Source organism: Algibacter sp. YIN40, assembly GCF_057219435.1.
The window spans coordinates 288,356-346,026 of record NZ_JBXVVC010000003.1 but is presented as its reverse complement, the minus strand read 5'-3'; the positions used below and the strand labels follow the sequence as shown (position 1 = coordinate 346,026).

General features: G+C 31.0%; 62 protein-coding genes (2 of these 62 running past the window's edge). 20 read left to right on the top strand and 42 right to left on the bottom strand.

The window, feature by feature from the left end; genetic code table 11:
* The 15 genes from AC2D6V_RS12430 to AC2D6V_RS12360 all read right to left on the bottom strand — a co-directional run.
* Positions 1-608, bottom strand: partial view of an ATP-binding protein gene (locus tag AC2D6V_RS12430; RefSeq protein ID WP_484648523.1) — the 5' end (the start) only. The gene continues 916 nt to the left of window position 1, outside the view; 608 of the gene's 1,524 nt are visible here — the first part of the coding sequence; the start codon lies at positions 606-608; its stop codon lies off the left edge, out of view.
* Positions 609-618: 10 nt separating this feature from the next.
* The gene (locus AC2D6V_RS12425; RefSeq protein WP_484648522.1) at positions 619-2,175 is read right to left on the bottom strand and encodes a DNA cytosine methyltransferase; all 1,557 of its coding nucleotides are present in this window, start codon (positions 2,173-2,175) and stop codon (positions 619-621) included.
* 43 nt (positions 2,176-2,218) lie between these two features.
* Positions 2,219-3,034: a hypothetical protein gene (locus AC2D6V_RS12420; protein ID WP_484648521.1), complete on the bottom strand. Its 816-nt coding sequence runs from the start codon at positions 3,032-3,034 to the stop codon at positions 2,219-2,221.
* Positions 3,035-3,172: 138 nt separating this feature from the next.
* A complete protein-coding gene (locus AC2D6V_RS12415) occupies positions 3,173-3,466 on the bottom strand; it encodes a hypothetical protein (RefSeq protein WP_484648520.1) in 294 nt (97 codons plus the stop codon).
* 105 nt (positions 3,467-3,571) lie between these two features.
* Positions 3,572-4,297, bottom strand: coding sequence for a hypothetical protein (locus AC2D6V_RS12410; RefSeq protein ID WP_484648519.1), 726 nt, complete (start codon positions 4,295-4,297; stop codon positions 3,572-3,574).
* Between the two features lie 410 nt (positions 4,298-4,707).
* Positions 4,708-4,923 (bottom strand): hypothetical protein, encoded by a 216-nt coding sequence (locus AC2D6V_RS12405; protein WP_484648518.1) that lies wholly within the window; start codon positions 4,921-4,923, stop codon positions 4,708-4,710.
* A 133-nt stretch (positions 4,924-5,056) separates the two neighbouring features.
* A complete protein-coding gene (locus AC2D6V_RS12400) occupies positions 5,057-5,539 on the bottom strand; it encodes a thermonuclease family protein (RefSeq protein WP_484648517.1) in 483 nt (160 codons plus the stop codon).
* Positions 5,540-5,572: 33 nt separating this feature from the next.
* Positions 5,573-6,568, bottom strand: a complete 996-nt coding sequence (locus AC2D6V_RS12395; protein WP_484648516.1) for a PorP/SprF family type IX secretion system membrane protein — start codon at positions 6,566-6,568, stop codon at positions 5,573-5,575.
* Between the two features lie 14 nt (positions 6,569-6,582).
* Positions 6,583-13,545 (bottom strand): PKD domain-containing protein, encoded by a 6,963-nt coding sequence (locus AC2D6V_RS12390; protein ID WP_484648515.1) that lies wholly within the window; start codon positions 13,543-13,545, stop codon positions 6,583-6,585.
* Positions 13,546-13,863: 318 nt separating this feature from the next.
* Complete coding sequence (locus AC2D6V_RS12385) at positions 13,864-14,058, bottom strand: hypothetical protein (RefSeq protein ID WP_484648514.1); 195 nt, start codon at positions 14,056-14,058, stop codon at positions 13,864-13,866.
* 12 nt (positions 14,059-14,070) lie between these two features.
* Positions 14,071-14,496, bottom strand: coding sequence for a hypothetical protein (locus AC2D6V_RS12380; RefSeq protein ID WP_484648513.1), 426 nt, complete (start codon positions 14,494-14,496; stop codon positions 14,071-14,073).
* A 6-nt stretch (positions 14,497-14,502) separates the two neighbouring features.
* Positions 14,503-14,898 (bottom strand): hypothetical protein, encoded by a 396-nt coding sequence (locus AC2D6V_RS12375; RefSeq protein ID WP_484648512.1) that lies wholly within the window; start codon positions 14,896-14,898, stop codon positions 14,503-14,505.
* 91 nt (positions 14,899-14,989) lie between these two features.
* On the bottom strand, positions 14,990-15,349 hold the full coding sequence (locus tag AC2D6V_RS12370) for a DUF6567 family protein (RefSeq protein ID WP_484648511.1): 360 nt from the start codon (positions 15,347-15,349) through the stop codon (positions 14,990-14,992).
* Positions 15,350-15,608: 259 nt separating this feature from the next.
* Positions 15,609-16,274 (bottom strand): response regulator, encoded by a 666-nt coding sequence (locus AC2D6V_RS12365; RefSeq protein WP_484648510.1) that lies wholly within the window; start codon positions 16,272-16,274, stop codon positions 15,609-15,611.
* Positions 16,275-16,277: 3 nt separating this feature from the next.
* A complete protein-coding gene (locus tag AC2D6V_RS12360; protein ID WP_484648509.1) occupies positions 16,278-17,960 on the bottom strand; it encodes a tetratricopeptide repeat-containing sensor histidine kinase in 1,683 nt (560 codons plus the stop codon).
* Between the two features lie 564 nt (positions 17,961-18,524).
* Here AC2D6V_RS12360 and AC2D6V_RS12355 point away from each other — a divergent pair.
* Positions 18,525-19,214, top strand: a complete 690-nt coding sequence (locus AC2D6V_RS12355; protein ID WP_484648508.1) for a hypothetical protein — start codon at positions 18,525-18,527, stop codon at positions 19,212-19,214.
* 13 nt (positions 19,215-19,227) lie between these two features.
* Here AC2D6V_RS12355 and AC2D6V_RS12350 read toward each other — a convergent pair whose 3' ends face one another.
* The 27 genes from AC2D6V_RS12350 to AC2D6V_RS12220 form a co-directional block, all read right to left on the bottom strand.
* Positions 19,228-19,515 carry a helix-turn-helix domain-containing protein gene (locus AC2D6V_RS12350; protein WP_484648507.1) on the bottom strand — a complete coding sequence of 96 codons (288 nt, stop codon included), beginning with the start codon at positions 19,513-19,515 and terminating at the stop codon, positions 19,228-19,230.
* A gap of 11 nt (positions 19,516-19,526) precedes the next feature.
* Positions 19,527-19,973, bottom strand: a complete 447-nt coding sequence (locus AC2D6V_RS12345; RefSeq protein WP_484648506.1) for a JAB domain-containing protein — start codon at positions 19,971-19,973, stop codon at positions 19,527-19,529.
* Between the two features lie 70 nt (positions 19,974-20,043).
* Positions 20,044-20,451 (bottom strand): hypothetical protein, encoded by a 408-nt coding sequence (locus tag AC2D6V_RS12340; RefSeq protein WP_484648505.1) that lies wholly within the window; start codon positions 20,449-20,451, stop codon positions 20,044-20,046.
* A 4-nt stretch (positions 20,452-20,455) separates the two neighbouring features.
* Complete coding sequence (locus AC2D6V_RS12335) at positions 20,456-20,749, bottom strand: hypothetical protein (RefSeq protein WP_484648504.1); 294 nt, start codon at positions 20,747-20,749, stop codon at positions 20,456-20,458.
* A gap of 987 nt (positions 20,750-21,736) precedes the next feature.
* Positions 21,737-21,976 (bottom strand): hypothetical protein, encoded by a 240-nt coding sequence (locus AC2D6V_RS12330; protein WP_484648503.1) that lies wholly within the window; start codon positions 21,974-21,976, stop codon positions 21,737-21,739.
* A 278-nt stretch (positions 21,977-22,254) separates the two neighbouring features.
* Complete coding sequence (locus AC2D6V_RS12325; protein ID WP_484648502.1) at positions 22,255-23,025, bottom strand: AAA family ATPase; 771 nt, start codon at positions 23,023-23,025, stop codon at positions 22,255-22,257.
* Positions 23,018-23,290 carry a hypothetical protein gene (locus AC2D6V_RS12320; RefSeq protein WP_484648501.1) on the bottom strand — a complete coding sequence of 91 codons (273 nt, stop codon included), beginning with the start codon at positions 23,288-23,290 and terminating at the stop codon, positions 23,018-23,020. Before AC2D6V_RS12320 ends, AC2D6V_RS12325 begins: the two co-directional genes overlap by 8 nt.
* Positions 23,291-23,292: 2 nt before the next feature.
* A complete protein-coding gene (locus tag AC2D6V_RS12315; RefSeq protein ID WP_484648500.1) occupies positions 23,293-23,553 on the bottom strand; it encodes a helix-turn-helix domain-containing protein in 261 nt (86 codons plus the stop codon).
* An 80-nt stretch (positions 23,554-23,633) separates the two neighbouring features.
* Positions 23,634-24,512 carry a hypothetical protein gene (locus AC2D6V_RS12310; protein WP_484648499.1) on the bottom strand — a complete coding sequence of 293 codons (879 nt, stop codon included), beginning with the start codon at positions 24,510-24,512 and terminating at the stop codon, positions 23,634-23,636.
* 4 nt (positions 24,513-24,516) lie between these two features.
* Positions 24,517-25,785, bottom strand: a complete 1,269-nt coding sequence (locus AC2D6V_RS12305) for a phage integrase SAM-like domain-containing protein (RefSeq protein WP_484648498.1) — start codon at positions 25,783-25,785, stop codon at positions 24,517-24,519.
* 225 nt (positions 25,786-26,010) lie between these two features.
* Positions 26,011-26,157 (bottom strand): hypothetical protein, encoded by a 147-nt coding sequence (locus AC2D6V_RS12300; protein ID WP_484648497.1) that lies wholly within the window; start codon positions 26,155-26,157, stop codon positions 26,011-26,013.
* Between the two features lie 78 nt (positions 26,158-26,235).
* Entirely contained in the window at positions 26,236-26,895 is a 660-nt protein-coding gene (locus tag AC2D6V_RS12295) for a hypothetical protein (RefSeq protein WP_484648496.1), read from the bottom strand.
* Positions 26,879-27,544: a hypothetical protein gene (locus AC2D6V_RS12290; protein WP_484648495.1), complete on the bottom strand. Its 666-nt coding sequence runs from the start codon at positions 27,542-27,544 to the stop codon at positions 26,879-26,881. Before AC2D6V_RS12290 ends, AC2D6V_RS12295 begins: the two co-directional genes overlap by 17 nt.
* A gap of 5 nt (positions 27,545-27,549) precedes the next feature.
* Entirely contained in the window at positions 27,550-27,993 is a 444-nt protein-coding gene (locus tag AC2D6V_RS12285) for a hypothetical protein (RefSeq protein WP_484648494.1), read from the bottom strand.
* 65 nt (positions 27,994-28,058) lie between these two features.
* Positions 28,059-28,580: an Hsp20/alpha crystallin family protein gene (locus AC2D6V_RS12280; protein WP_484648493.1), complete on the bottom strand. Its 522-nt coding sequence runs from the start codon at positions 28,578-28,580 to the stop codon at positions 28,059-28,061.
* A gap of 117 nt (positions 28,581-28,697) precedes the next feature.
* Complete coding sequence (locus AC2D6V_RS12275; protein WP_484648492.1) at positions 28,698-29,117, bottom strand: hypothetical protein; 420 nt, start codon at positions 29,115-29,117, stop codon at positions 28,698-28,700.
* A gap of 12 nt (positions 29,118-29,129) precedes the next feature.
* Positions 29,130-30,503, bottom strand: coding sequence for an MBL fold metallo-hydrolase RNA specificity domain-containing protein (locus AC2D6V_RS12270; RefSeq protein ID WP_484648491.1), 1,374 nt, complete (start codon positions 30,501-30,503; stop codon positions 29,130-29,132).
* A gap of 10 nt (positions 30,504-30,513) precedes the next feature.
* A complete protein-coding gene (locus tag AC2D6V_RS12265; protein WP_484648490.1) occupies positions 30,514-31,356 on the bottom strand; it encodes a restriction endonuclease in 843 nt (280 codons plus the stop codon).
* Between the two features lie 37 nt (positions 31,357-31,393).
* Positions 31,394-31,831, bottom strand: coding sequence for a hypothetical protein (locus tag AC2D6V_RS12260; RefSeq protein WP_484648489.1), 438 nt, complete (start codon positions 31,829-31,831; stop codon positions 31,394-31,396).
* Positions 31,832-31,837: 6 nt separating this feature from the next.
* Positions 31,838-32,692, bottom strand: a complete 855-nt coding sequence (locus AC2D6V_RS12255) for a universal stress protein (protein WP_484648488.1) — start codon at positions 32,690-32,692, stop codon at positions 31,838-31,840.
* Positions 32,693-32,761: 69 nt separating this feature from the next.
* Positions 32,762-33,592 carry a universal stress protein gene (locus tag AC2D6V_RS12250; RefSeq protein WP_484648487.1) on the bottom strand — a complete coding sequence of 277 codons (831 nt, stop codon included), beginning with the start codon at positions 33,590-33,592 and terminating at the stop codon, positions 32,762-32,764.
* A 3-nt stretch (positions 33,593-33,595) separates the two neighbouring features.
* Positions 33,596-34,447, bottom strand: a complete 852-nt coding sequence (locus tag AC2D6V_RS12245; protein ID WP_484648486.1) for a universal stress protein — start codon at positions 34,445-34,447, stop codon at positions 33,596-33,598.
* Between the two features lie 23 nt (positions 34,448-34,470).
* Positions 34,471-35,319: a universal stress protein gene (locus tag AC2D6V_RS12240; protein WP_484648485.1), complete on the bottom strand. Its 849-nt coding sequence runs from the start codon at positions 35,317-35,319 to the stop codon at positions 34,471-34,473.
* A 909-nt stretch (positions 35,320-36,228) separates the two neighbouring features.
* Positions 36,229-36,615: a hypothetical protein gene (locus AC2D6V_RS12235; RefSeq protein WP_484648484.1), complete on the bottom strand. Its 387-nt coding sequence runs from the start codon at positions 36,613-36,615 to the stop codon at positions 36,229-36,231.
* 6 nt (positions 36,616-36,621) lie between these two features.
* On the bottom strand, positions 36,622-37,470 hold the full coding sequence (locus AC2D6V_RS12230) for a universal stress protein (RefSeq protein ID WP_484648483.1): 849 nt from the start codon (positions 37,468-37,470) through the stop codon (positions 36,622-36,624).
* 88 nt (positions 37,471-37,558) lie between these two features.
* The gene (locus AC2D6V_RS12225; RefSeq protein WP_484648482.1) at positions 37,559-38,614 is read right to left on the bottom strand and encodes a response regulator; all 1,056 of its coding nucleotides are present in this window, start codon (positions 38,612-38,614) and stop codon (positions 37,559-37,561) included.
* Positions 38,611-40,491 carry a PAS domain-containing sensor histidine kinase gene (locus AC2D6V_RS12220; protein WP_484648481.1) on the bottom strand — a complete coding sequence of 627 codons (1,881 nt, stop codon included), beginning with the start codon at positions 40,489-40,491 and terminating at the stop codon, positions 38,611-38,613. Before AC2D6V_RS12220 ends, AC2D6V_RS12225 begins: the two co-directional genes overlap by 4 nt.
* Before the next feature lie 121 nt (positions 40,492-40,612).
* Here AC2D6V_RS12220 and AC2D6V_RS12215 point away from each other — a divergent pair, with 121 nt between their 5' ends.
* From AC2D6V_RS12215 to AC2D6V_RS12125, 19 genes are all read left to right on the top strand, one after another.
* A complete protein-coding gene (locus AC2D6V_RS12215) occupies positions 40,613-41,020 on the top strand; it encodes a hypothetical protein (RefSeq protein ID WP_484648480.1) in 408 nt (135 codons plus the stop codon).
* A 9-nt stretch (positions 41,021-41,029) separates the two neighbouring features.
* A complete protein-coding gene (trxA, locus tag AC2D6V_RS12210) occupies positions 41,030-41,326 on the top strand; it encodes a thioredoxin (RefSeq protein ID WP_484648479.1) in 297 nt (98 codons plus the stop codon).
* Positions 41,327-41,407: 81 nt separating this feature from the next.
* Complete coding sequence (locus AC2D6V_RS12205; protein ID WP_484648478.1) at positions 41,408-42,013, top strand: WG repeat-containing protein; 606 nt, start codon at positions 41,408-41,410, stop codon at positions 42,011-42,013.
* A 10-nt stretch (positions 42,014-42,023) separates the two neighbouring features.
* Positions 42,024-43,109, top strand: coding sequence for a site-2 protease family protein (locus AC2D6V_RS12200; protein WP_484648477.1), 1,086 nt, complete (start codon positions 42,024-42,026; stop codon positions 43,107-43,109).
* Positions 43,110-43,111: 2 nt separating this feature from the next.
* On the top strand, positions 43,112-44,191 hold the full coding sequence (locus tag AC2D6V_RS12195; protein WP_484648476.1) for an efflux RND transporter periplasmic adaptor subunit: 1,080 nt from the start codon (positions 43,112-43,114) through the stop codon (positions 44,189-44,191).
* Positions 44,191-45,453: an ABC transporter permease gene (locus AC2D6V_RS12190; RefSeq protein WP_484648475.1), complete on the top strand. Its 1,263-nt coding sequence runs from the start codon at positions 44,191-44,193 to the stop codon at positions 45,451-45,453. Before AC2D6V_RS12195 ends, AC2D6V_RS12190 begins: the two co-directional genes overlap by 1 nt.
* Positions 45,454-46,128, top strand: coding sequence for an ABC transporter ATP-binding protein (locus AC2D6V_RS12185; protein WP_484648474.1), 675 nt, complete (start codon positions 45,454-45,456; stop codon positions 46,126-46,128).
* Positions 46,129-46,200: 72 nt separating this feature from the next.
* Entirely contained in the window at positions 46,201-47,091 is an 891-nt protein-coding gene (locus tag AC2D6V_RS12180; RefSeq protein ID WP_484648473.1) for a DnaJ C-terminal domain-containing protein, read from the top strand.
* Entirely contained in the window at positions 47,091-47,387 is a 297-nt protein-coding gene (locus tag AC2D6V_RS12175) for a chaperone modulator CbpM (protein ID WP_484648472.1), read from the top strand. Before AC2D6V_RS12180 ends, AC2D6V_RS12175 begins: the two co-directional genes overlap by 1 nt.
* 94 nt (positions 47,388-47,481) lie before the next feature.
* Positions 47,482-49,461 carry a heavy metal translocating P-type ATPase gene (locus AC2D6V_RS12170; RefSeq protein ID WP_484648471.1) on the top strand — a complete coding sequence of 660 codons (1,980 nt, stop codon included), beginning with the start codon at positions 47,482-47,484 and terminating at the stop codon, positions 49,459-49,461.
* Between the two features lie 182 nt (positions 49,462-49,643).
* A complete protein-coding gene (locus tag AC2D6V_RS12165) occupies positions 49,644-50,771 on the top strand; it encodes a bactofilin family protein (RefSeq protein WP_484648470.1) in 1,128 nt (375 codons plus the stop codon).
* A gap of 4 nt (positions 50,772-50,775) precedes the next feature.
* Positions 50,776-51,180 carry a nuclear transport factor 2 family protein gene (locus AC2D6V_RS12160; protein ID WP_484648469.1) on the top strand — a complete coding sequence of 135 codons (405 nt, stop codon included), beginning with the start codon at positions 50,776-50,778 and terminating at the stop codon, positions 51,178-51,180.
* A 209-nt stretch (positions 51,181-51,389) separates the two neighbouring features.
* Complete coding sequence (locus AC2D6V_RS12155; RefSeq protein WP_484648468.1) at positions 51,390-51,983, top strand: CDP-alcohol phosphatidyltransferase family protein; 594 nt, start codon at positions 51,390-51,392, stop codon at positions 51,981-51,983.
* A 66-nt stretch (positions 51,984-52,049) separates the two neighbouring features.
* Complete coding sequence (locus AC2D6V_RS12150) at positions 52,050-53,231, top strand: metallophosphoesterase (protein WP_484648467.1); 1,182 nt, start codon at positions 52,050-52,052, stop codon at positions 53,229-53,231.
* 147 nt (positions 53,232-53,378) lie between these two features.
* Positions 53,379-53,837, top strand: coding sequence for a pyridoxamine 5'-phosphate oxidase family protein (locus tag AC2D6V_RS12145; RefSeq protein ID WP_484648466.1), 459 nt, complete (start codon positions 53,379-53,381; stop codon positions 53,835-53,837).
* A 191-nt stretch (positions 53,838-54,028) separates the two neighbouring features.
* The gene (locus tag AC2D6V_RS12140) at positions 54,029-54,526 is read left to right on the top strand and encodes a nicotinate-nucleotide adenylyltransferase (protein ID WP_484648465.1); all 498 of its coding nucleotides are present in this window, start codon (positions 54,029-54,031) and stop codon (positions 54,524-54,526) included.
* Between the two features lie 242 nt (positions 54,527-54,768).
* Positions 54,769-55,665 carry a universal stress protein gene (locus AC2D6V_RS12135; protein WP_484648464.1) on the top strand — a complete coding sequence of 299 codons (897 nt, stop codon included), beginning with the start codon at positions 54,769-54,771 and terminating at the stop codon, positions 55,663-55,665.
* Between the two features lie 127 nt (positions 55,666-55,792).
* Positions 55,793-56,830, top strand: a complete 1,038-nt coding sequence (locus tag AC2D6V_RS12130; protein WP_484648463.1) for a glycoside hydrolase family 130 protein — start codon at positions 55,793-55,795, stop codon at positions 56,828-56,830.
* Between the two features lie 11 nt (positions 56,831-56,841).
* Positions 56,842-57,671 carry the start of a glycosyltransferase gene (locus AC2D6V_RS12125; protein WP_484648462.1) on the top strand. 1,471 nt of this gene lie beyond the right edge of the window, so 830 of the gene's 2,301 nt are visible here — the first part of the coding sequence; it begins with the start codon at positions 56,842-56,844; its stop codon lies off the right edge, out of view.

Sequence of the window (57,671 nt, the reverse complement as noted above, 5' to 3'; positions counted from 1 at the left end):
TCTCTTTTTAAAGCATCTTTTCTATTGCCTTCTTTTAAATAACTTTCAAACTTGTATAGACCTTCCCAAATGACAATAGTGTTAGGCACATAATCATCAAAACTTTTTAAAAACTCTTGAGACAACTTATTATATTGGTACATTAATCTAGCAACTTCCTCATCTGAATTGACAATTATTTTCCATCCATTAGCTTTCAAAAAATCAACATCCCATGTTCTTCCATGATATTTTTTTTCACCTTTCTTTTTTGATAAAACAGTAAATTTTCTTGTCTGGGAGAAGGAAGCTGTTTTCATCCCTAAACCAAACCTGCCTAAATCTGAATTTGATCGTGAATCTTCAGGAGAATTACTAGGAAATTGCATATTTTGGCTTAATTCTGCTTCAGTCATACCTTTTCCGTTATCGGCTAAAAACAATTTAAATGGTTCAGAATCTGTATCAATTAAAACCTCTATTTTATCTGCTTTTGCTGATATAGAATTATCCATTAAATCTGCCAAAGAGGTTTCTAAACTATAACCTTGCTCAGCTATTGATTTTATAAGGTACTCCGGATTAGGAGATGCATCTTCACTTTTTATTTTAGATTTTATCTGACTCATTTAATAAATTCTATTGTTTTAATATGTTGTATACAATTTCTGAAATCTGATATGCTAAATAAGGAGGAACTGCATTACCAACCTGATGATATTGGGCAGTTCTACTACCTCTAAAAAGATAGTTGTCAGGAAAAGTTTGAATACGAGCCGCCTCTCTAACAGTTAATGATCTGCATTGAGATGAATCATAATGTATAAAGTAGTGACCGTCTTTTGAAATATGACTAGTAACCGTGGTTGCAGGTTTGTCTGGGATTTGAACTCTAAAGCGATCTGCAAATTTACCAGATGCTACATTAGCATGGTCAGGTAATAAGTCCTTACTATGCTCAGCGTAATCGTTTAAACGTGGAAATCTATTATGCTTTTCAACGTAAAGACTTGCAAATAAATATCGCATTAGATCTTGAGTTAGATGTGTCCTAGACTCATGATTTACAACTCCTTTTAGTCTTTTATCTTTATACCAATCTTTTAGAATATGATTTCTAGCAATAACATTATTAGCCCCAATAAATTCAGCTCCAATCCCATGTTCAATATTCTTTGGCCCTGAAGACAATCCGTTTAATTCTAGCTCTCCCCATATCTTTATTTGCCTAATGTTTTTTGACATTTCCTTAAGCCAATTGGCACTCGTGTCAGGCACATTCTTATATAGTCGTTTGGGTTTACCATTTTTATAAACTTCATTAGAATGATAGTACGTAAAACTTCTATTTAAGCCACTTCTCACTTTTGGCAAATTGCCAATTACTGATTTTAACGTAACTTCTTTCTTCTCTTTTAAATATTCTCCTTTATGACTATAATCTTTTCTAACTCCTAAAAGAATTACTCTATGACGCATTTGAGGAACACCATACTTCTCTGATTTTATTAGAAAATCTGAATCTTTGGTTATTGGTTTAATTAATGAATGAATTTCGTAATTGTTTCCAACTTTTAGATCTCGTTTCATCCAGTCGAAAACTTTTTCATCATCCACTTTTGCAGACAAAAGGCCTTTAACGTTTTCCATTACAAAAACAGCAGGCTTATGCTTTTTAATAATTCTGAGATACTCCTCATATAAATATACTCTGTGATCTTCCTTATTAATTCCTCCAACTCTAGATCTTCCAACATTAGAATAGGCTTGACAAGGGGGTCCGCCAATCAACACCCAGTTCTTATTATCTCCTAATTGATATTTTATAATTTTATCAACAGTTTTACTTGGCCAGTTTTTAGAGCCTAATTCAACTAGTTTAGCTTCCTTTCTAGCGATAGTTCCCTCATTATAGCTATCTAACATTTCTTCAATAAGATTTTCTCTTTTTGATAAATCAGACTCTTTTAAAGTGTTATAATAATCTTGGGGTACTCGTTTATTGTTTTTAACAAACTGTCTGTAAAAACTTCTTAATGTTAGTGTTTTATGGGCATTTATATCTTTTTCTATGGAAAGTTTAATATCAAAAATAGATTTTCCTTCATTATTTTTTAAGGACATGAAGCCTTCACCTAAGCCACCAGGGCCAGCAAATAAATCTATTATTGGTATTTTATTAATTTCTTGTTTCAAATTAAATATTTATATTTTTTTTAGAGTTAATTAAAGATTACGTTTATAACAATTCAGCTAAAGATTCAGGGTAAGCAATCCATTTTCTTCCTTTAGAACTCTGCCTTAGGATTAGTCCAGATTCTAATCCTTTTTTTCTAATTAAAAAAGGGCCAAGAATTAAATTATTCTGCTTCATTACCATCAAAACTTCATCATAAGATTTATTTTTTAATCTACCTAATGCTGATGCAGAAAGGTATTTTTCTTTTTTCTTTACTCTATCTGCTTTTTCTTGTAAATTAAAGTTTTTGTTCGCAATTGAATTAAAAAAATTTTCAATTTTATGGTTTTCAGAATCAGTTACAGTTTTTAAAGCTTCTATCACAGTAATATCCGCACAAACGCCCAAATCATCTTGTGGTCTTTCGGTTATAGGATTAATGCCAGCGATTAACATTTGAACAATTTCATAAGCTTCATCTATGTCCATTCTAACTATAGATTTATCTGTCGTTTTTATTAAATTAGGTTTTGTTTTAGTTACATTAACTTTAATATCACTGTCTATTGATTTTATATTAGGCATTTTATCTTTAGCATTATTAAAATACCATTCACTAAAAATTTCATCTTTTAAAGGAGCTACTTGTGAGCATTGTGGTATTAGTGTTTTTAACTCACCACATTTTGCAACTTTATTAAGAAATGTTCTAAAATAAACACCATTATGTCTATCGGGTTTATAAATTCCTTTTTTTACTAAATACGGAAATACATCTGTTGACCTTAAATTAGTTTCATTGGTTAATTCAATTTGGTGTTGAATAATTTTACTAATTTTCAGCGCTTTTTTTACTTCTTCTTTTGATAACGTCATTGTGTATATAAGCAATAATTAAATACAGAGATTGGGTTCAACAGCTTTAAGTAAAATTAAGTATAAATTTTGTAAGAGAATCTCAACAAAAATAAAATAATTTTATCTACTTATCATGTGACTATTTGCTATGAATGGTTAGTCAAAATTAGGAGCACAATCTAAATTCTCATTATACGGTTGAATGTATTTCCAAAATGCCTTTCCAGCGCTATCTAAATAATTCATTGAATAATTCATTTTAGTATTTGATCCTACCTGATAAATATATTCATTACAACTATAAGAATATTCTTTTTTGAAACAGACTATCGCAAAATAAAAGGTTTTGTAATCTATCATTACATTATAAAATGTGACTTTAGAAATTGCTGTACTATTATAACTATTATAGGTTGACCCATAACTTTTCGATTTGACAAATTCTATCATTTCGTTGCACGATTGAGCTTCTATTTGATAGACTGAAAAAATCAAAAATAAAATCAAGATTGTTTTTTTCATTGGTTATTTAATTATTACTATGTTTTTAACGAATCATTCTGCATCAAAAAAGTATTCATGTATCTCAATAATATCACCCCTGCCCATTTGAACAAGATCTTGAGTTTCTTTTAAATATATACCTAAGGATCTTTCGTTATAGAGCAATTTCATTTCTGGAGAATAATCGGTTACCACATACATGTCCCCCGATAATTTAAAAAATGGGATTACTAGCTTACTTTTTACTTTAATACCTTTATTAACTACTTTACCTTCTTTGAGTATGCTATTAAGGGACGCTTCATCATTTTCATCTGAGGACACTTTTACATAAGCAACCATCATGTTCATCCATTCTGTTTCATCTATTAAATACCATTTTACCTTATTGAAATCAATACCATATTGATTTATCCAACCATGACTTGTAAAACCGAATAAAACTTGTTTCCTTCCATCTAAAACAGGATCCATAGATGGATTAAACTCTTGTATTTTAAATGTTATTACTGAAGTAGAAGACATGTCCTTTAATTTTTTGCCATTAAAAGCGAGCGTTTTAAGAGAAAAGCTATTCATCTCTGGTTGATTAGATAATACCCATTCGGTTGCAGTTAATTCTGCGCGTTCTTTCATTTGTTCCACTGCTGCAATACCAGCACCAATGGCTAAAAGTCCTCCAGCAACTGCTGCAACTGCTACGCCATCGTTTTGAGCTGTTACTTGCTTAGGAATTAAATATGTGATGACAATAAAAAATAATACTAGTTTTCTCATAATAGATTTTAGTTTGATTAAGCGATAAATATAATTTAGTTAATGAAAGTATTTTATGACAGATGTCATACTTAACTTTTTATTTATTTCAAATCTATAATGTTTTATGAAGAATACATTACGGTAATCCGTAACAAATTAAACATTAAAAATCATCGATATTAGCCTATTAAATTAATGCTGATAACACCTACCGCTAGAACTCTTGGTCATTCGCTTGCACCAATTTCCGGATTTTGTCCTTCCAGTACATTGGGTGGCAGTAGTCTTTTTTTATGTGGAAATTATTTGATTCTTTTGGATATGATTCGTCCTATAATAAGATTTAAGGGAGTACTCTCTTAATAAGTTTATAATTTAATTAGCTATATATTAGCTTTAATTGATTTATATAATATTAGGCTTTATGATTAATGTTGCCAACAAGTTGAATCTCCCTTGTTAGAGACACAATGTTTACATCTATTTCCAGTTGATTTTGCTGTTGCAGTACACTGTCCGTATTTACAACCATAGTTTTCAATACTAATTTCATTTCTAACTAGTTTATTACTTTCTATACTTGAGAAAGAATAGCTAATGCCTAATGCTAAAAAAAGCAAAAAACTAAGAATTATTTTTTTCATAATAGTCTTGATTTAAGTTTAACGCTTACTTCTGTTTTTATTTTTTATACTCCTAGTAAATATAATAAATTCGTATGAATCCTCGTCCTAATATGTAACCGAAAGAAAAATATTAATATTGTAAAAACTTTCATTATTTTTTATTTTTCTTCTTATTTGATCGCCATTCCCATGGTGGAAGAGCATTAGGATCCTGCCAAAGGCCAATTTTTTCAAACCTTGCTTTATCTTCTATACTTTGCAAAACTGAATCTTTAGAGTACTTAACATAATGCCAAGCGAAACCATTCCTTACCAGTTCATGATTCAAAGTTAAAGAATCATTATAAAATACAATACCAATTAAGCGACCATATCTATCTTTTTTTAAAACCTCAACCTTAATTATTTTTCCAAAAATAGCATCAGATGTGAATTGTTTTGCTTTAGCCGAAAATGGCTGTTTTCTTTCTGGACAATCAATATTAGCAATCCGTACTCTATGAAGTGTTGAATCCTGGTCTATTAGCTTGAAGGTGTCACCGTCTGTTATGGCGGTTACCTTACCTAAAAGAGTTTGGCTATTAATCGGAACAGAAAAAAGAATAATAATTAGTAAATAATATATTTTTGACATTTGGTTCAAATATAAAAAGTTTGGCATCTCCGTCTATTTTCTTCGTTCGTTATTAGCGGGATTTCTACAGATTAAACAAGCTGACAAATAAGTAATTGAAAGCTCGTAAACGCCATCTGTTCGGCCTATACCTGATGTATTCATATCATATGAAAACCCAAAACGCAATTGTTCAAATTCTAGCCCCACAAAGGCATTGACGGATGTAAGTAAATGACTGTTTGAGTTATTTTTTGAAGGATTTGTTACTGCTAATGCCCCAAGCAGTAATTGTTCAAGTTTTATAGTAGCACCTAAATCTAACCTATTAAATTCACCTTGCTGCATATAATTAGCTGATATAAACATATCGTTATAATCAAAATACGGGAATTTATAATTTGCATGCAAAGAGTAAAAAATATCAAGCGGAACATTACCATTTTCCACAAAAGAAATATTAGGTCTATTTAAATGTTTAATAGAAGCTCCTAGCCATAAATCGGTATCATTACGAGTATTTTTTTTGTCAAAAACAAAACCAGCTGTAAAATCTAAAAAACCAATATTTCTATTTGCATTTTGAGCAAATACATCAGTTGAGTTTGAGTTTATAGTTCCAGAATTAATGTTTATTTGATCCCCTAAAACCAAGCCTCTAAAATTAAAGGATTTCATTCCAAAACCAACTTCTATGGCTGGCCTGAAATACCAATCATTCGCTAATTTCACGTGGTAAGCAAAGTTCACATTACCTTGTAAATGATTATAGTTGGTGTTGTTTTCATGTTGATTTAAAATACTAAAACCAACCCCACCAACATTCTCAACCCAAGTATTAAAAAATGCATATTCAGTATCTACTCTCAAATCAAGACTAGGCCATTGTGTTCGGTGCATTAATCCGAAATAAGAAGAATCTTCAAAACCAGAAAACCCAGGATTTAAAGTCTCGGGTACAAGAAAATATTGTGTAAATACTGGGTCTTGAGCATAAACCCTTAAATAAAGGCAACTTATAATGATTATGGCAGATATTTTATATTTCATTCTATAAATTACTTTTATTTTATAAAGACAAAGGCACCATTTCTAGTAAGGGTTTTTCCATAAAAAGTTTTTGCGGTTAATGTGAAATAATAATTCCCATTTTCTGCGTATTTAGCGTTTATTTTGCCGTCCCATCCCTGCAAATCTTCACCTTCTTCAGAATAAATCAAGCTGCCCCAGGTGTCATATACGTTAAAAACCATTTCACTCAAAGCAATAGATTTTGGAGAAAAATAATCATTGAGACCGTCTTCATTTGGAGTGAAAGCATTAGGCGTCATTAATCTATATCCTTTTTCGATAACAAGTGTAATTACCTGTATATAGGTACAGCCAAACGGATAGTTTACGGTTTGGGTAATTACAAAAGTACCTTCTGATAAATAAGTATGTTCAGGATTTTCTTCATTTGAGAAATTACCATCTCCAAAATCCCAAAATACTGTTTCAAAATCTCCAGTTGCAGTGTTTAGAAACTGAATAGGATCTTGTATTGAGTAGTAACCATAAGTGGAATAAGCAAAAGAATTGACTTCAAAACCTGCATCTCCTAAAACAGGAATGTTTACATTATACGAATAACTAATTGAGCATCCAATACTGTCAATGACATCAATAATAACCAATCCGTTTTGAGTTGTACTCATTATTTCGTTATTACCTCCACTAACCATGCCGCTTGACCAAGAGATTTGATATGGTGGAACACCTCCATTTACTTGAGCAACAAACGATTGATCTACCTGTTTAGTATCACAATCAAAATTAGTTATGGTTTCAACATCAATAGTTAGAGGATCAAATCTATTAATGTCCCAATTCCCTGAAATCTGGCATCCATTAGCATCTGTTACAGTTACAGAATAGTTGCCGGGAGGAATTTGGTTTAAGTCTTCAACAGTACTTCCGTTAGACCAGTTATAGGATAAGGGTAAAGTCCCACCTGTGACTATCAAATTGATAGAACCAGTATTAGCTTCATCACAATCTAATGCATCCACTGTATTAGCACTTAGTTGTAATGGATTTGGTTCAGAAATCACGAAGGTTTCTGTTATTTCACATGGGGTACTATCAATTATGGTCACAGTATAAGTTCCTGGGGAAAGATTATTTCTTTCAACACCGGCGCTTGAGCCATCATTCCAAGACAAAATAAGCGGTTGTAAGCCACCTTCAAGGTTTAAAACGATACTACCGTCGTTTTCACCAAAACACGATATTTGACTTACAATAGGATTTATTCTAAAAATAGGTGCTTCATCAATAGTGATAGTAAATGATTTGAAACAATTAGTAGCATCTGTAATAGTCACAACATAGTCGCCGGCAGATAAATTGTTCTGACTCATTCCAGAACCTAAATTACTCCAAGAAATATTATACGGGGGATTTCCGCCAGAAATCGTATTAATAAGTATTGATGCATTATTATCACCATAACATGTAATATCTGTAGTTGTAAAATCTATATTTATTTCATTAGGCTGGTTTAAAATAACCTCAAGTGTATCAATACATCCTGACTTGTCGGTAACAGTAAGGTTGTAAGTTCCTGCTATTAAACCATTTAAATTTTGACTATTACTTGCAAATCCGTTTGGACCTATCCATGAATAATTATAATCGAATACATTTGAGGTTATTTCAATCAGTCTCCCACCTTTCACATCAACGGTGATTTCACCAGTAGCATCCCCATAACAAATGATGTCAACTTGATTTATTAAAGAGGCATCTAATAATTCAGGTTCCACTATGCTAAAGGACTGTATTATAGGGCCGCAGTTATTGTTATCTATAACTGCTATTTCATAATTCCCTGGCCCTAAATCTATAAGATCTTCTGTATTGGAGTATGGCAATCCATCTTTTGTCCATGAATATTGATAAGGTAGAGTACCTCCTGCTATATTTACACCAATGGTTCCATTATTATCTCCAAAGCAGGTAATAGTGTCAGGATCAAAATTTATGTTACTAAACACAAGTTCATTAGGCTCAGTAATGGTATATGTTTCATTAAATGGACAGCCACCAGCATCATCTATTGTCAACGTATAATCACCTGGCTCTAAATTTGATATATTTTGATTATTACTAGTATAACTATTTGGACCAACCCATGAAATTAAATAAGGACTCCCTGTTGAAAAAGGAACACCTCCGGCAATACTAATCTCTAAAGATCCATTATTGGCTAAATAACACAAACTATTAGTAAGTACCGGTGTAACACTTATCGAAGGATTAATGGTAACGGTAATTGTGAAGTCTGTGCCAGCACAAACCCCTGAAATCGGTGTCACTGTATATATTACCGTAGAAGGTTGAGTTGTTGTATTTATTAAATTTTGGCTTATAGAATTTTGAGGTAATAACTGTTCTGTTGCACCAGTTATAGAACCAATAGGATTAACTATTGGTGTATTCCAAGTATAAGTTGTATTTGGTGGAACAATATCACCATTACTATTATCTGGTGTCACAATAAATACATTATCACTACAAATCAAGTCATTGTAGTCGCTAATTACAGGTACTTGATTAATGGTTATTTCCGAAGGATCAGAAATAATTTCAGAGCAGCCACCTGTCGAAAAAGAGATGACACAATAATAAAATGTCGTCCCAACGACTCCTACAGGAGGGGCATAATTTTGTGTGTTAGCTCCAACGATAATAGTTGCTGAAAAGAAATCATCAATATTGTTTTCATACCATTGATAAGAAGCTATGCCCGTTCCATTTATGTAAGATACCTGTAATGGTAAAGTTGATTCACCAAAGCATAAAGTATCAGAAGTTGGTTGTTCAGAAAATATAGGTGCTGGTGTAATTACAACTGCTGCTGTATCACTAACAGTATTACATCCTGACACGTCTTGTGTTATTACGCAATAATAATAGAATGTACCAATAACACTTGTTTGAGGAGTGAATGTACTCGTTGTAGCTCCTGTAATAATGGTTCCCCCTGTATTTGAATTTGTAGTATTACTATACCATTGGTAAGATACATTACCCAACCCTCCAGAGACAGTGACCTCTAAATCTTGCACAGGAGCATTCTGACATAGTTCTTGTGAAACTATTGGTTGACTATCTATAACAGGATCATCCACAACTATTATTTCAGAAACATCACTAATAATATCGCCACAACCATTTCCAGCCACAGTGATAACGACATAGTAGTAATAAGTCCCAATTGAATTAAAAACTGGTGGTGTATATGAACTATTAGTTGCTCCTGAAATTAGTGTACCTCCGGTATTAGAGCTTGTTGTGTTTGAATACCATTGGTATGTTATTGTACCTGTCCCACCTGCACTAGTAACTGCCAATACTTCAGATGAACCTTCTAAACAAATACTCTGAGTAGCTATAGGCTGAGTATCTATTTGTGGACCTGAAACAACTTCAATCCTTGCTGTATTTGAAATAATCTCATTACAACCTCCAGAGGTGAAAGTAATAACTAAATAATAGTAGAAGATATCAACTGAATCTGTAGGAGGTGCAAAGGTATCTGTTGTTGCGCCTGATATTAAGATCCCTCCTGTATTGGAGTTTATAGTATTAGAATACCACTGATAATTAGGTGTCCCTGTACCATTTGTATAAGTAACAACTAAATCATTTGTAGTTCCACTTAAACACACACTATCGCTTAAAGGTTGATCGACAATGGTTGGAGCTGGTAAAACAATCACTTCTCCAGTATCACTAACAGTATCACATCCTGAGACATCTTGTGTTATTACACAATAATAGTATATCGTCCCAATGGCATTGGTTGGTGGTGTAAAGGTGCTATTAGTCGCTCCTGATATTAGAGTGCCTCCTGTAGTTGTGTCTGTAGTGTTTGAATACCATTGATAAGAAATATTTCCCAGTCCTCCAGTTATAGTTACTTCTAAATCCATAGGAGCTGCATTCTGACATAATTCTTGGGAAACTATTGGCTGGCTTGTTATCACTGGGTCATCTACAACTATTATTTCAGCAACTTCACTAGTAGTATCACCACAACCACTTCCTGCAACTGAGATATCAACATAGTAATAATACATTCCTGCTAAGTTGAAAACTGGCGGTGTATAAGTACTTGTAGTTGCTCCGGCAATTAGGGTGCCTCCAGTATTTGAGCCAGTAGTGTTTAAATACCATTGATAGGTAACCGTACCTGCGCCACCAGAAGTGGTAACAACAAGCGTTTGTGAAACACCGTCTATACAGATACTTTGTGGGGTGATAGGTTGGGAATCTATTTGTATTCCATTTACAACTTCAATTGCCGCAGTATTAGAAATAATCTCATTACACCCTCCTGACGAAAATGTAATAATTAAATAATAGTAGTTTACGCCAATATTATCTGTGGGAGGAGAAAATGTATCAGAGTTAGCTCCTGCTATTTGAGTCCCTCCTGTGTTAGAATTTGTTGTGTTTAAATACCACTGATAATCAGGTGTTCCCGCACCTTGCCAGGTTACCATTAAATCTGGCGTAGTGCCATTAAGACAAACAGTATCTGATATCGGTTGGCTAATAATTTCAGGGGAAGGGTTTATGATGATATCAAAGTTTACAGGATTTCCTTCACAACCATTGGCAGAAGGAATTACAGTATATGTTAGAGTACTTGCCGTATTGTTTGAATTAAAAATAATTTGAGCTGGTATCACATCTGTATTACCAGAAGTAGTATAACCAGTAACACCTGCAGGAGCCGTCCCAGACCATGAATAAGTTGTACCTGCAATATCTGAAGTTAGGTTTATTGCAGCGGAAGAAGTTCCTGAACAAATAGTTTGTGATAAATCAGTATTTGTAATTGTTGGCAATGGGTTTATAGTGAAGTCTTCGGTTTCGGTTGTTGTACCACAAGAGTTTGTAACACTAAACGTAATCTGATAATTACCGGCAGCGGTATAATTGATAGTGCCAGGGTTTAATTGATTTGAAGTAGCAGGATTGCCTCCTGGAAAACTCCAAGTATATGTAACGGTTTCAGATGCCGGTGCACAATTATTTACAGTAGCTAGTGGGCTTATGGTCACTGGCCCACAAGAATCGTCTATCGGACTTATTATGGCTGTAGGAGGTTGCTTAACCGTAATTGATTGAGGAGTACTTGTAAAGGTGCCACATGAATTAGTTGCCGATAATGTTAAAGTATAAGTTCCTGCTTCTATAAAATTAAAAGATGGATTTTTAGAATTTTGATCTGTACCATTGGTAAATGTATAATTTCCAGTTCCTGTGCCACAATAAGCAGGAGCATAGGCTATTGTCCATAAATATTCTGGGGTATCGCAACTCTCAGATTCATTGGTTGTATTGGTTGTGCTTAGATTAAGTGGAGTACATCCATCATTGTTATCAATGCTAAAATTCGGCACCAAAGGAGGCTCTATACAAATCTCTTTTTCAAAAAAAGTTGGATCACAAATTTGATTATCAGCTGTTAATATTACATTATAAGTACCTGGAGTAGAATAAGTATGATTTACATTTTGATTCGTGGATAGAGTAAGTATTGGAGAGCCATCACCAAAGTCCCAAGTATATGTTCCATTAGGGGTGCAATTAAAACCAAAACCACCTTCACTGTTATTGACAAAGAGCACCGAAGTATTTACACAATCTATATCAGGTGCTTCAAAACTTGCTTCTGGACTTTTTATTATAATGATATTTGATACGGTACCTTCAGTAAATGAACAAGCATTGGATATTGTAATCCTAACAGTAAATTGATTTGGACAACTTGACTCAGTATAGGAATGCGGTATGGGAAAGTTTAAAGATGCAACTGGATCTGCGGCATTATAATATACAGAATTAATGAGCTGGATTTGAGTGTATGAAGCACTATTACCATCACCATAATCAATGGCATACGTAGTATCTGATGTATTCCTACCCCAGCCAGTTATTGAAAATTGTAATTCACTTGTAGGTGTACACAAGTTTTGAGTATCTCCAGGACTGGATATTCCTCCGGAAGGATTAGTAGCGTTTTTAACAATATACGTTACTGAATTACTACACCCATTATCTCCAATGCCGGTAATAACCATATCATAGGTGCCATAATTTAAATAGTTATGTGATAAAGGAAAAGAGACATTATTCTGAGTATTACCATCACCCCAATTAATATTATAAATATTAATGCAAGTAGAAGTAGAATTATTACCAACCTCAACTAAAAACTCTGGATCTGGATTGGTGTTTCCACAATTATTAAATTGACCAGCTGGGCCAGGATTTAAATCATAAAATTGAATATTGGGTTTCTGTTTTACAGTAATCACTTTTGAGACCGAATCTGAACAGCCAAAATCATCTGTGACTGTTAAAGTCACATTAAAATTCTGAGTTCCACAGCCTAAAGATGTAAAAGTATTTGAAGGGTTAGAACCTGATGAGCTATTTCCATCTCCAAAATCCCAGGAATAACTAAATGGGCCATCGCCTATTATATTAGGAGTAAAGAGTATAGATGTTCCAGAGCATGAATTATCATTAAAAGAAAAATCTGCTACAGGTTCTCTTACAGTTATTGTTACAGATTCGTTTGATATTGATTCTGTTAATCCGTCACTATCTGTGACTGAATCTAAAATAAACTCATATATACCTAAACCTGATGGTGTATATTGAATGGTCCTAGAAGATTGATTACCATTAGTAGATACTACTGTTTGCGTGGCTCCATTTATTGTGTAATTAAATTCGTAGGGAGGATTTCCACCACTTCCGGTAAAGGTTATATCAACTTCAGATCCGAGACAAATATTTGCAGGTGTAACTTCAATAGTAGCACTTGGTACTAAATTAACACTAACAGATTCTGTTTTAATAATATGAAAATCTGATTCTAATATAAATCCATTGAAAATGAAATTATTGGACAGAATTAAAAGACCAAAAAAAAGTGTAAAGGTGAACGGCTGTTTATACATTAAAAAAATGGTCTAAAAAAAATCCATGCTTTAAATAATACAATTATAAGGGTTTTTCTACAAAAATTTAACAAAACAGGCATATTATACATTAAAAACATATAATTCAATTATAATAAAATTGATTTATAAAGACACAATACTAAAAATAATCAAAAAAAGATTGTTACGTAACACCTTTTTTCTACGATGGAAGTTAATACTAGTTTGGTTTTTAATATCATTGCTTAATGTTTAATTATGTCTATAATCCTCATAAACTAATCATCTTTGATGTCCTAAAAGTAATTATAGCAACAATTAAAATATTGCTTGGTATTAGTTATTTTCCCAATCGGTCACTGGTTTCATAAACTGAATCCAAATCATGGCTAGTATTGGAGAGACAAATCCAAAAAAGCCCCAACCACCTGTACTTCTATTTAATGTTTTTGCTTTATTAACACAAACCAAGACCCCTATAATTCTTAATACAAGGCCTAAAACAAAAAATACTCCTGCGTTATCATCCATCTTTTATTCTTTTTAAAAATTAATATTTAATTCTATAATTGCTCTTTCTCTTAATTCTGAAAGTTTGTTGTAGTTCCTTTTATGCTTTGATATTTCCTTAAATATTTCTGCTGCTGGTTTTTGATATTCAGTATTTATGAATTTATCTGGATGGCAATGTTTGCTTAAATTCTTATATAAATCCCGTGCTCCATTAATACTATTCATAACATTTTCCATGTCGATTGTTGATTTTTGAGAATGTTTTAATTTACTCTTTGATATATCGCGAAATGGTAATTTTTTATCCCTTTTTTTTAATTTTATTATTAATATTATTAATAAAATACATTCTAACGATGCAATCCAAAACCAAATTGGACTTTGAAACATGGCATAAGAAATTAAACCCTCATTTAGGGAGTCTTGAGTAGCAGATTGTATTATTAGGTATTCCATAATTTTCTATTCTATAAACCCACCAATGTTAGCATAATCTTTTAATGCCCATTTCAATCCTTGGAAACCATGATTTGAATGAACTTCTAAGGTGTCCCAACCCAGTGCTATTAATTTTCTTGTTAACTCTTCATTATCTAAAACTACACGTCCAATTTCTATTAATTCAGTTTTATTTAGAGGCTTGCCTGATAAAGCTTTTATTCTAAATCCACCTCCCATCCATTTTGAAAAAGCATGGCGATATAAGCTTTCCCCTTTTGTTATTTTTACTTCAAGTAGTGTAGGTGCTATACCACCAATAAACGAATGCTTTGCTGCTCTGTTAAAGTTTTTAACCAAACGATAGCGCTCAGCCAATTCACCAAACCAATCGGTTATTTCTATTATTTTGTGCCACATTAATTATTAGTTTATAACGCCAAACATAAACTCATTAAACAAAAAAACCTTACGGATTTCCGTAAGGCTTCTCTTAAGATATCAAAATATACTAATTGGTAAACTCAACAATTTGAGCAGAAACAATCACTTTATATTTACTTACAAATGGGAAACCAGATTTTTTAATTTCCACAGTTTCATTTATAATAGTTCTAGAACTACCCTCCATACCAGCAGATGCTAACATTTGAGCTTTGGCCTCAGCAATTAATCCATCTTTAGATAGACCTCCAATTCCAAAAACATATTTGGCTTCTGCTTCACCTTTAACCATTTTAACAATTTTAAAATTATTTTGGGTTAAAACGACTTCAGTGGTGTGTTGGTTAAAATTTCTAGTTAATCCATGATGTGATGCGCAACTCGATAGTGCGATGGATGCGATTGCAATTAAGGCTAATTTCTTCATTGATATATTTCTTTAATTTTTATTTACCTACTCCTTGATTAAGGTCGATTTTCGGTTTGTTCAGACCATTTGATAGGCGAAAATAAAACCTGATAAAACCATTACCTTACGGGAACCCATATGCGTCGAAAAAAAAAGCGCATCTTTTTAAAAAAAGACACGCAATTTTCATTCTCTCCAAGAACTAATTAATAGCATTACAATAGTAAGATAAGTACTATTAATTTCCTTACGGAATACCGTAAAGCGTAAAATAAATTTAAATAAGTCCTAGATCTTTTACTATGGCAACCAAATGAATGGCATTATTGGCTTTAAACTGTATGCGAAGTTTGTTTAGTCGTTTTTCTATGGAGCTTAAACTACAAGGAGAAATATTATTAGATTTGAAATAAGCACTAATCTCATCCTGGGATAATCCAAATGATAATTGCTTTAAAAGACTAATATCATAGTCTTCAATTTCCAGATCATTTTTTGGACTCAAGGCATTTTTCACTTCCGTTGACAAGTAAATATCATTATTTAAAATCGCTTGAATAGCTTTAGTTAATTCTATTAGTCCTCTCCTACTTTTGCATACGTATGCATTAACTTGATGTTCTGTTATAAGCGTTCTTACTTTTTGCAATCGATCTTCAACTGAATATACAATGGCTTTTAGTTCTGGGTACTCTTTTTTTACAGTCTCTAAAAGAATGTCTCCTGAAGGAAAGCGTTGTTCTCTATGATCTGTTTTAAACGATAAATCGGTAATCAATAATTCATAAGGAGCTTCATCTAAGATGGCTTTTTTAATTTTAAGATATGCATCATCACAGTATTGCACCTGATCTATTTGTTCTACTCCCAAATCACAAAGTGTATTATATATACCTCTGTTAATGTCGTCCATATCTTCGGAAACCAATACTTTTTTAAACATATCCTAAATTGTGATTTTTACTTTAAACCCTTTATTAATCTGAGATTCAAATGTAATAGTTCCATTTAGCGATACAATACGGTTTTCCGCATTCTGCAAACCATTATACTTTTTTAAGTTAGTTCCAACACCATTATCGGTATAGTTTATCCTAAAATTAATACCAGATTTTTGAAATGTAAGGACCACTATACTGGCTTTACTATGTTTTTTCATATTGGTCATTAACTCTTGAATAACCCTATATATAGCAGTCTTTTTTAAATCTGAAATTAAATTCCACTGAATATCATTTAGACCCTTAGTCACTACAGATACCTCATCTGTTTGAAACGCAAGTAATAAATCTTTCAGAGTTATTTTGAAATCTTCCTTAAAATCAATTATTCCACTTTCTTTAGAAATGTCTCTAGTTTTCGCATAAATAAATTCTAAATCATCCAAAACTGTTTCTTCTTTTAGGTTCTTACTTTGAAGCTTTGTCATGACGTGATAAATGTCATTAGCAACCTCATCATGTACTTTTTTTGAGATGCGAGTTTCTGTATTATAAACTTGGATTAATTTTTCCTTCCTATATCTCGACCTAAGAATAAAATATATAGCTCCAGATAGCAAGACTATAAATCCAGCTAAAAACATATATAGAAGTTTTAAACGCTCCTCTTTTTGTTTTGCAAGTTGACTGGTTTTAAATTTTAATTCGCTCTCTTGTGCTTTCCTAATGTTTTCTGACGACTCATATTTTACAGAAGCAAATTTGTTTTCTCCTAATCTTCTTGCTAATGCAAGACTATCCGACAATCTCTTATATTCTATGACTTTAGGGTTATCATCTAAATCAATAATATGAGATAGTGCATCATTTATAAAAGTAGCGCTGTTTATAGATTTAGCTACTTCATAAGCTTTGTTAGCATAATTTAGTGCATTCGGAATATTGTTTAATGTTTGATAATATTTGGCTAAATGTTTATAGCTTGAATACATCCCAATATAATCGCTTATTTCTTCGCGAATAGTTGACGCTTTCATCATATTTGGTAATGCGTCTGGGGCATTTATTTTAGATTGTGCAACACCTAAATTATTTAACGCACGTCCAATCTGTTGTTTATTGTTTAGTGCCAAGCTGGATTTATAAATGCTAGTAAGCGATGTTATTGCCTGATCATATTTTTTCTGATCTAAATAAATATTCGCGATATTATTAATTATCGTAATACTGTCTGAAGTTTTAGTAACAAGTGCCAGTGATTTATTATAAAATCTAAGCGCCTCATTGTAATTATCATATTCACGTTGAATCATTCCAAGATGATTGTATAATCCAATTTTGGATTTTAAAACATTATCATCAGTTTTTAAATTATTCAACAATTCTAGAGCTTCTATTGTGTTAAACTCACTATCATAAAGAAATCCAAGATCTTTTTGAATACTTGCCATAAATCTTAAATCACTAATAACCCCTAAAGTATCACCCTCTAATAAATGACGTTCCTTACGTTTTTCATAGAATTTATAAGCCAAAGTGAGATCAGTACTTTTCTTTGGGTTTACAACAAGATCGTAATAATAATATGAGCTATCCACGTCTTTTTGTGCATGTGATTCTTGATTAAAGAATCCGCTAAAAGAAATTATAAAAAGAAATAAAAAGAGGAATGAATTTTTGATTTTCATTCCTCTAAAATACTAAGTAAATTCTATTTTTAAGTAGCTTCTACTTAATTTCCAGTGGGTGGTGGCAAAATTCCTCCATCATCACCGCAGCATGATCCGTTTACAGTATTGTCAGTAGCCGAAGCCCCATTTTCCACTATTTCTTGAGGTGAACAAGAATATAATGCGAAATTGAGGAAAACCGTAAGCGTGATTAAAATTATTTTTTTCATTTTGATATATTTAAAATTGAACAATAGTGTTGCTGTCCGAGTTTTACTCGGACCTATTAAATGCTAGCAACACGCTAAATGTGAAGACGTCTCTTCGTGCTGGGAAGTGTGGAGAGCGACGGCAAAGAGATATAATTACTTCCCAGATGGTTATATAACTTTACCTTGCTACTCCTTTAAAATTGATTCTTTAGGAAGCCTTAATTGGCCTATTAGTAAATCAATTATGAAGCAAATAAAGGGTGTTAGACTTGGAAAGCTTGGAAAGCAATTGGAAATAACATAGAAAAGAATTTCCTAGTATTTTCCTTTGAAATTTGTAGTTTTATAAAGTGAACTAAATAGATATTTGATGTATAAGAAAGTGCTAATAAAAGCTTTTGAGAAGGCTAAGGAAGATATCCCTGGAAAAAGTAATAAGACCAACAGGTCTGAACATATATCAAATGTATTATTAGAAGATTTTAAGTATCAAGTAAGTGGGAAAACTTTAAGAAACCACTTTGATAAATCAGTTAATTCTAACGCGGAAACAGATATTTCAATTAATTCTGACTACGTTCATAATTTATGCTTGTATTTGGGTTTTAAGAATTATCAAGAATTCCTGGAGGCTTATCCCGATGCACCTACACAAGCTAATAATCATTGGTTATTGACAATTATCAAAAAAAACAAGGCAGCTCTAATAATAAGTATAGTAGCTATAACCATTGTAATATCCATTACAACATTTAACACACAACGATGGATGATATGGGATGATACACACTATGTTGAAGTTGACTTTGATGCTGAAAAATATTCATTATCACAACTAAAAATATATGATCAAGATCGTATTGATGATTTCCGAAGAGTTATTCCAGATTGTAAGACTGCATTTTATAATGCGGATGATACTGTAAATTTGTGGTACGGAAAAAACACTTTAGGTGAATTAGAATATTTTACTACTCTTGCCAAACATCCCGAAACAGGCAAAGCCCTTAAAGAAATTACTGAATACATGATTCGTAAATATATTTGTGAATCACACTAGTCCTTTCTGATAATCACATTCTGTACTTTAAAGATTTCACTTCTTTTAAAGCATCATCCAAATCAACCTTTTTAATAATATAGGTTCTACTAATTTTAGATGCTGGAAGCCATCCTTTTTTAATATAATTATAGACTGTTAATTCTGAACATTGTAAAAGTCCAGCAACTTGCTGAACAGAATAATTCTCCTGTTCGTTTACTCGATTTAAAATGTTTTCTAATTCGATTTTTAATTCTGCAACTATCATATTTTTAAACTCATTTGGGGTGATGTTGTGTAATAAAATTGTTCTTTCCATTTGTCTTTGTGTTAAAATTTACCTTCGTCTTGAAAGCTGTAATATCCATTTTTAGCTGTTATGATTAAATTATCTAGATAGTTTATCTGGTGAAAACTAGCGATCTTCTTTATTTTTTTGTGTAAAGCAACATCCATTGAGCTTGGCTTTAGCTTCGAACTCGGATGGTTGTGGCAGCAGATAAAGCCTGTTGCCGCGCTTTTTAACAATACTCCAAAAAGTATGCGCAAATCTACGGATGTACTGGTGAGACCTCCTTGACTTAGTGTTAGCACCCCTAACACTTGATTGGAATTATTAAGAATCAGCAATTTGAACTGCTCCAAAAATTCTATTGTTCCTTTGTCCCAATGTTCTAATAATACTTCATAGGCTTTTTCGCTATGAGTGATTTTAGTTATTGGGTTTAACTTTTGTGGCATGTAGTTAATCTTGATTTCTGCGATTGAATGTTTCATTTTTTAGAAATTAAAAAAGGGTAACACATTGCTGCATTACCCTTTGAATTAATAATTATTATTAAGTTTTTTATTTTTTTGACCTCAGCCATGGCGCATAGACTAATGTGTAGCCTAACCCTGCTATTGTTAATGATGCCGTAATTGTAATTCCTAATGAAACAGTAGCATATATAGTTCCTATAAAAATTAGAACATCTAACAGCTTATTGCTTTTTACAATGAGGTATCTTATGTACTTGTTACTTTCTGCTATAGCTATTAGTCCAGCTAAAGAGATTATTCCAAAGAATACATAGGTGCTAATAGCTGCTCCTAACGCTATACCGAATAAGACGAATCCTGTAAACACAAAAGCCCCTGCTTTTAATGGCAGAGGCTTTCTATTTGGAATTCTATCTGATAAGAGTTTCCTTTTATTCTTCACAATAGGTATTGGTAACCCTTTTCTCCGTTCTTTTAGTTTATATTGTATCATTGTCTTATTCGTTTATAAGTTGATTTATTAAACCTTTATTATCATCCGATTTAGACGATGGTTTTGAGCGTTTTAAGAACGTTTTAGATGTTTGTTTTAACTTGTACTGCTTAAGCTTCGTTCGTTCTACACGTGCTTTCCTTAGATCTTTGAGGGTTAATTCGTAAACGTCTAGCTTATTCAAAGCTTTAACCTCTCCTTCTAATACTAAATCTGCAGCTGTTTGCAATGTGAAGTGCATGACACTTCCAATGACTCTAACGCCTTTTGCTAATACAATTTTACTGTTGTGTAACATAATATAATGCCTGTTACCAGGTCTTTTTTAGTTAATATTTGTTTGTGATGTTTTTGTTGTAGGAAAGCGCAAATGAATAGGTGACTTATAAGGAGTTATGTGATAGCATAGTGGATTATAAGTTACTTATGAAAGGAAAAGGGTAGCTCTTTTCTTTTTAAAGAAATAAAAAGAAATGTGCTATTGAGCGCAAAGGCTAGCGGCTATTTTATATAATGGCGTTATAGTACAGAAAGTGAATGAATGTATTATAACAGACCGTTATGTAAATATAGCTTTGGCAGATTAATTAAATGTAAATATTCAAACGGACTCTCTTTTTTGATATTCTTATTTGATGGCGGCGTACCCAAAAAACGAAGAACAGGTAGGGCGTATTTTAGTAGTAGCCATCCGTGAGGATTAAATAAAATGATTTTATATTTTTTATATTTTTTTTACTGAATCTTTAATTTATGCTTCACCTGTTTTCTTTGCCTAGAAATCATTGTTTAGACTGATCCCTTTTTTTGATTATCAAGGACATATTAACAACAATGTAAATATAGTTTTGGATTTACAGAATACCTAAATTTAATACAATAACCAAAAAACACGTATTTACATAATGTACACACTTTTTATACCCTATTAGTATTATAAATGTGCACACAATCAGTGTGCTTATAAGACCTTTTATTGTACAAGATTAATGCCTACAACCAGTGTAATCAGTGTAAATAGTAAACCAGTGTAGTACGCTGTGTGTACCATTCGAGTACACACCTGTGCCCTATTATATATAGTTATAATACAAACTTGTAAGCTTGTAAATGTGTGCACAATCAGTGTATATATATATAAACGTGCACACTGTTTACACTTAGTGCACTGATTTCTATATACTTATGGGTGTGAAATAGGGTCTATTCATACCCGCTTTTGGATAGCTCCAATGTGGTATGATCATACCCGCTTTTAGGGTCTAAATGGACTATGTTTTTAGTATTATTTCTTTAGTAAATGGTATGCACCATATCCAATAGAACCATAAACTAGAGCAACACCACAAGAGTATGCTAATGCAGTTTTAAATGCTACGCCTGCACAAGTGTAAGCGATGGTACTACCAGTGATATAAGTTACAGCACAAGTGGATGCAACAGGATTGTTCACAATGGTTTTAGTTACTACTGTTTTTTGAGCGTTGTCAATTAGGGCTTGACGAGCCTCAGCGAATGTCTTCATGATTATATGTTTAGAAGATTAACAAAAGTCAAAATATGAAGGGTAGATATTTAACTACCATTTAATAGATGTATAAATTGCTTCAGATATCGTTTATTTGGTATGCGAAGTGAAGATTTACAAGGTTTTGAAGTTTATTAATATGAATATACCTTTTTGAAATTAAAAGAGAAAATATTAGACTTCGCATATTTATTACACTTCATAAATTCTATTTTAATAATTATACTTAATATAATATATAGCACACCCCCCTAAAGGGGTGTGCATATATATAGTTATATAATTAATTGGGGTAATTCATTAGAATCCACTCTAAATTTAAATGAAGGTGTTTCTTGGTTTCTTGATGCGTATGAAGACACAGTAGTTATATTTTGCTTTGAATCATTATCTACTAATAAAACTGTTTCTGCCTTTTGTAGTATTTGACTACCTAAATGCCCTTTTGGTTCAATCTCTCTTTTGGATGAATGTATAACTACTAAAATGTGAAGATTTTTTAATTTACTCCATTTCATCAATTTTTTAGTAATAAATGAGGATTCCATTTCATCATTATAACTTTCAACTAAATCCGCCATTCCATCAATAACTACTAGTGATATGTTTTCAATAGAATAAATGGCAGACTTTATTGCACTAATTCTGGTATGAATATCATATTCTCTTAATGAATAAATTTTTAAATTTTGAATTATTTGATTATTACCTGTTAGATCATGAATTCTTTTTGAATATTTATATACATGATGATTTGATTGTTCAAGATCAAAATGCAAAATGTTGGTATTATCAATGTAGGAACGAATTAACCCCTGACCAATACTATCTTTAAGGCATATAGATTCCAAAAGACTTAGTAAAAAAGTCTTTCTACATTTTGGTTTACCAACGAGACAAGAAAAATTGCCTCTCGTACCGAAAATTTCATCGTTAATTGTTAGTATTTTAGGAGACATTGGTATTTCTTTAAAAGGGTTGATTAACGAATTCTCTAATACAGTTTGTATCAACGGATCTGGTGGAGGTGGAACGAAATTATTCATAATTTCCAGAGTTAATAAGTTCATTAAATTTGTTTTCAGCCTTTTGTTTAGATATATAGCACCATGCCCATTTCCCAAATGATTTAGACCTAGGATAAGAAACACATGTGAATCGACGATTTACAACCTTTCTAAACACCTCATAATGTTTGGTGCCACCTGTATCGACTTCGTACAAAAAAGCCTGGTTTGCAACTCTTATTTGGCGGAATTGAAACCCTTTAACTTCACCTGTACCTAAGAATTCATTTTTGAGTTGTATCATAGCTAATTAATTTTTTTGAGTTTAGCCATGATTTCACTTTTCTTGTAATAAACCCTGTTACAAATTCCATATGCATTGAGTTCTGAATCACGTGTCCAACGCCATAAAGTTGATTGACTAATTTCAAGTAGCTTACAAACTTGTTTCTTTGTCAATAACTCATCATTATTCGTAAGTGATTCGGAATTAGTAATGGAATTTTTGTGAAGAACCTTCTCGATTCCTGCAAGCCGTGTATATATTTCTTCAAAAGGATTAATCATTACTATCTATGTTGTTTCCAACATCAAAGCAATGAAAATAGATTGACTGAAACTGGATATAACCAGTTTATAAGTGGAGATTAATTATATATTTTATTTTTAAATACTTGGTAGTCTTCTTTTAATTTTTCTATGGCTACATTATTATGTTCTGATTCTAATTTTTTTAGAGCTTGTTTAAAATAAGTTAATTTCCAGCCATTCGCTCTTTCCGATTCAAAGCGTAGTAAATTTTCTTTTCTTCTAAACAAATTAACATGTACATAAAGTTTATTTCCATTCTTTTTCCCTTTAGACTTTGCAAATTCATCACAACTTTTTAAATCAGTAGGTTTATCACTATAAATTAAATAAATAGCGTACGATTTTAAATAATAATTTTCAACACTATAATCTTCATCCTTAATTTTTTCTTCCTTGGCATCTCCTTTATCATAATTGATTTCTTGTTCAATGTATTCTTTTATTTCGAAATTTTTTCTAATCTCATTTAACGACAAATTAAAAGCCATTCTATAAAAAGTATCTTGTAATAAACAGATTTGGTTCTCTTTACTATTATCCAAATATTCTGTATTAGGAATTAGAAAACTCAAATCTTCTAATAATGTAGAATCAGGTTCGAAATGTAATAACATTTCTAACCAAACTTTTTTAAGACTTACCCAGTATCCATAAGGCTTAACAACTAAATTAAATTCTTTAATTGTTGGTTTTTTCAAATTCTTTAACTTTCTAAGCTTTTTTAAATTAATCTTTTTAAACTTTAGAAATTGATCTTTACTTAATTCTATTGTTTTATTTTCAATATATAGTAACACTTCTTGATGATATACTCTCAAATTTTTGGCAAATTCAATATAACATTCCTGATTTAAATCAAACAATTGTATAAATACAATATAATTTACAAATGGATCCTTTGAATCAGGAATGTCTGTATACTTAATTGTTCCCATAATATTATTTATTCCAAAGTTTGGCTAATTGTAAACTATAATCAATTGGCTTCTTACCTATGTAATCCAAAAACTGAACCTCAGTGCTATGAGCCGTTATATTTAACAATAAAGGGGTTGGATATTCTTGTAAAGCATAAAAATTTGTTGCAAAACTTTTCCTACAAATATGAGAAGTAACTAATTTCCATTTTTCATAATGTCCAAATTCACGCCTTCCGGTTTCAGGGTTATTTAAATTGCCTTCAACAATATCATTTATCTTAGCTAATCGGCAAACTTCCTTTATCAATTTGTTAAATATTGTACTATTACTCTGCGCTGTCTTTCCAAATATTTCAGGGAATTGATCATTTCTACTTTCCAAAATATTCCTTACTTCCGGATGAATTGGAATCTGAACAAGCTTTCCAGTCTTGACTTGTTCTAATACAATAAATTTATAACCATTAATAGTTTCAATCATGTCTTTATTCATTCTCAGTAAATCGCTAACTCTTTGACCACAATATGAGCCGATGACTAACCAGTCTCTAGCCGTATTTAATCTATCTGTTTCAAACTCATGACTTTTAATTGTATCAATCTCATCGAAGGATAATGTGACTATTGGAGGTTTAACTGTAAAGCCTTTGAAATCCAGAATTTGTGGGTTTAGAGTATAGCCATTTTTACGAGCATCATAAACAATGGTCTTAACAAATGAAATGTACCTACCAATTGTATTATCATTTATTTTTTCCTTTTCAGACAAGTATTGAATAAATTCACTTCTAAAGCTTAAATCGACCTGTTTTATTAAATACTTCTTTCTTCTAAAGGCTTCAAAACCCTTTAGTTTTTTAAGAATAGTATTATATTTAGTTAATGTTGCTTTACTAGCCCCTTTTTGTCCTTTATTGTTAACTCCATAAGGTAATTTCTCGATGAAATAATTACAATACTCAACCAAATACTCCTTGTTATTTTCATTAACTCTATTTTGCAAATTATTAATAGTATCCAATAGCCAATCACCGTCGATTGGTTCCCCTAGAGCATTATCATTATTATATTTTTCTACCACGGAACCTTGTAAACTAATTAGTTTCGCTTTGATACTTTTGTTGGTAGCATTATTTGGTTTTGGAAATCCTGTTGATGTACTCCAGGACTTAGGATCAATAACATATCCAGATTTTCTTTTTAAGACCTTGCCCCTACCTAGAGACATCCTTAAATAAATAGGTGCTGGATTGTTTTTACTTTGCAATATGTATTTGATTGTTGCCATACAATTATAAAAGTTATACAATATAAGGTTTAGTCAACATCTAGTCAACCAAATTGAAATATTATAGATTATTATGGAATATTATGAAATACTGAGAGCTAACTCAATGTGCTTCAATTATAGATAAACACAGGGTTGGTGAGGGTTTTAAGGGTTTAGTAGATTTCATAAAGATAATCCCTCTTTCTCCGCAAAAAAAACCCATAACGTAAGTTGTGGGTTTTTTTATCCCATTCCATTAATAAAAGTCTCAATAAAGTCTTTTATTTTGGTTATTATTCTTTCTGATGAAGTTGCTCTATTTCTTAGACTTGGTCTTTCATTCATTACAGCAATAACTTCATCTCGTAACGGTTCTTTTTCAGTAAACAAATAATTACTTACTAAGCAGCATTAGTTTCATATTTTGTTGGGGATATTCTAGAAGGCATTATTCCCGGATAAATTGATTTACAACTTAGGGATGATTTTTTCTTTTTCTAAAGTTTTAATAAGCTTCTTTATATGAGAATCAATGGCTTTAGAACTGTTTTCTGGACCAATCAAATCAAAAAATCCTCTCCAAACAATAGATTTATCTGAATCCTTTTTTAAATTATAAATAGATGTTTCAATATTAAAAACTTTATAACTATCAAAGTAGTCTTCATTAAAATAAACGTCTTGATATAATAAATAATAGCCTATGAATTTTCTTAAATGATAATCGGTTTTTGGAGAATCACTAGCATACGATTGATTTAAATCTACCCCTTTTACTAAAGAAACTAAAACTGTGTCATAGCCATTAGAAAGTAATTTATCTACTTCAACTTCTATGTCTCTTTCGGTTTGTTTAGAATCTTGAAATGATTTCTGAAAAACTACCGCACTCTGAAGCGCATTTATTTTTCTTTTATTTAATTCTTTTATGAGTTGAAACTCGTAAGCTTTACGTGCCTCATAATTTGGAGTAACGCCAACAACCAGTATTTTTTTAGGGTTAAATGCGTAATATTCTGGATTTTTCCAACTTTCAATTAGTTTTGTTGAAGAACAACTTAACACCAATAAAATCAAGCCAATAATCTTGTTTATCTTTAAATTGCCAGTATTAAATGGTTTCTTCATTTATGTTGTCTTCTAAAAGTATAGGGTTTATAAGCTGTTGTTCTTCTAAGACTACTATAACCAATCTAACATAATCGTTAACGGTCTCATCGATTGATTGTGGATCAGTGATATCTATATAGCCTTTCCAAATAAGTTCGCGCTCTTTTGTTGGACAAATACAATACATTAATGTTTCGGTATGATAAATTGAATATTCTAGATAATAATCTGGGTTATAAAAAGCATCTTGGTATTTTAAATAATCTTCGCTAAATTTCCTATAGGTACTATCATAACTATCATAATATTTTTTGTATTCAATTTTATCTTCTACGCCTATTACTTTTGTGAATAATACCGTATCAAAACCATCATTAACGAGTTTGGTTTCAAGTATTTTTAAGTCTTCTTTAGTCTTTTTTTCTGTCGTAAATGATGGGTTGAAAAGTTCTAAACTCATCACAGATTCAATACCTCTGGATATAAATTCATCTTGTAATTGTTTTTCAAATTGTTGTCTTGCTTCAGCATTTGAGGTCATACCAACTAATAAGACTTTATTAGGGCTATATGTCTCTATATCTGGATTTTTCCAGTTTTCAACCAACTCAGTTGTAGTACAGCTAATGGCTAGTAAACCAAGTATTATTACGGTTATAAATTTCATTTTTTTTATTTGAGTAATCGTTTTTGTTTGTTACTCTTTAAAACACTCTTAACAAGTACAAATAATTTCGTTTTTAATGTTTTATAAGATTCTAAAAAATCAGCCATTGTAATAATAAGTTTTCCATGTTCATCTTTATAGGCATTTTCTAGCTCTATTTGGTCTATACCATCTACCATAATTTCAAGCCCTCTTTCATGCTCTTTAACAGTTTCTATTAACCTATCTGTTTTCTTTTGAAGTTTACCTAATTCGTTTACTACTTTTTTGCTTTCATTAAAATGCTTTGAATCAATAAGCTGAAGTGTATATGACTTTACTAAATCATCAAAAAAAAGTTGCTCATCTTTGGCGAATTCTAATTCAGATAACCATTTTTTTGATGCATTATGCATTGTTTCTGCACTTAACCATGCTACATATTTTGGTCTGTTACTTTTAGTTTTCATGATTTTAAAATTTAAAAAGCAGAAAGCAATATCTTGAGAGATTACTGCTTTCTGCCTGAGGGGGATTAATTAACTTCAATTACTTTTTTAGCAGGTTCTTCTGGAGTTACTTCTTCTTTTTTAAGGAGTTTCACTTTTAAAATTCCATTTTTGTAGACTGCTTTTACATCTTGATCTAAATCTACCGTATTTGGAAGCATCATAGATCTTTTAAAAGATTTATAACTAAATTCTTTACGAGAATAGTCATCTTCTTCCTTGGCCTCTTCAACTTCTTTTTCACCACAAACATGAAGTATATCTTCTTCAATGGTTACTTCAAAATCTTTTTTGTTAAATCCAGGAGCTGCTAGTTCAATTTCAAAATCTTCCTTATGTTCTTTTACATTTAAAGCTGGCATTAAACTATCATCTTCAAAGAAATCTTCATTAAAGATGTCATCAAATCTTGTAAGGCTACTAAGATTAGAAGGGAATAATCTACCGCCCCAAGGTCTTAAAAGACTGTTGCTCCAAGGCGTTAATAATTGACTTTCAAATGGCGACAAACCATTTCTTTTTCTTCTGCGTTTCATTAATGTTGTCATAATAATATATATTTAGGTTAAACTTATTTTTCAACACTAATATATTTACAGAAACACCTTTTTGCAATGATATATATCAGTCGGTTACATTACAATTGAACCTCTTTTATTAATTTTTTATTTAATCATAGCACTTTCTATGTATTGAAATAACCTAAATTTGAAGTTGAAAATTTTAGTCTTATAATTGAAAACCTTGAGTTCAATTTCATCATGATTTTTAATTAATAAATTATCGAAAGTCAAATCGTTACATTCAATTTTTTTTCTTATTCGATGTGCGTGTTTGCTTAATTCATTTAAAAGTGAGACGCCATTTTTATTCAGAGTATCTATCTCATTTTTAAACTTAGTTAGCCTTTCATATAAATTCATAACATGGGGTTTAAAAATAGGTTTACTCAATAGCATTTTATAAAATTGAAGTTCAAATTTTAAATTTTCCAGACTAGTTTCCTCTTTTAATGTATTGTATTGCAATTCTTCAATAGATTTATCAATATTGAAACTTTGGTATTTGTGTATTAGGGTTTCCATTTTCTATATGTTTTATATCAATATTTTTTCAACATCAGTAAGTTTAGGTATAGTAACTTGCCAATTATAAGTGTCCTTTATTTTTACTCGAAATCCATCTAAAGCCATAGACTCACCATGAACTAAAAAGACTTTTTCTGGAATATTTTTAATGTTACTCATCCAATTCAATAAATCGTTTTGGTCTGCATGCGCCGAAAGACTTTCAATGTGCTTAATGGTAGCTTTTACAGGGTAATATTTTCCAAAAAAACGAATTTCATGAACGCCGTCCTGTAACTGTCTGCCTCTTGTGCCTTCTGCTTGATAGCCTACTAACAAAACAGTTGTAGATGGCTCGTCAATAAGTTGTTGCAAATATGTAAGCACACGCCCGCCAGTTACCATGCCACTACCAGCAATAATTATTTTAGATCGTTTGTCATCAATGGTTTCCCAGGTTTCTTTATACGATTGAATAATATTTATATGATTGCACATAGCATTATAATCTGCCAAAGACAATTTATGCCATTTAGGAAAACGCCGAAATACTTCTAAAACATTATTCCCCATTGGGCTATCAATAAAAATAGGAATGTTGGGTATTTTATTCTTTTTGTAAAGCTTCCAAAGTAAATACATAAGTGTTTGCAAACGCTCTACTGCAAAACTAGGGATGATTAAATTACCTCCTTTATGAATGGTTTCGTTGATGAGTTGTGATAAAATATCTTCAATATTTTCCTTTGGATGCAACTTATTACCATAGGTGCTTTCAATAAATAAAAAATCTGCCCATTCTGGTTTTTTTGGGTCTTCTAGTAAATAATCATTTGGTCTTCCAATATCGCCAGAAAACACAAAGCGTTTTCCGTTAATATCCAACTCAATAAAAGTAGCTCCTATAATATGCCCGCTATATTGAAAGCGATATGATATATGCTCTGAAAGCGTTATCCATTTATCTGGGAATTCTACTTGAAATTGTGCTATGGTTTTTTCTACTTCAAACTTGGTATAAAATGGCAATGCCGAATTATGCTTGGTGAATTTATCTTTATTTGCTTTTTCGGCATCTTCTTCATGAATTTTAGCACTATCTTTTAAGATGATTTCGGCAATAGCTAAAGTTGGCGCTGTACCAATAATTTTACCTCTAAATCCTTGTTTTAATAATCGCGGTAAGAAGCCTACATGGTCTAAATGCCCATGTGTTAGTAATACCAAATCAATACTTGCAACATCTACAGGTAAATTACTCCAATTAAGTTCTCTTAATTCTTTTAATCCTTGAAACATCCCGCAGTCTATTAATATATTTCTTTCTGAAGTTTCAATAAGAAATTTTGAGCCCGTAACCACACCAGCTGCTCCTAAAAAATTAATTCTTGCAAAATTTTCCATCTGTGCTATTTTAAGCGTTGCACAACATTTTTATTTCATTCAATATGTTTTCTTTTCTAGTTTCCGAAATTCCTAAATGGTCTAAATAAAAGGTATCGCCTACCAAGGTTCTGCACAACACCACATCTCTACTTAACAGAAACTGTTTTTCTCTATTGGTTAATAATGTAGAGACCGTAATTGGATATAATCCTAAACGGTCTATTCGGTCTTTTAAACCATCATTTTTGGGGTAATCCCAACTTAATAAATATAGATTTATGCATTTACCGTATTGAAGTGCACCTTCTGTAAAGCGCGTATTTGTTACCACCCAACCTTTTGTAAGTGTGGATTTCTTTTTTTTATTGGTATTCCAATGAGCTTTTACATCGTTATATCGCGAATTTATGTAGAGTGGTATCTTAATGTTACAATTAAGTCCTTGTTCGTTGTGAAATTTACATTCTATTATAGTTGTTTCATTGTTTTTATGAGCTATGACATCAATTTCATGGGTAACACATTGCCCTTGTATAATTTTGTCGATTTCGGTTTCAAATCCCGAATACTGTAATATCTCACCAATAAATCGCTCAAAAGGAAAACCCGTTGGTCCCAACTCGTAAATAGCTTTTTTTAGTTTGTATTTTGATGCCAAATAGCTTTTCTTCTTCTTTAGAAGCGCAAATGCTCTATTATAGATTTCTTTTGTTGAAATCCCTTGATACACCTCATCTCTAACTTTATCTATAATTTGATTAACAGTATTCTGATCAGCACCAATTTGATTTAAAGAAGCTTTTAATTTTTTTAATGAAAATTTTGCCTTTTCTCCAGATGATTTGATAATTTCAATAGTACCCGTTTCCATCTTTTGGTGTTATAAAATTTAATTCAATAAATAATAACTATAATCTGTTTTCTTTGAAGAAAGCTTTTACCCAAGCTTTCACTTGTGGCTTGGTCATACTGTCTATTTTTACAACTCCTTTAACCTTTTTACTTAAATCTTTATGATGATTTATTAACTGTTTATTAAATTTAATGCAGGTTTCTGCGGGACCAAAAAGCACAATAGCATTAGCTTCTTTAATTTGTAGAATTATATCATCAAAGTATTTTTTTAGCTGATGTTTTTCCCGTTCTAGGTATTTACTATCTTGTACAACATCTTGTGGACCACCTTTTAATCGTGTTCCTGAACCACCATGAATATGAAAATCTTCAATATTAGACAAAATGGTATTTAAACTTGTTTCTCCATTATAAAGTGTAACTATAATTGCCTGTTTTTTATCTAACCAAACACCAACTTTCATTTGTAATATGTTATCAAGCTTTAACATTCGTTTTTAATTTCTTAGATCGTGCATTACTAAAAGAGGCACTTTAGAGTCGTAACCAATTTCTTTTACTAAAGGATGTGTTAATATGCTTCCGAAAAAAAGGTGCTTTTTATTAATAAAAGCTACCATATCGCTTTCTCTACTTTCAACAAAACAATTAATAGCCGTGGGTACATCCATGTGGCTAAGTGTATGGAAAGTATAATACACTTCTTCAAAATACTCTTCAAGTAATTTTTTGTTATTAATTTGTTTCTCATTAAGTTTTTTTTCTGCAGAAATATGTAAGATTCTAATCGAAGCATCACACTTTTTAGCTAAATCTATTAGGTAATATAATTCTCTTCTTTTAAAATGTGTTTTAAAACTTGTAGGGAAAACAATCTCTTTTGGTAACTCTAATTTTGCCATTTCTGGAACAACAATAACGGGACAGTTTCTTATCTTTTCCATGACATTAATGGCTACAGTACCAAATACATTTTTTCTAGAGCCGGTTTTACCTTTAGTACCCATAACAATCATTTCTATATCCTTTTCTTCAACTATATTTTTAATGGCCTCAACTATGTTATTAAAGGTAGAAATGATTTCAAAATGATGTTTTGGATTTTTTGAATCCTTAAAAGCTATCATATCCAAAACTTTTGCTAGTCCATTTTCAGAATCTAATTTAGCCGTTTCATACAGTTCACTCCCAGGTTCCATATTTATTAGAGTATCAACAACATTGCTAGTAGCAGAAAACACGTTTAGAATATAAAAAACACATTGATCTTTTTTATATAATTCCAACGCAAAAGTTATAGCGTGCCAAGCATTTTTTGAAAAGTCTGTTGGCAATAATATTTTACGTTTCATGGGGTTTCCTTTTAATTTATAACCTAAATTTAATTCTAGAATATATGAATGGCAATGATAAATATCAGCTCATTCTGGTATAACCAAAAATGGTATAATAGGATTAAACCCTATCATTTTTATTACTGGTTCCTTAATTATTTTTTCTATTAGACTATGCTTGTATTTTACCATTGCAAGTATGTTAATTCCTAATTCCTCTATAAAATCATTAATTTCTGTTGTTTTATTAGTATACTTTGGCATCCAATGGAGACTGTGTTCATAATTGCTCAAATAATTCTGTAATATCCTTATATTATACTCTTGAATTTCATTCAGTTCTTGTTCGTCATTAATATGCAAAATTCTAATTTTTGAATTATATAAATCCGCCAATTGCTTTATAGGTTGCAATTCCTTATTATCATAAAACCGATTAAAATCGGTTGGGAAAGCTATTTGTAAGGGTTCAACAAAATCGAACTCCTCTGGCACAATTAACACTGGACAATTATTTATACTCTTTATAACATGAACTGTATTACTGCCAAAGAAAAATTCTTTTGCACCTGTAGCACCTTTTGTGCCCATAACTATTAAATCTATGTTCCTTTTACCAATTGCTATTTTTATAGCTTGTTTTAGATCTTTTGAACTTAAAATTGTTCGAAAGTTATGATTTGAATTGGCATTACCGCTTTCTGCCAATGCTTTTAAATCCAATAATTCTTTCATAGCAGCTTCCTGCATGGTCTTTAATAATTTGTTTGAAAGATTAGAAAGAGTTGATACTTTTATTATAGTAGAGTTTAAAAAATAAAATGTGCATTCTACATCTGCGAAAAGTTTTAAGGCATACACGGTAGCACTCCATGAGTTATCTGAAAAATCTGTTGGTAATAGAATGTGTCGTTTCATGATTCAAGTTTTATATAGTTTTGCTGGAATTACCATGAATGGGATATTTAAATGAAACCCTATTTGGTTTATGGTATTTTTGAAAAACAAATTCTCGAAAAAAGAATGTTTGTTATTAATCATAACCAATAAGTTTACTCTGGTCTTTAGTTGAAAATTTGTAATTGCCTCAGAAACATTTTGGTTACTTACACTGTGAAATAAGTGCGCTTCTTTTTTAAAATACGTTTCTAATATTTTTTTATTGGTTTTTTGGATTTCAGATAAGTCATATCCGTAAGTGGCATTTAAAATATTGACTCTTGTATTAAAAAGTGCTATAATATTAAGGATAGGCTTTATATGATGGTCTTTATAATCAATCTCGTAATCTGTTGGAAATAATACCTCATGTGGTTTTTCAAAAACAAAACCATCTGGTATTGCTATTATAGGGCATTTTACATTTTTAAAAACATGTACCGTATTTGATCCAAATAGAATTTCTCTTGCGCCAGTAGCTCCTTTTGTTCCCATAACCACATAATCTATAGCCTTTTTTTTAACAACTTCTTTTAATTCTGAAACCAACGTATTAAATGCCGCCATAGTTTCAATGGTATGTTTTGGGTTTTTAAATTCTTTGGCTATTCTTATTTTAAAATCATCTAATTTTTTTAAAGCATTTTCTCTTATCGCATCTCCTAAACCAAATTGCGCTGGATTTCCCAAAACATATTCTACGTCATAAATTACTGGGGTGTATGCATTTAATAGATAAAATTTACAGGTTTCGTTTTTAAATAATTGCAATGCATATTTTATGGCATTCCAAGAATTCTCTGAAAAATCGGTGGGAAGAAGAATATTTTTCATGTTATTAAATTTTAAATTTTTACTTAACTGCGTTTCATGTTCTGCAATGCTAGAAATGGAATATCCAGATTTAAACTCAATTCATCTATTGAAGACTTAAATAGTATGTTTTCTAAAAAAGAATGAGTTGTATTTACCATTATAAGCATATCAATAGGGTGCTCTTTAATATATTTGTAGATAGTATTAATAATATGTTTACTGCTTTCTATTTTGAAGTTGATTGTATTTTTACATAGTTCCTCTTTGATAAAATCTCTATTGTCTTGCTGTCTCCGTGATAGCTTACTACTTTTAGAAATGTAGAGTATGTCGACTATAGCTCTATAAGGTGATATCATTTCACAAAGTAATTTTAGTTCCCGTCTTTTGTAGGGTATCATATAATTAGTTGGAAAAAGAATATGCTTTGGCTGTGTATATTTGTAGTTTGCTGGTATAGCCAATACAGGGCATTGAACATACTTTAAAACTTGCAAAGTGTTACTCCCAAAGGTTAATTTTTTATCGTCGGTTTTGCCTTTAGTACCCATAACGATAATATCAATATTCTGTTTATCTACAATTTTATCTGCTTCATCCAAAAGTATATTATTGGCAGAAACAATATTAAAAGTATGCCTAGGGTTTGGCGAAATACCTACTATCTTTTTTTTAATATTTTCAAGTTTTTCAACAGATGTATTACTAACAATGGTTTTAACCTCATCCAACGTTTCTCTAGACAATAAAACCTCATCAGAATAAACATCGTCTTGATAGGCATGCATGATGTAAAATTCGCTAACCTCATACTTAAATAAGTCTGTAGCATATTTTAAAGCATTCAGGGCATTTTCTGAAAAATCTGTAGGAATCAATATTTTTCTCATGGCTAAAAGTATTACCCTTAAAATTAAACACTAAACCACTTAGACACAATGATATATATCAGATTGCATCCCTTGCTATAAGAAGTGTGAATTTAAAGGTGCGGACTAAAACAAAAAAAAGGAAATGTCTTAAAAAGCATTTCCTTTTTTTTCTCCACATTATAAAGCATGCGAATTGATTAATAGCCACTCTAGAAATAGGAAACAGGAAGTCGAAACCTCCTGTTTCCTTATTGAAATGTCCGATTTTATTAACCATCCTTTTCTAATCATTAATACTTCTAATAAAAGCTGTATCAAATCTTCAAATAGCAAATATCCCCAAACATTTCTAAACAGTGCTAAACATTTTAAAAATGCAATGCGCTGCTTTTCTTTATAAAAAACAGGAAGCCGAAACTTCCTGTTTTTCCAAAGTATCTAATTTTATCATTGAGCTTTTGGTTTTCTGCAATATACCCTCTGTTTCCAAAGACGACATTGAGGTTTTCTTGCCAAATAATAGCTTCAAACACTTTGTTTTAGTATATCATTTTACAACGATAATACCTATATTTTAATATTTTTAAGTAAAAGAACTTTTTAATAATGGTACTAATATAACTTACTTGTTTTAAAAAGAAAATGATATATATCAGTTTTGAAAATACGCATTTTTAACATCTAAGTTTCTTTAATGAAAAACAGGAAGCCTAAGCTTCCTGTCCCTTAGGAGGTTAAATTTATTATTCAATTTTTAAACCGTAATTCAAATTACTGCCAAAGCAATAAATAAGAGTCAATTAAATTAAACAATACTTTTAAACACCATGATTTTTAGACTACTAGTATGCGTAAGAACGTTTAAATAATAGTGCTAATTTATATGACCAAACCTTAATGTGAAATGATATATATCAGTTTAAAAAATTACATAGGTATAATTCCATAAACTAAATTAAGCAAAAATAATCCTGTAAAAAACAATAAGGTATATATAAGTTGTACTAGTTTTATATTAACAAACTCCAGAAGAGCTACCGTGCGTTTTGGAAAAATAAACAAGGATAAGCCTATAAAAAGAGAAATCCATCCAATAAGTGTAATAAGGAGTTTCCAGTTTGGTTGCCAAATATTATGAAACAAAATGTTTAGCAAACCTACAATTATTGCAATGAAAGATGAAATAATTAAAAATTTCTCGTCGTTTAAATCATTAAAAATTTGTTTGATACGCTTGGGGTTAAAACTTAATATAAAAAAGAAAATAATAAGATACCACCCCCAAAATTTTGCTAAGAAAATTGAATTATCCATAGTATATTATGTTTTTTCGTGTAACACTAAAAATGGTATTTCTGTATGATAGCTTATTTCTTCAACTTTTGAATGAAATAATATTTGCTGAAAATAATTTAAATTTTTTGCAACCATACATATCATATTTATATTCCTACTCTCTACAAAACACTGTATTGCGTCCTCCACTTTTTTATTAGTTAAATAATAAAAACTATGGTTTAGGTGATTAAAATAGTCATCCAATAATTCTCGGTTTTTATTTTGGTCGGCGTTTAAAGGAGTTTTCTTCTTTATAATATGAAGAATTCTTAATGCCGATTGGTATGTTTCTAGAATTTCGGAAAGTGGTTGTAATATTTGCATATCGTAGGTTAATGAAAAATCTGTAATAAACGCTATTTCCTTCAATTTAACAAATTCTGCGCTTTCTGGAACTGCTAGAGTGGTGCATTTTACTTTTTTAATAACATCACCAGTATTACTACCAATAATCATCTTTTTTAAACCAGACGCACCTTTAGTACCCATAACAATACAATCTATCTTTCTTTCTTCTACATGTTTTCTAATAGATTCAATAAAAAAATTAAAATCAGAAAGTTTATAAAATCTATGATTTTTATTGGGTGAAAAATCTGTTATTATGCGCTTTAAAATTTTTCGCAATTTTTGTTTTGCTGGTTTCGTATAGACATCTTCTACAACTTCATCTGAAGCTATATATGGAGAACCGTTAATTAAATTGTCGCTTACTCTATTCACGTGTAATAGGTAAAAGTTACAAGGTTCTTTTTCAAAAAAATTAATGGCATATTTAATAGAATTCCATGAGTTTTCTGAGAAATCCGTGGGTAATAATATATTTTTCATCTAATCAGCATCTTTACATTTACTAATTTAAAGCTAAGTCGTTTTATATAAAATGATATTAATCATCTTAAAGTTATTGAAATAGTTGTTAAGAAATTCGTTCTAATTGTTCAATATCTATTACTCTAATATTTCGTCCTTCAGCCTTAATAATACCTTGTTTTTTAAACTCTGTTAAGGCTCTAATTAAGGTTTCGGGAGCTATTCCTGCAACACTAGCCAAATCATTTCTCGATATTTTTATTGGGTCATCTGGTTTACGATTAATTTTTTTGGCAAATTTTAAAATAGTAGCTGCTGTTTTTTTATTAACTGTACCATAAGCCATTTGTAAGAGTTGTTCCTTAATACTAGACAAATCATCAGTTAATAATTCAATAAGTTCTAATACTACTTTATGATTATTATCAAGAATATTATTAAAGTCAATAATTGAAATGCCAACTAATTTAGTGTTTACAATAGCTGTTGCAGTTTCTTTATGGGGTATGTTTTGTGTAAACGATGTGTACCCAAACAAATCATCTTCTTTATACAATGCTGTTACTAGTTCTTTACCTTGCTCATCTATTCTATGACATTTTACTGTACCCTGATTTATTAGATAGATATAATTAGAATGGTCGCCTTCATGATAAATAACATCATCTTTTTTAATAGTAAATTCTTCACCATAATCATCAAAAAAGTTTTTTAAGTCATTAAGAGTTTTTATTTCATTTGCATCTTCTTCAATTAAATCAATTTTTTGATTTTTTTTTGATTCTCTTAAAATAGATGTTTTTGCCAAACGACTTTCTATGGCACTAATAAGATCATCTTCAGTAAATGGCTTGGTAATATAATCGTCTGCTCCTAAATTCATTCCTTTTCTAACATCGCTACGCTCTGTTTTAGCAGATAAAAATATAAAGGGAATATACTTTGTTAATTTACTTTTTGAAAGGATTTTAAGTGCACTATATCCATCTAAATCAGGCATCATTATATCGCATACAATAATATCTGGATTTTGTTTTTTAGCTAATGCCACACCAGTTCTTCCGTTTGAAGCTTTCAAAACCTTATAGTTGGATAGTTCTAAAAGTTCCGCTGTGTTTTCTCTTAAAACAGCATCATCTTCTATGAGTAAAACTGTTTTCATGATTCTACTATATTTGGAAATGTTATTGTAAAAATAGTGCCTACGTGCTCTTTACTTTCAAAATAGATAGAGCCGCCCAAGTTTTCTAAATGGTTTTTAGCTATATTCAACCCTATGCCAGTACCTTGTGTATTAATAACATTTTCTGCCCTATAATAACGTTCAAAAATACTTTTTTGATCCTTTTCAGGAATACCAATCCCTTCGTCTTTTATCGTAAGCGTTGTTAAAGTTTTATCTTGTTTAATTTGTAAATCTATAACAGATCCCTCTGTCGAATATTTAATAGCATTATGCAGTAAGTTAAAGAATATCAACTGGATAATTTTTTCATCTTGGTATAATGATAAATCATCAATATTTTCTGGATATTTAATTTGTTGACCATCTTTTAAAAGCATATTGGCATTGTAAACGACTTCATTAACAACTTTACTCAATTTAAAATGACTAAACTTGTAATTCACTTTTCCTGTTTCTAATTTTTCTATCGATAAAAAATCGTTTAGTATATTATTTAAAAAGTAAACTTTATCTGTTATTATTTTTAAATGTTTGTCTCGCTTTTCTTGATGCTCGGCTAATTGATATTTGCTAAGTAGTTGGCTAGATGTTAAAATACCACTTAAAGGTGTTTTGAACTCGTGAGATACTAAGGATAAGAGTTTAGTTTTCAACTCATTAAGCTCTTTTTCTTTACTAAGTGCTACTTTAAGTTGTTGTGTTCTTTCTTCCACCTGATTTTCTAGTTGAGAAGTGTAGTTTTTTCGTTCGGTTATATCTAAAATTATGGCTACAAAAACATTTTTTTCGCCTAAATTTGATAATTGCAAATGCACTTCCACTGGGTATTCAGTACCATTTTTACGTTTATGAATAGATTCAAATTCTACTTTTTCAACATTTTTATTTAATAAAACATCAATAGTCTTTCTAAATTCAATTTTCTTGTTCTTGGTCTTTATATCTAAAGGTGTCATATTTTTTAATTCCTCGAGACTGTAACCAATATTCTTTTGTGCACCGTAGTTTACATTGATAAACTTTAATGTTTCAGTATCAAAAACGTATATTTCATTTAACGATTCATTAAAAATGGTTGCTAGGTGGTTGCGTTCTTCTTCAGAGTTTTTTCTTAACGTCACATCATTTTGTATACCAATAAAATTTGTAACTATACCCTTGCTGTTGGTAATTGGAAAAACATACAAATCGTTCCAAAACATGGTGCCATCCTTTTTATAGTTTCGCAAAGTAGCTTGATAACTCTCGCCATTTTTTATAGCTTCTCGAAGCTTTTTAAGAGGTGGTTGGTTTCTATCTTTACCTTGTAAAAAGCGACAGTTATGATTTAATATTTCAGCATCAGAATATCCTGTAAGATCCTGAAATGCAGAATTAAAATATATCACAGGGTTGTCATGTTTTTGTGCATCAGTAATAATAATACCATTTTTTGCAGATTGTAGCGCCTTTGTTCGAAGCATTAAGCTTTTTTCAATGGTTTTTTTTTCTGAAATATCTTTAACCAAAGCCATAACATAAGTTTTGTTATAGATTGAATAAGGATTGAGCTCAACTTCAACAGGGAAAATAGTTCCATCTTTTTTTAAGGCAAAAATTTCGGTGGCTTCACCCATGGAACGGCGTTTCCCTTTTTTTATAAAGTCATTAAAATACTTGAGATGATTTATGTGATAATTTGATGGAATTAGCAAGTTTAGTTCCCTACCAACCAGTTCCTTTTTTGTATACCCAAAAATCTTTTTTATTGCTTCGTTAACTTCCATAATATTTTGATGGTTATCAACAATAATCACACCTTCAGAAACTGTTTCTAAAAGAATATTGAATATTTCTTGATCTTGTTTAAACATGAAATATTATGTTTACGAATTGCACTATAAAAATACGATAAAACACTCCTTAAAAGACTGACTTATATCATGTGTAATAATCTTATAAGTATGTATTTTTATTAAAATAAATTTGGCAAAAATGAAAACCAAAAAAAAGTTGACACTTAAGTTTTATCAATCCCTTGGTAAGCTTTTTTATGCCATTGCAGCAGCAGATAGAAAAGTGAGGGATGAGGAATTTAACAAGTTAAAAGAATTAATAACAAAGCATTGGTTAGATGCCGATATTATTGAAGATGCCTATAATACAGATGCAGCATACCAGATAGAGTTTATTTTTGATTGGTTGAATGATGAAGAAAATTTAGACGCTAAAGCATGTTACAACGCTTTTGTAAATTATAAAAATGAACAACCACATCTGTTTACAGATAATTTAAAAAAACTAATAATAAAAACAGCACACGCTATTGCAGCATCTTTTTCTGGGTTAAACAAATCGGAACTAATTATACTTGCTAAACTAAATATAGAATTAAAAAAATAGCTTGATAATATGAGTAGCTTTAATAGTATTATAAATTCAAATCAATTAGTGTTAATCGATTTTCATGCCGATTGGTGTGGTCCATGCAAAGCACTCGCTCCTATTTTAAAAGAAGTGAAGCATGAACTTGCTGACGCCATTAAAATTATAAAAATTAATGTGGATAAAAATCAACCATTAGCAACAAAATATCAAGTTCGTGGTGTACCAACCATGATACTTTTTAAAAATGGCAAGCAGCTTTGGCGGCAATCGGGCGTACTACAAAAAAAAGAAATAATTAGTATTATAAATCAGTATTCTTAGACAAATTCTATCATGATGAATATCATTTTGTAATAACACTAAAGATTCTATTTTAGACTACTATAATAAAACTATTTTGTCATGAAAAAAATATTAATCATACTGTTACTACTTCCTGTTTTTGTCTTAGCACAAACAACAGAAGCATTCGATTTTATAGCACCCTTTAGTAATGATGTCGCTGCCATTAAAAAAGGGGATTCTTGGGGATTTATAAATGACAAAGGCATTATTGTTATTCCCTTTAGAGATGATTTGGTTTTAACTAAAACCAATGGTTACAAATACCCTATTTTTAAAAATAACAGATGCTTAATTTCCGAAGAAAAAGAAGGCATAAAATACTTTGGGTATATAGATAAAAGAGGAAAAACTGTTATTCCACCCAAATTCTTAAATGCTTATAATTTCAATAATGAAGAAGCCATAGTATTAGAGCTAATTAAAGAGGAATTAGGCAAGAACGAGATTTTGGGAAAAAATATAGTCTACTATAGATATTACGAAGTTGTTATTGATTGTAATGGAATTAATAGAGCCTTTTTAAATCCGAAAGGCGTAAACGTAGTTTTAGATAAAAAATTTCTAAGAACAATTCCTAAAATAACCTCCAAAAGAGTTTATGATAATGTTTATGCTGTTTTAAATGAAAACAAGAAATGGACCATCATAACCACCAATAAATAAACTCTTTTAAATGAAAGCAAACTTTAAATTAGGAAGTGTTTCTGGCATTAAGATTATTGTACACTGGACATTCTTTTTCTTAATTGCATGGATAGTTTTTAGCGAATTAAAACGAGGCGGCACAACCGAAAGTATTTTATTTAACATTGCATTGGTTCTAGGCGTTTTTGCCTGTGTAGTCTTGCACGAATTAGGGCACGCCTTAACAGCGAAACGCTTTGGTATTAACACTAAAAAAATAACCTTACTCCCCATTGGCGGGATGGCAAGTTTAGAGCGAATTCCAGAATCGCCAAAACAAGAACTATTAGTCACAATTGCTGGTCCTTTGGTTAATATCATCATAGCTATATTTTTATACTTTATAGTGCCCGTAGATGAGTTTTTGCAATTAAATTTTACAGAAACCTTTGAGGTATTAATGAGTTTCAGGTGGCAAAATTTTCTATTTTCTTTATTTATAGTAAATGTTGGATTAGTACTTTTTAACATTATCCCAGCTTTTCCAATGGATGGTGGGCGAATTTTAAGAGCCTTATTAGCTATGAAAATGAATCGCGTAAAGGCAACTCAAATAGCCTCCAGTATTGGGCAATTTATTGCTGCTTTCTTTTTATTAATAGGCTTATTATATAACCCGTTTCTCGTATTTATTGCCTTAGTTATATTTTTAGGCGCATACGGCGAAAATAAAATGGTACAACATTTAGCATTATTAAAAGGACATACTGTTGAAGACGCTATGCTGCTAAACATAACAACCTTTAAACCTGAAGATTCCATAGACATTGTTGTAAACAAATTAATATCTAGTACCGAAAATAGCTTTGTTGTGGTTAAAGATAATCGTGTCTTAGGATTGCTTTATCATCAAGATATCATAGACAATTCTAACAAAAATGTATTGGTAAAAGATATTATGAATACAGACTTCAAAACTGTAAATAGTGATGATAATCTTGAAAAGATATACAAACTAACCCATAGCGAAAAACATCCATTTTTTCCTGTTTTAAACAACAACAAACTTGCTGGCGTTATTGACCATATTAATTTAAATGAATACCTGTTATTACAAGCAAAATTAGCCTATTGATTATGAAACCTTTTTGGTATTTAACTCTCTTTTTCATCATATTCTCATGTTTTAATAATGAGGATAAAATACTTCCAACGGAAAGGTCTCTAACAGAATCCGTTTATTCTTCAGTAACTATTCAACCAGATAGTTTATATCAAGCTTATGCTATTGTTTCTGGTATTTTAGATATTAATTTAGTAGAAGAAGGTGATATGGTTTCAAAAAGCGAAGCCATTATTCAAATTATTAATAACGCGCCTAAGCTAAATGCTCAAAATGCAAAATTTACTTTGGAATTGGCAAAGGAAAACTATAGCGGCAAAGCAGCTATTTTAGATGGTATTATGAGTGAGATTATTGCAGCGAGACTAAAATACAAGAATGATTCTACTAATTATTACAGACAGAAGAACCTTTGGGAACAGCAAATAGGCTCAAAAGTACAATATGACACTAAAAAACTTAATTACGAGTTGGCGTCTAATAATTTGGTGCTTTTACAAAGTAAATACAACCGAACAAAAAATGAATTGCAAAACGCAGTAAAACAATCAGAAAACAATTATAAAACTGCACTAATTACAACCAAAGATTTTACAGTAAAAAGTAAAATTAATGGCAAAGTATATGCCTTATATAAAGAATCTGGAGAAATTGTAAACACTATGGAACCCTTAGCATCCATTGGCAGTAGTACTCATTTTATTATCGATATGTTGGTAGATGAAGTTGATATTGTGCGCATTGCCCTTGGACAAGATATTTTAATTCATTTAGATGCATACAAAGGCTCTATTTTTAAAGGAAAGGTTTCAAAAATATATCCTAAAAAAGATGAACGTAACCAAACCTTTAAAGTGGAAGCTATTTTCGAAAATGCGCCTGCCAAATTGTATCCAGGGCTATCAGGCGAAGCCAATATTATAATGGCAAAAAAAGACAGTGTTTTAACCATACCAAAAGCCTATTTGATAGATGATAATAAAGTAAAAACCGATGACGGTTTAACATACATTACAATTGGGTTACAAAACATGGAATATGTTGAAGTAATTTCAGGAATAACCAAAAACACTTACATCTACAAACCTGAATAATGATAAATTGGAGCGTAATACTCGGTATTGCAAAAACCCATTTGCTAACCAAAATTAAACAAACAGCTATTGCTGCTCTTGGTGTTACTTTTGGCATTGGCTCATACATCACTCTAGTATGTTTTATGACTGGTTTAAATGGCATGCTAGATGACTTAATATTAAATCAAACACCACATATTCATGTTTACAATGAGATTGAACCTTCTGATAAACAGCCCATTTCTTTATATGATAATATAAAAGAAAGTTTTAATGTGGTGCATTCTATAAAACCAAAACTCACTCAAAAAAAAATTCACAACGCTTTACCAATTATTAATTATTTGGAAGAAAACAGTAATGTTCGGGGAGCACTTCCACAGGTAAAAACGCAAATTTTCTATATCGCGGGCTCAATTGAATTAGGAGGTAATCTTACTGGTATTAACCCACTGGATGAGGCGCGATTATTCAATATGGGCGATTATATTGTTGAAGGCTCTGCCGAAGCTTTACAAAATACAGATAATGGTATTTTATTAGGCATTGGTATTGCTAAAAAAATGTCTTTAAAAGTTGGAGACCGCGTACAAGTTAGCCCTATTAACGGAGGTATTTTCCCTTTAAGAATAGTGGGTTTCTATCAAAGTGGTATTGCAGATCTAGATGCTATTCAAAGTTTTACCAATATAAAAACCATTCAGCGAATTTTAGGCAAAGCCAAAAATTATATTACAGATATTAATGTCAAATTATATGACATCGAGCAAGCCATACCATTATCAAAAAAAATTGAGCAACAATTCAATTTAACAGCTATTGATATTAAAACAGCCAACGCACAATTTGAGACAGGCACAACCATAAGAAATCTTATTACCTATGCCGTTTCAATAACGCTTCTTATCGTAGCAGGATTTGGAATTTATAATATTTTAAATATGCTTATTTATGAAAAAATGAACGACATAGCTATTTTAAAAGCTACAGGTTTTTCAGGTAAAGATGTGCAACTTATTTTTATGAGTCAAGCTATTATTATTGGGTTTATAGGAGGTGTTTTAGGACTTATAATTGGTTTTGGATTAGTGAGTATAATTGATACTATTCCTTTTCAAACAGAAGCACTTCCAACAGTTGAAACGTATCCAATAAACTTAAATCCGTTGTTTTTTATCATAGGTTTTTCCTTTGCGATGATATCAACGTTTTTAGCAGGTTATTTACCTTCAAAAAAAGCAAAAAAAATAGATCCAGTAAGAATAATAAGAGGTCAATAAATGAGTATTGTACTAGAAGCAAAACATATTAACAAGTATTTTAAAAAGCCTGTATTATTTCATGTTTTAAAGGATATTAATTTTCAAATTAAAAAAGGAGAGTTTGCCTCAATAATGGGAAAATCGGGTTGTGGGAAATCTACATTGCTATACATTTTATCAACCATGGATACTGATTACGAGGGGGGACTTTTTTTAAATAACCAACTCATTACAAATCAAAGTAGAGACCATCTTTCATATATTAGAAATAAACATATTGGTTTTGTGTTTCAGTTTCATTATTTATTATCTGAATTTTCAGTTATAGAAAATGTGATGTTACCTGCTAAAAAACTAGCCGAAAAATCGGATGAAGAAATAGAACACGATGCTTTTGAAAAACTGAAAATGTTAAACATAGAACAGCTTGCAAAAAAACGCGCATCGAGAGTTTCAGGTGGCGAAAAACAGCGTATTGCTATAGCCAGAGCCTTGATTAATAACCCATCTATTATTATGGGAGATGAACCAACGGGGAATTTAGATAGTTATAATGCTGAAAATGTCTTCAATATTTTCCAACAGTTAAGTGATGAGCAAGGTTTGTCGCTTTTAATTGTAACTCATGATGAAGATTTTGCCAATAAAACCGATCGCATTATCCAAATGGCGGATGGCGAAATAATAATTTGAATTGTTCTAAATGATTTATATCATTTTTTTTGACCTGTAATGATGTTAATTTTATAATTAAATATTCAATATATGTCGTTTATAGATTACTATAAAATATTAGGCATTACCAAAACGGCATCCGAAGGAGATATCAAAAAAGCGTATAGAAAACTCGCGCGTAAATATCACCCAGATTTAAACCCCAATGATAAAATAGCCGAAAAGAAATTTAAAGAAATTAATGAGGCTAATGAGGTATTAAGTAATCCTGAAAATAGAAAAAAATACGACCAATATGGCGAGCATTGGCAACATGCTGAGGAATACGAAAAAGCGAAACAACATCAACGCCCTCAAAGAAGTTATCAAGGTGCTTCGGGAGGATATTCAGAAGAAGACTTTTCAGATTTTTTTGAGAATATGTTTGGCGGAAGAGCCTCTTCTAGTGGCAGAGCTAGACAAGTAAAATTTAGAGGACAAGATTTTAATGCCGAATTGCAACTCAATCTAAAAGACGTTTACAGCACACATAAGCGCACCTTAACGGTTAATAATAAAAACATTAGAATTACCATTCCTGCAGGGGTAGAAAACGGACAAATCATTAAAATAAAAGGCCACGGTGGTAAAGGTGTTAATGGTGGGCCTAATGGCGATTTGTTCATTCAGTTTTCAATTGTAAATCATTCAAAATTCAGAAGAGATAAAGAAAATCTTCATTTAACTGTAGATTTAGATTTATACAAAGCTTTATTGGGTGGAGAAATTACGGTAAACACCTTTGACGGAAAAGTAAAACTCAAAATAAAACCAGAAACTCAAAACGGGACGAAAGTAAAACTTAAAGGCAAAGGATTTCCAAAATATAAAAAGGAAGATCGGTTTGGAGACTTATATATTACCTATAATATTAAATTACCTAATAAGCTTTCAAACAAAGAAAAAGAATTAATTAAACAGTTACAAACACAACGTTCATAATGGAAACAAGAGATTTAATACCAATAGGATTAGTGTGCGAACATTATAGTATACCTGTAGCTTTTATAATTAGACTGCAAGAGTTTCAACTTATAGAATTAACGCTAAAAAAAGATGTCTTTTTTATTCATAAAACACAAATAATAGAGGTTGAAAAAATAGTACGATTGCATTATGATTTAGAAATAAATATTGAAGGTATTGATGCTATTTATAATTTATTAGATCAAGTAAATACTTTAAAAAATGAAATTAAAATATTAAATAACAGGTTACGATTATACGAAGATTTTTAGAACCAATAAAAATCATAGATGCGAATTTAAATATAAAAAGAAGTATTAAAACCTTCTTTCACATTAATGAACAATTAAAAATAAAACTTGATTGATGGAAGTTATTATTGCAAAAATGAAAGATGAAAACCAAAAGCATAATGACAGCCCTGTAAAGAAAGCGGAACTTTATTTTGCCATCTTTTGTGGAGCATTTCTTCTTTTTGGGTTTTTAATTCAAAAACTTACAACTATATCGAACTGGTTATTTTTATCAAGTTATATAATCTCATATTTTTTTGGAAGCTACTTTACTACCATTGAAGCCTATAAAAAAATTAGAAAAGGTAAATTTGATATCGATTTTCTGATGATTGCGGCGGCTCTAGGAGCTTTTTATATTAATAAATGGGCGGAAGGGGCATTATTATTATTTCTATTTAGTATAGGACATGCTTTAGAACATTTTGCCATGAGTAAAGCTAAAAAATCTATTGAAGCCTTAACTAAATTATCACCAAATACGGCTCTACTTAAGAAAAATAGCAGGCTTGAAGAAATACCTATAAAAAATCTACGCATAAATGATGTTATTGTTATTAAACCAAACACCAAAATTGCTGCAGATGGTGTCATAATTTCAGGCAGTAGTAGTATTAATCAAGCACCAATAACTGGAGAAAGCATTCCTGTAGATAAGGTTTTCATAGAACAGATAGATAATTTACCAAATTTTAAAGACATTGATAAAAAACACATTGTATTTACTGGAACCATTAACGGCAATAATAGCATTGAAGTCTTAGTACTTAAACTAACTAAAGACTCTACTGTTTCTAGATTAATTAAAATGGTTAGCGAAGTAGAAACTCAAAAATCGCCTACTCAGAGACTAACCAAAAAGTTCGAAAAATGGTACGTACCATTCGTCATATTTGTAGTTTCTTTATTATGCTTTACTTATTTGGTCATTAATGAAAATTTTAATCAAAGCTTATATCGTGCTATAACAGTATTAGTTGCAGCTAGTCCATGCGCATTAGCCATTTCAACACCTAGTGCTGTGTTAAGTGGTATTGCAAGAGCAGCCCAAAAAGGTGTACTTATTAAAGGAGGAAAAGCTTTAGAAGATTTAAGTGAAATCACTACCATTGCATTTGATAAAACAGGTACGCTCACCGAAGGAAAACCAAAACTAACAAACATAATACCACTAAGCAATTTTCCTATAAATAAGCTTATTGAGCTAGTTCTAGACATTGAAAGTTTGAGTAATCACCCACTAGCAAAAGCTATTGCAAAGGATATAAAAGAAAATTATAACATTGAATCTAAAAATAATGCATCCAACGTTAATGCCTTTCAGGGAAAAGGAATTAGAGCACTTTATAATGGTAATAATGTTTACATAGGAAATGTAAAGTTGATGGAAGATTCGGGCATAAATATCGATGCAAGAGTTAAGTCTGAAATGGTTAATCTTTTGGAAAATGGTCACACAGTTATGATTGTTGCTTATAAGGGTGAAATTATAGGTTTAATAAGTGTCATGGATTTACCTCGCGACAAAGCAGTTGCTACAATAAAACGACTCCGAAAAATTGGTATTAAATACATGGTAATGCTTACTGGTGATCATCAATATGTTGGTAATGCCATTGCAAAACAAATTGGTCTTATAGAAGCTAAAGGTAATTTACTACCTGAAGATAAAGTATTTGAAGTAACTAAATTAATCCAAAAATATCACAAAATAGCCATGGTTGGAGATGGTGTAAACGACGCTCCTGCAATGGCTTTAAGTACTGTAAGCATAGCAATGGGTGCTGCTGGTAGTGATGTGGCACTAGAAACTGCCGACGTAGCATTAATGTCTGATAAAATTGAGAACTTACCTTTTGTAATAGGTTTGAGCAGAGCTTCAAAACGTATAATAAAACAAAATATTTGGATAAGTTTAGGGGTCGTATGTTTGCTAGTTCCTGTTACTATTTTGGGACTTACAAATATAGGTTTAGCGGTTGCTTTTCATGAAGGTTCTACCCTAATTGTTGTACTTAACGCCCTAAGACTTCTTCGTTTTAAAATCAATTAATATTTTGATAACACTTTATTCATTTTTAAATCCAAAAGGCGAACCTATATATAAATTCTTATAATTAAAATTTGAATGTTACAGTTCATTTAAAGACGCATAATTTTTAAAGCTGACATTCCTCATTTTTTAAATAGTTGCTAAATAGTAGATTTAGTGTTCAAATCAAAAACTTAATACCAATGAAAACTATAGCCATTTTACTTATGTCATTTTACTCAATTGTCTCTTTTGGCCAAACGGAGTATGAAAGTGAGATCTTAATTAATAAGGTACAGCCGGATGACACCTATCGAGCTGGAGAAACCATCAAGATAAATGCCATAATACAAGGAGATCTAGTCATCGCCGGAGGAAAACTCATTGTCAATGATAGTATTAAGGGAGACTTGACTGCAGCAGGAGGCGAATTATTTCTGAACAGTTATGTAGCAGATGACGTTCGAATAGCGGTAGGAAGGACTACTATTGACTCAGAAATAGGTGATGATTTAGTTGTTTTTGGTGGGGAAGTTATCCTTACTGAAAATGCTATAATACATGGAAATTTAAAATGCTTTGCTGGTAACATTGAAATAAATGGCGAGGTGCTCGGAAAGATAGACATTAAAGGGGCCGACATACTTGTAAATGGAACAATAAGAGAGACCTCAAAAATTACATCAGATGAAATTATTATTGGGCCTAACGCTAAGTTCTATAAAGAAGTTCAGTACTACCATGGCAAGGGTGAAATTGATTTTAATGATGCGCTGGTTAATACACAAGCACAATTCAATGAAGACCTTAAAGAAGATGCCACGCAACTATCTTTAACAACCTTTGGCACAAAATCATTGGTATCTTGGGTGAAATATATCTTAACTGCCCTCCTAGGAATTCTTGTTTTCCATGCGCTCTTTAAACACGCGTTTTTAAAAGCTGTTGACGGCTTAGAGAATAACTGGCTCAAAAGTTTTGGTTTTGGATTGGTTTACCTAATTGGTATTCCTTTATTAATCATTGTAGCGCTACTCATAACCATTGGTATCCCATTAGGCCTATTCGCAGCGGCTATATTTGTGTTTAGTCTGCTTTTCGGTCAATTAATTGCTGCAATACTACTGGCCTATTATTTAAAGCATAAAAAGGATACGAATTGGGGCTTTTGGAGTGTTACATTCATTGCCTTAGGGTTTGCCCTTTTAATGCGCCTGATTGCCACAATACCTTATTTAGGAATAGCTGTCTCTGTTGTTATACTGGCAATTACTTATGGCGCATTAACCTTAAAGGTGATTCACTCTAAAAAGCAACTGGCAAAAAATTAGAATCATGAATAAAGAACATCCAAATATCAGTATTTTAAAGAGGTTTAATCCTACAGATCCGAATACTGCTGCTGAGATCTTAGCCGAAGATTTCGTTTGGCATTATATTAACCCTAAACTGTCTGAGTTAGAAGGGGATTATTTCGGTCTCTCTGGTTTGAAGGGTTTCTTTCAAAAACTAGCAGGTCGTACTAATGGTTCCTTTAAAGTAAATCCTATAGCTATAAGCCCTTTGGGAGATAATTTAGTTGTTACACTTGTTAAAGACACCATGTCATTGGAAGGCAAACCAATCGAGATCGACGCTGCTGTTGTATGGTGTATTATAAATAGTAAGATCAAAGAAGCCTGGGACATACCCATTGCTCATACCGCAAAAATGATTGAAACTATAAAAGAGAAACTTTGATAAGAATCTAGAACACGTTTTTCAAATGAATAAAAACGATTACTTAAAATGAATTAAAACATGTATTCTATTGGTTAATTGATGCTAGTCATTTGTTTCAATATAGGTTTAGTTTTACATTATCCTCGACAGTGAATACCTTTTAAGCTGACATTCCTCATTTTTTATAAAACCGACCCATTGTATATTTATAAAAGTTGAAAATAGGTATGCTCACATTTAAGAACTTCAATATTGCCGATTGGTTTTCATTTTATAGAATACTTGCTGCGCCGTTTTTATTAGCTTTAGTTTGGTTCGATTTACGGTTGGTTTTTACATGGTTTTTATTAATTAGTTATTCTACTGATGCTATAGATGGTTATTTAGCGAGAAAGTTAAAAATTGCCAGCCCAAGGGGTTCGCAACTAGATTCTTTTGGCGACCAAATAACACTTGTTGTTGGGTTAATTGGTTTATTTTATTTTGAGACCGAATTTATTAAAGCAAACCTAGTTTTAATTGGGATTGCTTTTATACCATACATCATCCAGATGTTAATAGCATATTTCAAATATGGTAAAGCAACGGCATTTCACACCTATTTAGCAAAACTTTCAGCAATATTCCAAAGTATATTCATTTTATGGTCGTTATTCTTTAATCCAGAATATGTATTGTTTTACACCATGATAATAATAGGCCTTCTAGAAACCTTTGAGGAAATTACACTCATTTTCATGTATCGCAATTGGGCTTCAGATGTAAAAGGGGTCTTTTGGGCATTACGCGACAAACGACGATTAAAAAAGAAAAAAACTTAATACTCAATTCATACTATGCGTAGCTATTCAATATTTACAATTTCACTTTTATGCATAACCATATTATTGATAGATATTATAGCATTTTATTGGTTGCAATCTATTACAGTATTACTAACATCAACTTTTTTAAAAACACTTATAAACATATTATTTTGGACGTTTACCATAGGTTTAATAACAACTATTTTAATTCTTAAAATCACTTTAGACAATATTAATCCCAGACGTAAATATTTAATTATTTCTTCTTTATACGGGCTTACTATATCTTCTTTTATTCCAAAAATATTATTTGTTGTCATTATATCAATACTATTTTTTACAAACTATGTTTTTTCAGAAAAAGAATCCATAATAATTATTCCTTTAGTCGGTTTGTTTTCAGGATTCCTACCTTTCTTTATTATCGTTTATGCCATTTTCAAAGCCGCATATCGCTTTAAAGTTTATCATTACAAAATTCAATTTAATCACTTGCCAAATTCGTTTAATGGTTTAAAAATAGTCCAAATATCCGATTTGCATATAGGTGGATTTAATTACCGTTTTCATATTCTGGAAAAGGCCATAAAGCATATAAACAATTTAAAACCAGATGTTATATTTTTCACAGGCGATTTGGTAAATAATTATGCGTGGGAGCTAACAGGTTGGGAAAAAGTTTTTAAAAAACTAGTAGCTAAAAAAGGGAAGTATGCCATTTTAGGAAATCATGATTATGGTGATTATAGCACATGGGACACTATGGAAGCCAAACAAGAAAACTTTAATGCGATTAAAAAATTTTACAAAAACATAGATTTTAAGTTGTTATTAAATGAATCTCATATTATCAACATTGATAATGAAAAAATAGCCATTATTGGTGTCGAAAATTGGGGAAAACCACAATTTAAGCAATATGGCAATTTACAAATGGCATTAAAAAACACAATCAATATGCCTTTTAAAATTTTACTTTCTCATGACCCATCACATTGGAAACAAGAGGTTGTTGGGAAAACAGATATTGCACTTACTTTATCTGGACATACACACGGTATGCAGCTTGGATTTAATTACAAAAAAATGACTTGGAGTCCTATAAAATATAAATACAAGCACTGGGCAGGCTTATATAAGGAAAACAATCAATATCTATACGTAAATAGAGGTCTAGGTTGGATAGGCTTTCCTGGTAGGTTAGGCATGCGACCAGAAATTACTTTTATTCAAATTAAATGTAGCAGCCCTGCTTCAAATTAATTTAAGCTGACTAATATCATTTTATATTTCAATACTATAAAATAAATTAGGGCATAAATTAAAAAATGACATTCCGACATAAAGATATGTTGGCTTTTAGAATTTATTCTAAATCGTTTTTTGCTAAATTTCTAACCCTATATAATCATGATTCTTAAACTTGGGAAATCTAAATGTAGAACACTAGTAAGCAGAAACTACATAGGTCACATGGCGTATGTTTATAATAATAGACCTTTTGTTATTCCTATTACCTATTTTTATGATGATAGCACCAATGCTTTATTAGGTTACTCAGGAAACGGACATAAAATAAATGCTTTACGAATTAACAATGAGGTATCTATAGAAGTTTCTGAGATTGATACAGTAAATAATTGGAGGTCTGTAATGGTATGCGGTACTTATCAAGAATTTTCAGGAAGTACCGCCAAAATAAACTTGCACAAATTTTCAGAAGGGGTAAAAGATCTTATCAGAAAAAAAGAAGGGAAAAATTTAAAATATTTAAGTGAGTTTTCAAGTAAAATTTATAAAGAAGGATCCCCAGTTGTATTCAAAATAAATATTGATGAACTAACTGGTCGAGAACGACAAACTAAATAGGAAGACATATCAATTCCTCTCTTTCCATACATCTAAAAGATGCAGAGTTCTATATACTAAAATATTAGTTTTTTTAAAGTGAGGTTTGTTTAAAATAACCCTGTTAATTTGTTTAATAACTGATGGTTATCATTTTAAACCTTAATTTATAAATATAGTTTTGTCCCATAATAACTCATAAAAATTGAATTATGAAAACTTTAATTATTGGTTTACTTCTGTTGGGATTAACCACCCAAGTTTATGCTCAAAACCCTGAAACATTTCCTGCTGTTTATATCGTTCATAATTACAAGTATTTGAGTGATGTAAACTCTAAAGAGGTAGCTATTCCAGTTGAAAAAATACATTTAAAAGTTAGTGATTTCAATGTCAAAGAATTAGACATCTATGCCGATGAATATGATTTATACGAAGTTTATTTTGTAATTCCTGAAGGAAAAATATTAGCTTCCTACGATTCAGAAAGTAATTTGCTAAGAACAATAGAAAGATATAAAGACATTGATTTGCCATCATCTGTTTTGGAATCTGTTACTAAAAGATTCCCAAATTGGTTAATATCACAAAATGCATATGTGGTAAATTACCATAATTCTGGTAAATTAAAAAAGCTTTATAAACTTACTCTTGAGAATGGTGATAAACGGATTAAGGTTAAAGTGAATGATAATGGAACATTTATATAAGAATTAATTAAAAAAGTATTTATCTTATATATAAAAGCCGAAATAAACAACTGTCTGTCGAAAAAGCATTTCCAACTTCCTTGGAGATGCTTTTCTTAAAATGATTTTTTGATAATTATAACGGTTTATTGTTTAAAGAAATATGAAGCCATTTACATTTTAAAGAACAGTTACATTGGTAATTTATTCTATTTATGAAAAACAAACCCAATCATTTAATAAAATAATACAAAACGCTCGTTATGAAAACAATAATATATGCTACAGATTGCACTAAAAATGATGCTTCTTCATTAAAGTATGCTTATCGCTTTAGTTGTATTATGAATGCCGATTTACATATTTTACATGTATATGAGTTCCCTCCTATTGCATTTTCTACCATACAACCTTTAGAATTTCTTAAAAAAAGGATGCAGGAAGAACAAATAGAGTTAGTAGATACCTACTGTAAAACCAACCTTAAAAATGAATTTCATCAAAAACCTGTTACTACACATATTATTGAAAATAGTTCTGTTTCACAGGGCATTATGGATCTTTCAAAAACACTAGGTCCAGATTTAATTATTATAGGCATGAAAGATCGCCATAGCGCAAGAGGTTATTTTTCTGGGAATATTGCAAATACATTATTAAATACCATTGAAACGCCTTTATTAATAGTTCCAAATAGTTTAATTTATGATACAATTTCCACAATTGTTTATGCTACAGATTTTGAAGAAGATGATATTTTATCAATACAAAAACTTACAGAAATTGCTAAACCATTTTCAGCACTTATAGAAGTTATACATGTTTATAAAACAGATGAATACCCTGCTAAAAAATATATGAAACAGTTTAAAGACACACTTTTACAAAAAGTCTCATATCCAGAAATAACATTTAAAACCATTGCTTCAACCAATATTAAATCAGGATTGTTAAGTGTTTTAAATAATGAAAAAGCAAGTATGTTGGCCATGTTAGAGCGTGATCATGATTGGAGTTTTTCTAATATTATTCGCAAAGATATAGTGAAGAGTATGGAAGCCACTGTAGAGATGCCCCTACTTGCGTTTAATAAACATAGCACTAAAATTAAACTTCAGAATGCAAACGCAAATAACTCCAAAAATGAATTAGCATATTGATTGAGTTATCAAAATCAAAAAAAACATTAGTCTAACTGATTGATATCATTTTCAATACCCTTCTTCTAATGTATTTTTAAGCTGATTTTATAGTATCAAGGAAACAGATTCAAAAATAAATAAACAAATGAAAGGATTAGAAAAATATGGAATTCTTTTGGGGCCTACAGAAAATGAATTCGAAAACGATGGTGTCTTTAATCCAGGTATTTATCAAGAAGGCAATACTGTACATATACTTTACAGAGCAGTGCAACATGGTAATCTTTCTACCATTGGATATGCAAAAACAGATGGCCCATACAAAATAAAAGAGCGCTATAATTATCCTATAATAACGCGAGAATTAGAGTATGAAAAACACGGTGTAGAGGATGCAAGAATCACAAAAATTGATGATACTTATTATATACTTTATACGGCTTATGATGGTATAAATACCTTGGGAGCTTTAGCAACTTCGAAAGATTTAGTGCATTTTGAAAAACAAGGTATTATAACCCCGCAACTCAATTATAATGAGTATGAAGAACTAGTGAAATGTTGTGATAAAAAAGGGTTAAACCCTAAATACCATCATTACTTTCGCCTTTTTGCCGAAATTGGATTAGTAGATGAAAAATTCAGGCTTTTAAGAGACAAGGATATTGTGTTGTTTCCCAGAAAAATAAACGGCAAGTTTGCCATGTTGCACCGTATTTGGCCAGGGATTCAAATCGTTTATTTTGATGATTGGAAAGATTTAACGAAAACCTTTTGGGAAGATTACATCAAGAATTTAACAGATTATATAGTTTTAGACCCCAAGGGTATTTTCGAAGTTAATTATATTGGTGCAGGTGGCCCTCCAATAGAAACTGAATTCGGTTGGTTGTTAATTTATCACGGGGTTCAAGAAACTACAAAAGGTAGAACATATCATGCCAAAGCAGCACTATTGCAACATGATAAACCAGAAATAGAAATAGCAAGGTTACCCTATCCTTTATTTTCTCCAACAAAAAAATGGGAAAAACATGGTATCGTTGATAATGTCGTTTTCCCTATGGGACATGCCATATTTGGAGACGATTTATATATCTATTATGGTGCTGCCGATATGTACACGGGTGTTGTAAAAATGAGTTTAAATAGACTATTACGAGAATTAAGAAAACAACCTTAGAAAGAAATGCTATGAAATTTTTAGAAAGAGGAATGAAAATGTTAATTGTTGGATCGTATCCACCAAGAAAGTGTGGTATAGCAACTTTTTCTAATGATACTGTAAATGCCATCGGTAATATGTTTGGGAGTACACTACCCATAGAAGTCTGCGCATTGCAAAATCAAGAACCTGCCCTATCATATGGAGAAGAAGTCTCCTATATATTGTTTACCTCTATTCTAGAAAATTATCGATTAATTGCTGAAAAAATAAATGAAAGAAATGATATAGGTTTAGTTTGTGTTCAACACGAGTTTGGTTTGTATGGTGGGGTACTGGGAGATTATTTGTTAGCATTCCTGCTAGCATTGAATAAACCAGTTATAACGGTTTTCCATACCGTATTGCCAAACCCGGATGAAAAACGGAAAAAAGTCATTCAAACCATCGAAACACTTTCAGATAGACTCATTGCACTTACTAAAAAATCTAAAAAATTACTTGTAGAAGACTACAAATGTTCACAACACAAAGTTAGAATTATACCTCACGGCACCCATACTGTGCTTTGGGAGCATAAAAAATCATTAAAAATTAAATATGAATACCAAGATAAAATTGTGCTGTCTACTTTTGGTCTGCTTAGTGAAAATAAAAATATAGAAACCGCTTTATATGCTTTAAAAGATATTGTAAAAAAACATCCAAATGTGGTTTATTTGGTTATTGGTAAAACACATCCCGAAATCATTAAAAGAGAAGGTGAAGTTTACCGAAATCGGCTATTGGAAATTACGAAGAAACTCAAGATTCAAGACCATATAATCTTCATCGATAAGTATTTAGAATTAAAGCAACT

Bases quoted from the DNA above. Each gene is read 5' to 3' on its own strand.
- AC2D6V_RS12175 (WP_484648472.1), top strand. From the start codon at position 47,091: ATGGAAACAAGAGATTTAATACCAATAGGATTAGTGTGCGAACATTAT.
- AC2D6V_RS12330 (WP_484648503.1), bottom strand. From the start codon at position 21,976: ATGAAGACATTCGCTGAGGCTCGTCAAGCCCTAATTGACAACGCTCAA.
- AC2D6V_RS12130 (WP_484648463.1), top strand. From the start codon at position 55,793: ATGAAAGGATTAGAAAAATATGGAATTCTTTTGGGGCCTACAGAAAAT.
- AC2D6V_RS12280 (WP_484648493.1), bottom strand. From the start codon at position 28,580: ATGACAACATTAATGAAACGCAGAAGAAAAAGAAATGGTTTGTCGCCA.
- AC2D6V_RS12415 (WP_484648520.1), bottom strand. From the start codon at position 3,466: ATGATAGAATTTGTCAAATCGAAAAGTTATGGGTCAACCTATAATAGT.
- AC2D6V_RS12335 (WP_484648504.1), bottom strand. From the start codon at position 20,749: ATGTTACACAACAGTAAAATTGTATTAGCAAAAGGCGTTAGAGTCATT.
- trxA (WP_484648479.1), top strand. From the start codon at position 41,030: ATGAGTAGCTTTAATAGTATTATAAATTCAAATCAATTAGTGTTAATC.
- AC2D6V_RS12195 (WP_484648476.1), top strand. From the start codon at position 43,112: ATGAAACCTTTTTGGTATTTAACTCTCTTTTTCATCATATTCTCATGT.
- AC2D6V_RS12255 (WP_484648488.1), bottom strand. From the start codon at position 32,692: ATGAAACGTAAAATATTATTGCCAACAGACTTTTCAAAAAATGCTTGG.
- AC2D6V_RS12200 (WP_484648477.1), top strand. From the start codon at position 42,024: ATGAAAGCAAACTTTAAATTAGGAAGTGTTTCTGGCATTAAGATTATT.
- AC2D6V_RS12155 (WP_484648468.1), top strand. From the start codon at position 51,390: ATGCTCACATTTAAGAACTTCAATATTGCCGATTGGTTTTCATTTTAT.
- AC2D6V_RS12190 (WP_484648475.1), top strand. From the start codon at position 44,191: ATGATAAATTGGAGCGTAATACTCGGTATTGCAAAAACCCATTTGCTA.
- AC2D6V_RS12140 (WP_484648465.1), top strand. From the start codon at position 54,029: ATGAAAACTTTAATTATTGGTTTACTTCTGTTGGGATTAACCACCCAA.
- AC2D6V_RS12315 (WP_484648500.1), bottom strand. From the start codon at position 23,553: ATGATTAATCCTTTTGAAGAAATATATACACGGCTTGCAGGAATCGAG.
- AC2D6V_RS12360 (WP_484648509.1), bottom strand. From the start codon at position 17,960: ATGAAAATCAAAAATTCATTCCTCTTTTTATTTCTTTTTATAATTTCT.
- AC2D6V_RS12220 (WP_484648481.1), bottom strand. From the start codon at position 40,491: ATGTTTAAACAAGATCAAGAAATATTCAATATTCTTTTAGAAACAGTT.
- AC2D6V_RS12235 (WP_484648484.1), bottom strand. From the start codon at position 36,615: ATGGATAATTCAATTTTCTTAGCAAAATTTTGGGGGTGGTATCTTATT.
- AC2D6V_RS12340 (WP_484648505.1), bottom strand. From the start codon at position 20,451: ATGATACAATATAAACTAAAAGAACGGAGAAAAGGGTTACCAATACCT.
- AC2D6V_RS12400 (WP_484648517.1), bottom strand. From the start codon at position 5,539: ATGTCAAAAATATATTATTTACTAATTATTATTCTTTTTTCTGTTCCG.
- AC2D6V_RS12160 (WP_484648469.1), top strand. From the start codon at position 50,776: ATGAATAAAGAACATCCAAATATCAGTATTTTAAAGAGGTTTAATCCT.
- AC2D6V_RS12345 (WP_484648506.1), bottom strand. From the start codon at position 19,973: ATGAAACATTCAATCGCAGAAATCAAGATTAACTACATGCCACAAAAG.
- AC2D6V_RS12320 (WP_484648501.1), bottom strand. From the start codon at position 23,290: ATGATACAACTCAAAAATGAATTCTTAGGTACAGGTGAAGTTAAAGGG.
- AC2D6V_RS12355 (WP_484648508.1), top strand. From the start codon at position 18,525: ATGTATAAGAAAGTGCTAATAAAAGCTTTTGAGAAGGCTAAGGAAGAT.
- AC2D6V_RS12325 (WP_484648502.1), bottom strand. From the start codon at position 23,025: ATGAATAATTTCGTTCCACCTCCACCAGATCCGTTGATACAAACTGTA.
- AC2D6V_RS12170 (WP_484648471.1), top strand. From the start codon at position 47,482: ATGGAAGTTATTATTGCAAAAATGAAAGATGAAAACCAAAAGCATAAT.
- AC2D6V_RS12245 (WP_484648486.1), bottom strand. From the start codon at position 34,447: ATGAAAAATATTCTTCTTCCCACCGATTTTTCAGAGAATTCTTGGAAT.
- AC2D6V_RS12405 (WP_484648518.1), bottom strand. From the start codon at position 4,923: ATGAAAAAAATAATTCTTAGTTTTTTGCTTTTTTTAGCATTAGGCATT.
- AC2D6V_RS12240 (WP_484648485.1), bottom strand. From the start codon at position 35,319: ATGAGAAAAATATTGATTCCTACAGATTTTTCAGAAAATGCCCTGAAT.
- AC2D6V_RS12305 (WP_484648498.1), bottom strand. From the start codon at position 25,785: ATGGCAACAATCAAATACATATTGCAAAGTAAAAACAATCCAGCACCT.
- AC2D6V_RS12275 (WP_484648492.1), bottom strand. From the start codon at position 29,117: ATGGAAACCCTAATACACAAATACCAAAGTTTCAATATTGATAAATCT.
- AC2D6V_RS12395 (WP_484648516.1), bottom strand. From the start codon at position 6,568: ATGAAATATAAAATATCTGCCATAATCATTATAAGTTGCCTTTATTTA.
- AC2D6V_RS12145 (WP_484648466.1), top strand. From the start codon at position 53,379: ATGATTCTTAAACTTGGGAAATCTAAATGTAGAACACTAGTAAGCAGA.
- AC2D6V_RS12370 (WP_484648511.1), bottom strand. From the start codon at position 15,349: ATGAAGAAATTAGCCTTAATTGCAATCGCATCCATCGCACTATCGAGT.
- AC2D6V_RS12310 (WP_484648499.1), bottom strand. From the start codon at position 24,512: ATGGGAACAATTAAGTATACAGACATTCCTGATTCAAAGGATCCATTT.
- AC2D6V_RS12230 (WP_484648483.1), bottom strand. From the start codon at position 37,470: ATGAAAAATATATTATTACCCACGGATTTCTCAGAAAACTCATGGAAT.
- AC2D6V_RS12180 (WP_484648473.1), top strand. From the start codon at position 46,201: ATGTCGTTTATAGATTACTATAAAATATTAGGCATTACCAAAACGGCA.
- AC2D6V_RS12385 (WP_484648514.1), bottom strand. From the start codon at position 14,058: ATGGATGATAACGCAGGAGTATTTTTTGTTTTAGGCCTTGTATTAAGA.
- AC2D6V_RS12285 (WP_484648494.1), bottom strand. From the start codon at position 27,993: ATGAAAACTAAAAGTAACAGACCAAAATATGTAGCATGGTTAAGTGCA.
- AC2D6V_RS12350 (WP_484648507.1), bottom strand. From the start codon at position 19,515: ATGGAAAGAACAATTTTATTACACAACATCACCCCAAATGAGTTTAAA.
- AC2D6V_RS12295 (WP_484648496.1), bottom strand. From the start codon at position 26,895: ATGAAGAAACCATTTAATACTGGCAATTTAAAGATAAACAAGATTATT.
- AC2D6V_RS12250 (WP_484648487.1), bottom strand. From the start codon at position 33,592: ATGAAACGACACATTCTATTACCAACAGATTTTTCAGATAACTCATGG.
- AC2D6V_RS12375 (WP_484648512.1), bottom strand. From the start codon at position 14,898: ATGTGGCACAAAATAATAGAAATAACCGATTGGTTTGGTGAATTGGCT.
- AC2D6V_RS12185 (WP_484648474.1), top strand. From the start codon at position 45,454: ATGAGTATTGTACTAGAAGCAAAACATATTAACAAGTATTTTAAAAAG.
- AC2D6V_RS12265 (WP_484648490.1), bottom strand. From the start codon at position 31,356: ATGGAAACGGGTACTATTGAAATTATCAAATCATCTGGAGAAAAGGCA.
- AC2D6V_RS12410 (WP_484648519.1), bottom strand. From the start codon at position 4,297: ATGAGAAAACTAGTATTATTTTTTATTGTCATCACATATTTAATTCCT.
- AC2D6V_RS12135 (WP_484648464.1), top strand. From the start codon at position 54,769: ATGAAAACAATAATATATGCTACAGATTGCACTAAAAATGATGCTTCT.
- AC2D6V_RS12380 (WP_484648513.1), bottom strand. From the start codon at position 14,496: ATGGAATACCTAATAATACAATCTGCTACTCAAGACTCCCTAAATGAG.
- AC2D6V_RS12290 (WP_484648495.1), bottom strand. From the start codon at position 27,544: ATGAAATTTATAACCGTAATAATACTTGGTTTACTAGCCATTAGCTGT.
- AC2D6V_RS12205 (WP_484648478.1), top strand. From the start codon at position 41,408: ATGAAAAAAATATTAATCATACTGTTACTACTTCCTGTTTTTGTCTTA.
- AC2D6V_RS12215 (WP_484648480.1), top strand. From the start codon at position 40,613: ATGAAAACCAAAAAAAAGTTGACACTTAAGTTTTATCAATCCCTTGGT.
- AC2D6V_RS12260 (WP_484648489.1), bottom strand. From the start codon at position 31,831: ATGTTAAAGCTTGATAACATATTACAAATGAAAGTTGGTGTTTGGTTA.
- AC2D6V_RS12420 (WP_484648521.1), bottom strand. From the start codon at position 3,034: ATGACGTTATCAAAAGAAGAAGTAAAAAAAGCGCTGAAAATTAGTAAA.
- AC2D6V_RS12390 (WP_484648515.1), bottom strand. From the start codon at position 13,545: ATGTATAAACAGCCGTTCACCTTTACACTTTTTTTTGGTCTTTTAATT.
- AC2D6V_RS12365 (WP_484648510.1), bottom strand. From the start codon at position 16,274: ATGTTTAAAAAAGTATTGGTTTCCGAAGATATGGACGACATTAACAGA.
- AC2D6V_RS12225 (WP_484648482.1), bottom strand. From the start codon at position 38,614: ATGAAAACAGTTTTACTCATAGAAGATGATGCTGTTTTAAGAGAAAAC.
- AC2D6V_RS12270 (WP_484648491.1), bottom strand. From the start codon at position 30,503: ATGGAAAATTTTGCAAGAATTAATTTTTTAGGAGCAGCTGGTGTGGTT.
- AC2D6V_RS12165 (WP_484648470.1), top strand. From the start codon at position 49,644: ATGAAAACTATAGCCATTTTACTTATGTCATTTTACTCAATTGTCTCT.